This is a genomic window from Flavobacterium sp. KBS0721, from assembly GCF_002007065.3.
In the GTDB taxonomy this organism is placed as follows: Bacteria; Bacteroidota; Bacteroidia; order Flavobacteriales; family Flavobacteriaceae; genus Flavobacterium; species Flavobacterium piscis.
Window position 1 is genome coordinate 5190276 of record NZ_CP042170.1, and the last position, 57671, is coordinate 5247946.

General features: G+C 33.4%; 54 protein-coding genes and 4 tRNA genes (2 of these 58 cut by a window edge). 24 read left to right on the top strand and 34 right to left on the bottom strand.

What is annotated here, in order from left to right:
• The 3 genes in view from B0M43_RS21575 to B0M43_RS21585 are tightly spaced (at most 50 nt apart) and all read right to left on the bottom strand, a layout consistent with a single transcriptional unit that may run on beyond the window.
• Positions 1–193, bottom strand: the beginning of a protein-coding gene (locus B0M43_RS21575) for a carboxypeptidase-like regulatory domain-containing protein (protein ID WP_246860164.1). It extends 2309 nt beyond the left edge of the window; the window shows 193 of its 2502 coding nt (coding positions 1–193); it begins with the start codon at positions 191–193; its stop codon lies off the left edge, out of view.
• A 33-nt stretch (positions 194–226) separates the two neighbouring features.
• Positions 227–1126, bottom strand: a complete 900-nt coding sequence (locus B0M43_RS21580) for a FecR family protein (protein WP_078005340.1) — start codon at positions 1124–1126, stop codon at positions 227–229.
• 50 nt (positions 1127–1176) lie between these two features.
• Entirely contained in the window at positions 1177–1692 is a 516-nt protein-coding gene (locus B0M43_RS21585; protein WP_078005341.1) for an RNA polymerase sigma factor, read from the bottom strand.
• 196 nt (positions 1693–1888) lie between these two features.
• Between B0M43_RS21585 and B0M43_RS21590 the strand changes: the two genes are divergently transcribed.
• Positions 1889–2908, top strand: coding sequence for a hypothetical protein (locus B0M43_RS21590; RefSeq protein WP_078005342.1), 1020 nt, complete (start codon positions 1889–1891; stop codon positions 2906–2908).
• A gap of 11 nt (positions 2909–2919) precedes the next feature.
• Here B0M43_RS21590 and B0M43_RS21595 read toward each other — a convergent pair whose 3' ends face one another.
• On the bottom strand, positions 2920–4326 hold the full coding sequence (locus B0M43_RS21595; protein ID WP_078005343.1) for a sensor histidine kinase KdpD: 1407 nt from the start codon (positions 4324–4326) through the stop codon (positions 2920–2922).
• A 300-nt stretch (positions 4327–4626) separates the two neighbouring features.
• Between B0M43_RS21595 and B0M43_RS21600 the strand changes: the two genes are divergently transcribed.
• Complete coding sequence (locus B0M43_RS21600) at positions 4627–5358, top strand: tyrosine-protein phosphatase (RefSeq protein ID WP_078005344.1); 732 nt, start codon at positions 4627–4629, stop codon at positions 5356–5358.
• 186 nt (positions 5359–5544) lie between these two features.
• Here the strand turns inward: B0M43_RS21600 and B0M43_RS21605 are convergent, their stop codons facing one another.
• The 21 genes from B0M43_RS21605 to B0M43_RS21705 all read right to left on the bottom strand — a co-directional run bounded on the left by B0M43_RS21605 (position 5545) and on the right by B0M43_RS21705 (position 28159).
• Entirely contained in the window at positions 5545–7284 is a 1740-nt protein-coding gene (locus tag B0M43_RS21605) for a phospho-sugar mutase (RefSeq protein WP_078005345.1), read from the bottom strand.
• Positions 7285–7342: 58 nt separating this feature from the next.
• A complete protein-coding gene (locus B0M43_RS21610) occupies positions 7343–9706 on the bottom strand; it encodes a tyrosine-protein kinase (protein ID WP_078005346.1) in 2364 nt (787 codons plus the stop codon).
• Positions 9707–9713: 7 nt separating this feature from the next.
• On the bottom strand, positions 9714–10478 hold the full coding sequence (locus B0M43_RS21615; RefSeq protein WP_078005347.1) for a polysaccharide biosynthesis/export family protein: 765 nt from the start codon (positions 10476–10478) through the stop codon (positions 9714–9716).
• Between the two features lie 128 nt (positions 10479–10606).
• Positions 10607–10795, bottom strand: coding sequence for a hypothetical protein (locus B0M43_RS21620; protein ID WP_078005348.1), 189 nt, complete (start codon positions 10793–10795; stop codon positions 10607–10609).
• 17 nt (positions 10796–10812) lie between these two features.
• On the bottom strand, positions 10813–12213 hold the full coding sequence (locus B0M43_RS21625) for an exopolysaccharide biosynthesis polyprenyl glycosylphosphotransferase (protein WP_078005349.1): 1401 nt from the start codon (positions 12211–12213) through the stop codon (positions 10813–10815).
• Positions 12206–12637 carry a VanZ family protein gene (locus B0M43_RS21630; protein WP_078005350.1) on the bottom strand — a complete coding sequence of 144 codons (432 nt, stop codon included), beginning with the start codon at positions 12635–12637 and terminating at the stop codon, positions 12206–12208. Before B0M43_RS21630 ends, B0M43_RS21625 begins: the two co-directional genes overlap by 8 nt.
• 25 nt (positions 12638–12662) lie before the next feature.
• On the bottom strand, positions 12663–13406 hold the full coding sequence (locus B0M43_RS21635; RefSeq protein ID WP_078005351.1) for a glycosyltransferase family 2 protein: 744 nt from the start codon (positions 13404–13406) through the stop codon (positions 12663–12665).
• Between the two features lie 126 nt (positions 13407–13532).
• Positions 13533–14498 (bottom strand): NAD(P)-dependent oxidoreductase, encoded by a 966-nt coding sequence (locus B0M43_RS21640; protein ID WP_078005352.1) that lies wholly within the window; start codon positions 14496–14498, stop codon positions 13533–13535.
• Between the two features lie 10 nt (positions 14499–14508).
• Complete coding sequence (locus B0M43_RS21645; protein ID WP_065450382.1) at positions 14509–15054, bottom strand: WcaF family extracellular polysaccharide biosynthesis acetyltransferase; 546 nt, start codon at positions 15052–15054, stop codon at positions 14509–14511.
• Position 15055: 1 nt separating this feature from the next.
• A complete protein-coding gene (locus B0M43_RS21650) occupies positions 15056–16228 on the bottom strand; it encodes a glycosyltransferase (protein ID WP_078005353.1) in 1173 nt (390 codons plus the stop codon).
• A gap of 48 nt (positions 16229–16276) precedes the next feature.
• Positions 16277–17407, bottom strand: coding sequence for an acyltransferase (locus tag B0M43_RS21655; protein ID WP_168199975.1), 1131 nt, complete (start codon positions 17405–17407; stop codon positions 16277–16279).
• A gap of 41 nt (positions 17408–17448) precedes the next feature.
• Positions 17449–18609 carry a glycosyltransferase family 1 protein gene (locus B0M43_RS21660; RefSeq protein WP_078005355.1) on the bottom strand — a complete coding sequence of 387 codons (1161 nt, stop codon included), beginning with the start codon at positions 18607–18609 and terminating at the stop codon, positions 17449–17451.
• A 102-nt stretch (positions 18610–18711) separates the two neighbouring features.
• A complete protein-coding gene (locus B0M43_RS21665; protein ID WP_078005356.1) occupies positions 18712–20310 on the bottom strand; it encodes a hypothetical protein in 1599 nt (532 codons plus the stop codon).
• Positions 20303–21343, bottom strand: a complete 1041-nt coding sequence (locus B0M43_RS21670) for a glycosyltransferase (RefSeq protein WP_210418035.1) — start codon at positions 21341–21343, stop codon at positions 20303–20305. The genes B0M43_RS21665 and B0M43_RS21670 overlap by 8 nt, the downstream gene beginning before the upstream one ends.
• 69 nt (positions 21344–21412) lie before the next feature.
• On the bottom strand, positions 21413–22327 hold the full coding sequence (locus B0M43_RS21675) for a polysaccharide pyruvyl transferase family protein (protein WP_078005358.1): 915 nt from the start codon (positions 22325–22327) through the stop codon (positions 21413–21415).
• 35 nt (positions 22328–22362) lie between these two features.
• A complete protein-coding gene (locus B0M43_RS21680) occupies positions 22363–23730 on the bottom strand; it encodes a lipopolysaccharide biosynthesis protein (protein ID WP_078005359.1) in 1368 nt (455 codons plus the stop codon).
• A 332-nt stretch (positions 23731–24062) separates the two neighbouring features.
• Positions 24063–24419, bottom strand: a complete 357-nt coding sequence (locus tag B0M43_RS21685; protein ID WP_065450389.1) for a hypothetical protein — start codon at positions 24417–24419, stop codon at positions 24063–24065.
• A gap of 132 nt (positions 24420–24551) precedes the next feature.
• Entirely contained in the window at positions 24552–25508 is a 957-nt protein-coding gene (locus tag B0M43_RS21690) for a GDP-L-fucose synthase (RefSeq protein WP_078005360.1), read from the bottom strand.
• 2 nt (positions 25509–25510) lie between these two features.
• Positions 25511–26626, bottom strand: a complete 1116-nt coding sequence (gene gmd, locus B0M43_RS21695; protein ID WP_078005361.1) for a GDP-mannose 4,6-dehydratase — start codon at positions 26624–26626, stop codon at positions 25511–25513.
• 103 nt (positions 26627–26729) lie between these two features.
• Positions 26730–27734 (bottom strand): mannose-1-phosphate guanylyltransferase, encoded by a 1005-nt coding sequence (locus tag B0M43_RS21700; RefSeq protein WP_065450392.1) that lies wholly within the window; start codon positions 27732–27734, stop codon positions 26730–26732.
• A complete protein-coding gene (locus tag B0M43_RS21705) occupies positions 27731–28159 on the bottom strand; it encodes an adenylyltransferase/cytidyltransferase family protein (RefSeq protein ID WP_065450393.1) in 429 nt (142 codons plus the stop codon). The genes B0M43_RS21700 and B0M43_RS21705 overlap by 4 nt, the downstream gene beginning before the upstream one ends.
• 519 nt (positions 28160–28678) lie before the next feature.
• Between B0M43_RS21705 and B0M43_RS21710 the strand changes: the two genes are divergently transcribed.
• Genes B0M43_RS21710 through B0M43_RS21720 form a run of 3 tightly spaced genes read left to right on the top strand, consistent with a single transcriptional unit; the run spans position 28679 to position 31148 of the window.
• Positions 28679–30076 (top strand): UDP-glucose 6-dehydrogenase, encoded by a 1398-nt coding sequence (locus B0M43_RS21710; protein WP_065450395.1) that lies wholly within the window; start codon positions 28679–28681, stop codon positions 30074–30076.
• A gap of 54 nt (positions 30077–30130) precedes the next feature.
• Complete coding sequence (locus B0M43_RS21715; RefSeq protein WP_078005362.1) at positions 30131–30613, top strand: UpxY family transcription antiterminator; 483 nt, start codon at positions 30131–30133, stop codon at positions 30611–30613.
• Positions 30614–30632: 19 nt separating this feature from the next.
• Positions 30633–31148: a phosphoheptose isomerase gene (locus B0M43_RS21720; RefSeq protein ID WP_078005363.1), complete on the top strand. Its 516-nt coding sequence runs from the start codon at positions 30633–30635 to the stop codon at positions 31146–31148.
• Between the two features lie 84 nt (positions 31149–31232).
• Here the strand turns inward: B0M43_RS21720 and B0M43_RS21725 are convergent, their stop codons facing one another.
• Positions 31233–32327, bottom strand: a complete 1095-nt coding sequence (locus B0M43_RS21725; RefSeq protein ID WP_168199976.1) for an AraC family transcriptional regulator — start codon at positions 32325–32327, stop codon at positions 31233–31235.
• Between the two features lie 477 nt (positions 32328–32804).
• On the opposite strand from B0M43_RS21725, the gene B0M43_RS21730 reads away from it, so the two are divergent.
• Entirely contained in the window at positions 32805–33056 is a 252-nt protein-coding gene (locus B0M43_RS21730) for a helix-turn-helix domain-containing protein (protein WP_065450399.1), read from the top strand.
• Positions 33057–33258: 202 nt separating this feature from the next.
• On the opposite strand, the gene B0M43_RS21735 is transcribed toward B0M43_RS21730, so the two are convergent.
• Positions 33259–34431 (bottom strand): AraC family transcriptional regulator, encoded by a 1173-nt coding sequence (locus tag B0M43_RS21735; protein ID WP_123921744.1) that lies wholly within the window; start codon positions 34429–34431, stop codon positions 33259–33261.
• Between the two features lie 374 nt (positions 34432–34805).
• Here B0M43_RS21735 and B0M43_RS21740 point away from each other — a divergent pair, with 374 nt between their 5' ends.
• The 10 genes from B0M43_RS21740 to B0M43_RS21785 all read left to right on the top strand — a co-directional run bounded on the left by B0M43_RS21740 (position 34806) and on the right by B0M43_RS21785 (position 46935).
• Complete coding sequence (locus B0M43_RS21740) at positions 34806–35003, top strand: helix-turn-helix domain-containing protein (protein WP_065450401.1); 198 nt, start codon at positions 34806–34808, stop codon at positions 35001–35003.
• A gap of 1098 nt (positions 35004–36101) precedes the next feature.
• On the top strand, positions 36102–37073 hold the full coding sequence (locus tag B0M43_RS21745; RefSeq protein ID WP_168199978.1) for an AraC family transcriptional regulator: 972 nt from the start codon (positions 36102–36104) through the stop codon (positions 37071–37073).
• A gap of 321 nt (positions 37074–37394) precedes the next feature.
• Positions 37395–38114 carry an alpha/beta fold hydrolase gene (locus B0M43_RS21750; RefSeq protein ID WP_210418036.1) on the top strand — a complete coding sequence of 240 codons (720 nt, stop codon included), beginning with the start codon at positions 37395–37397 and terminating at the stop codon, positions 38112–38114.
• Between the two features lie 143 nt (positions 38115–38257).
• Positions 38258–38518, top strand: a complete 261-nt coding sequence (locus tag B0M43_RS21755) for a hypothetical protein (RefSeq protein WP_078005367.1) — start codon at positions 38258–38260, stop codon at positions 38516–38518.
• A 261-nt stretch (positions 38519–38779) separates the two neighbouring features.
• Complete coding sequence (locus B0M43_RS21760) at positions 38780–39541, top strand: phosphatase PAP2 family protein (RefSeq protein WP_078005368.1); 762 nt, start codon at positions 38780–38782, stop codon at positions 39539–39541.
• A 67-nt stretch (positions 39542–39608) separates the two neighbouring features.
• Positions 39609–40289 (top strand): response regulator transcription factor, encoded by a 681-nt coding sequence (locus tag B0M43_RS21765; protein WP_078006111.1) that lies wholly within the window; start codon positions 39609–39611, stop codon positions 40287–40289.
• Positions 40255–41544 (top strand): sensor histidine kinase KdpD, encoded by a 1290-nt coding sequence (locus B0M43_RS21770; protein WP_246860165.1) that lies wholly within the window; start codon positions 40255–40257, stop codon positions 41542–41544. The genes B0M43_RS21765 and B0M43_RS21770 overlap by 35 nt, the downstream gene beginning before the upstream one ends.
• A 63-nt stretch (positions 41545–41607) precedes the next feature.
• Positions 41608–44019 carry a TonB-dependent receptor domain-containing protein gene (locus tag B0M43_RS21775; protein ID WP_078005369.1) on the top strand — a complete coding sequence of 804 codons (2412 nt, stop codon included), beginning with the start codon at positions 41608–41610 and terminating at the stop codon, positions 44017–44019.
• A gap of 76 nt (positions 44020–44095) precedes the next feature.
• A complete protein-coding gene (locus B0M43_RS21780) occupies positions 44096–46054 on the top strand; it encodes an LTA synthase family protein (RefSeq protein ID WP_078005370.1) in 1959 nt (652 codons plus the stop codon).
• Positions 46054–46935: a diacylglycerol kinase family protein gene (locus tag B0M43_RS21785; RefSeq protein WP_078005371.1), complete on the top strand. Its 882-nt coding sequence runs from the start codon at positions 46054–46056 to the stop codon at positions 46933–46935. The genes B0M43_RS21780 and B0M43_RS21785 overlap by 1 nt, the downstream gene beginning before the upstream one ends.
• A gap of 77 nt (positions 46936–47012) precedes the next feature.
• Here B0M43_RS21785 and B0M43_RS21790 read toward each other — a convergent pair whose 3' ends face one another.
• The 5 genes from B0M43_RS21790 to B0M43_RS21810 form a co-directional block, all read right to left on the bottom strand.
• Positions 47013–47771 (bottom strand): phosphatase PAP2 family protein, encoded by a 759-nt coding sequence (locus B0M43_RS21790; protein WP_078005372.1) that lies wholly within the window; start codon positions 47769–47771, stop codon positions 47013–47015.
• 590 nt (positions 47772–48361) lie between these two features.
• Positions 48362–48438, bottom strand: a tRNA-Arg gene (locus tag B0M43_RS21795).
• A 121-nt stretch (positions 48439–48559) separates the two neighbouring features.
• A tRNA-Arg gene (locus B0M43_RS21800) sits at positions 48560–48633 on the bottom strand.
• A gap of 32 nt (positions 48634–48665) precedes the next feature.
• A tRNA-Pro gene (locus B0M43_RS21805) sits at positions 48666–48740 on the bottom strand.
• 15 nt (positions 48741–48755) lie between these two features.
• Positions 48756–48839 (bottom strand) — tRNA-Ser (locus B0M43_RS21810).
• A gap of 249 nt (positions 48840–49088) precedes the next feature.
• On the opposite strand from B0M43_RS21810, the gene B0M43_RS21815 reads away from it, so the two are divergent.
• The 3 genes from B0M43_RS21815 (at position 49089) to B0M43_RS21825 (ending at position 52184) form a co-directional block, all read left to right on the top strand.
• Positions 49089–50267 (top strand): acetyl-CoA C-acyltransferase, encoded by a 1179-nt coding sequence (locus B0M43_RS21815; RefSeq protein ID WP_078005373.1) that lies wholly within the window; start codon positions 49089–49091, stop codon positions 50265–50267.
• Between the two features lie 69 nt (positions 50268–50336).
• Positions 50337–51098: a C40 family peptidase gene (locus B0M43_RS21820; RefSeq protein WP_065450404.1), complete on the top strand. Its 762-nt coding sequence runs from the start codon at positions 50337–50339 to the stop codon at positions 51096–51098.
• Positions 51099–51122: 24 nt separating this feature from the next.
• Positions 51123–52184: an SMI1/KNR4 family protein gene (locus B0M43_RS21825; protein ID WP_078005374.1), complete on the top strand. Its 1062-nt coding sequence runs from the start codon at positions 51123–51125 to the stop codon at positions 52182–52184.
• Positions 52185–52264: 80 nt separating this feature from the next.
• On the opposite strand, the gene B0M43_RS21830 is transcribed toward B0M43_RS21825, so the two are convergent.
• Complete coding sequence (locus B0M43_RS21830) at positions 52265–53110, bottom strand: AraC family transcriptional regulator (protein ID WP_078005375.1); 846 nt, start codon at positions 53108–53110, stop codon at positions 52265–52267.
• A gap of 120 nt (positions 53111–53230) precedes the next feature.
• On the opposite strand from B0M43_RS21830, the gene B0M43_RS21835 reads away from it, so the two are divergent.
• From B0M43_RS21835 to B0M43_RS21850, 4 genes are all read left to right on the top strand, one after another.
• Entirely contained in the window at positions 53231–54217 is a 987-nt protein-coding gene (locus B0M43_RS21835) for an aldo/keto reductase (RefSeq protein ID WP_078005376.1), read from the top strand.
• 330 nt (positions 54218–54547) lie between these two features.
• Positions 54548–55150: an NAD(P)H-dependent oxidoreductase gene (locus B0M43_RS21840; protein WP_078005377.1), complete on the top strand. Its 603-nt coding sequence runs from the start codon at positions 54548–54550 to the stop codon at positions 55148–55150.
• A gap of 19 nt (positions 55151–55169) precedes the next feature.
• The gene (locus B0M43_RS21845; RefSeq protein WP_078005378.1) at positions 55170–55448 is read left to right on the top strand and encodes a putative quinol monooxygenase; all 279 of its coding nucleotides are present in this window, start codon (positions 55170–55172) and stop codon (positions 55446–55448) included.
• Positions 55449–55506: 58 nt separating this feature from the next.
• Positions 55507–55968 carry a DUF3291 domain-containing protein gene (locus tag B0M43_RS21850; protein ID WP_078005379.1) on the top strand — a complete coding sequence of 154 codons (462 nt, stop codon included), beginning with the start codon at positions 55507–55509 and terminating at the stop codon, positions 55966–55968.
• Positions 55969–56085: 117 nt separating this feature from the next.
• Here the strand turns inward: B0M43_RS21850 and B0M43_RS21855 are convergent, their stop codons facing one another.
• On the bottom strand, positions 56086–56793 hold the full coding sequence (locus B0M43_RS21855; RefSeq protein WP_078005380.1) for a class I SAM-dependent methyltransferase: 708 nt from the start codon (positions 56791–56793) through the stop codon (positions 56086–56088).
• A 257-nt stretch (positions 56794–57050) separates the two neighbouring features.
• Here B0M43_RS21855 and B0M43_RS21860 point away from each other — a divergent pair, with 257 nt between their 5' ends.
• Positions 57051–57671, top strand: the 5' portion of a protein-coding gene (locus B0M43_RS21860; RefSeq protein WP_078005381.1) for a LysR family transcriptional regulator. It continues 258 nt past the right edge of the window; 621 of the gene's 879 nt are visible here — the first part of the coding sequence; the start codon lies at positions 57051–57053; the stop codon falls past the right edge of the window.

A 57671-nucleotide genomic window follows, 5' to 3' on the forward strand; every position in this document is an offset into this window, starting at 1 on the left:
TAGCCAGATATTGCAATTTTTGCTCCAGCGAAAGAGTTTTTTTTGGTGGTGTTACCTCCAGGCCCGCAACATTATCTTCGGTATAATTAAAATTTACCTGATGCTGTTGTTCTATTTCAATTAATATCTTTTTTAAGGGTATAGTAATTCCTTTGTTCTGAGCAGAAAGATTCAGAACAAGAAAAAAAATCAAAAGCAAAAAATGAAATGGTTTGGGGCGCAGCATTTATTTTTTGTCAAATATTATTTTATTGTTTGCCACTTTTTTTGCTTCTAAATGATAGGTTGTGCTAATGATATTTAAAGCTACATTCAGATCATTAGTAGGTAATTTTCCGGTAAACAGCGAAGTGGTATCTTTCGAGTTTAATTCTATAGTAATATTGTATTGTCTTTCCAATTCGTCTAACAAACTTTTGATGTTTTCTTTATTAAAACAAATTTGATTGTCGATCCATTCTGGCTTAGAAGACTTAACGGGAGTACTGAATTGTTTTCCATTTTCGAAAGTAACGCTTTCTCCGCGTGTTAAAATGATTTGTGCATTGCCGTAATTTACTTTCACACGTCCTTCATAACAAATGACATCAAATCTGTTTTTTCTGGCTTTCACGTTAAACTGAGTTCCTAATACGGATACTTTACCGAGACTGGTCTGTACTTCAAACTTTTTACCTTTGGCTACTCTAAAATAAGCTTCGCCTTGTAGTTCCAGATGCCTGTTGTTGTCCCAGTTCCATTTTTTATAATTGATTTCAGAACCTGAATTTAACACTACTTCAGAATTATCGGGAAGCGAAAAAGTACTTCTTTCTCCAAAATTGGCTGTTTGAATTTGTGGCACAAAATTTTTGACAGCAAAAGTAACTCCCAGTGCCAGAACAAAAATAGCGGCCGCACGAAAGATCCAATTTTGAGATAACGGAATCACTTTTGGAGTTTCTTTTTTCTGTTTAAGAATGTTGGCTAAAATAGTATTTTCATCCATATCATCTACTTCAAGATGAGCGGTGTAGTTCTTTATTTTTTGGTATTTTTCGAAATCCGGACTAGCTTCAAATTCAGCTAATTCTTGTTCTGATAAATCATCGCTGAGCCATTTGGCCAATAAGTGATTTTTTTTCATTGTATTGGTATTATATTGTTAAAACAATTAAAATTAATTTTACCCTACTTTTATAGATCAATTTCTTTACGTAAACTTAATAAAGCCAGATGAATGCGTTTTTCTACGGCTTTTACGCTAATATTTAAATCCAGTGCAATTTCGCTGTATTTTTTGCCGTCAATGCGGTGCATTAAAAAAGCTGTACGTTGTTTTTCATTGAGTTTTTCAATGGCTTTCAAGAGCTTTGTTTGAAATTGCTTTTCTTCGAGGAGATACTCCGGATTTTCGTTTGTTTTATCCAAACCGGTAAAGTTTTTTTCATACCGCAAAACCACTTTTTGATGTGCAATTTGGTTCAGGCTGCTATTGTTTGCAATAGTATAAATATACGATTTCGCTTTTTCCAGCGGAACAGCACTGCAATTTTGCCAAAGTTTTACAAAGGCTTCCTGCGCCAGATCTTCGGCCTGTTGCATATTGCCAAATTTGTAAAAAAGAAAATTTCGAAGCGATTTGATCTGACTTTTAAAAAAAGACGAAAAAATCAGTTCATCACAGGTATTTGATTCGTTTTTATTTGGCATTTATCTCTTAATTTGGAATGTGCAAAAGTATTTGTTTTTAATTCAAGTAGGGTAAAAGAAGAACTTATTGTTTTATAAAAGTATAAATGCTATTACCATTTGATAATTTAGTATAAAGATTAAAATGAAAGCCCTGATGTCGAATTTATTAAAAACTAGTTTCTTTAAATTTTATTACATTTGTGAAAATCTAAATATGTTCCCTTTTAAAAAATATTTATCAATTGCCGTTGTTCTGCTCTTGCTGTCTTGTCAAAGTGAGATAGATGAGGGAGATGATAATGTGCAGGGAACAATTACAAATGTTTCTCCGCTTACGTCTTATCTGCAAAGGGTTGCTATGGTGCCTACAGTACAGGATAATATCATAGACGGCTCTAGTTATTGTACAATAAAACTACCCTATACGGTTACGGTAAACAACCAGCAAATTGCACTAAGCACTACAGCTGATTATCAAAAAGTACTGGATAATATCAATGCAAGTACTTATGATGATGATATTGTAAGAATAGATTTTCCGGTAACAATGGTGTACTATAATTACATCGAAAAACTGATTCCTAATGAAGCGGATTTTAATACCTTAATTGATTATTGGAATATGTATCCTGATCTTTTATCCAAAATTAATGGACTAAAGATCAACTATCCCATTACGATTAATACTTACAACAGTGCCAATCAAATAGCAAGTTCAGTTTCTATTATAAGTGATCAGGCTTTTTTTAATTTTATAAAAAATCTAAACAGCAGTCAGTATATTTCATTAAAATATCCTATTTCGGTAGCAGATTATAATGATCAGCCTAAATCAATTAATACTAATTTAGAATTCGAAAATGCCATAAAATATGCTATTGATTACTGCCCGGAAAACAATATTGTTTCGTTGGATTTTGCAGCAACCATAACAAAAGGCTCCTGGATAATTCCTTATTATTTTTATGATTCAGATAAAACGTTCTTTTACAACGGGTATTCGTTTGTTTTTAAAAGTGATAAATCTGTAATAGCTACAAAAGGGGCCATGTCTGAAACAGGTCAATGGGAAACTAGCGTACAGAATAACGTTCGCGAATTGAAACTCACTTTTAGTACTGAATTAATGGGTAAATTAAATCATAGCTGGAAACTTTTTGAATTTAATAATTCGCAAATAAGATTACGTGATGTAAGCAATAGCACGAAGTATCTTTATTTCGAAAAAAATTAAAAATCAATTGGTTATAAACTAATTGATGGATGAAGGCCTGACTTTTTTTTGGGTATTTGCAAAGGCAAAGTAAACTTAAAAGTACTGCCTTTTCCTAATTCGCTTTCGGCCCAGATTTTACCTTTATGTTTGTCTATAAATTCACGGCAAAGTAATAATCCCATTCCGCTTCCTATTTCATTATCTGTTCCTCTGCGGATCACTTTTCCGTTGATTTTAAATAATTTTTCTTTGATCAAATCAGGAATTCCAATGCCATTATCGGTTATGGATATTTCTGCATTTTGATGTTTCTTTTGCACCTTAACTGCAATTTTACCATTTTCGCCAGTAAATTTAATCGCATTGTTCAGCAAGTTGCGTACAATTGTGTCGATCATATTTTTATCTGCTTCAATTTCTACTTTTTCAGTGGATTCAAACAAAAGATCGATATTTTTATTGAGTGCTGCATTTTGGTTGAGTTCTATATTTTGGGTAATTAATTCGTTCAGGGTAATTTTTTCAGGACTGTATTCCAACATTCCGTTTTGTGCTCTGGACCACTCTAATAGATTGTCCAGTAATTTGTAAATATTTTTATTGGATTGATGGAGCACTTCTACAATTTCGTTAATTGCTGCAAGGTTGCTTTCTTTTACATCCTCTATCAATAGTTTTGAAAGTGCTACTGATGAGCCCAATGGACCTCTTAAATCATGGGCAATTATAGAAAAAAAGATATTTTTATCGTCTAAAAGTTTCTGAATTTTAAGGTCTTGTTTTTCCTTAATCAATAATAAAAATCCAACTGTACCAATAAGAGCAAATAAAAATAAGCTTATACTGTACAAAAGGTCTAACGTACTATTGACAAAAAATAAATTTTGCGGATTAAAATAACAGTAAATAGCCCTTACAAATAGCAAAACTTCAAATCCGGCGTAGCAAAGCGCATAGAAATTTCGGAAAAAATTATACCTGTTTTCGTTAAAATGACTGATTGTTGGAGGTAAATAAATAGCAAATATTCCCAGTAGCATTATTAAAATACGGGTATTTACTGCCGCCTCAAATAGTATTGCAGCATTGAATATTACAGATGCAATAATAGTAATGCCTATTTGCAATTGATAACGTTTCTTTGATTTTATCCTAAGCGATGCCAGCATGGCGATCGTTTCATAAAAACAGGCTATAAAAATGATCGTATTGGCAATATTTACTGAGATAAAATCAGGTATAACGTTTCTTAAAAGAATGAGTATCCAGCCAACGGTTAATAGTAATTTTGCACGGCCAAAATGATTTAAAATCTTCTTACTGTCACTTGTAGCATTGGAAAATGAATAGCTAAAAATGATAATAGATATAAATAAATTTTCAAGAAAAAATAATATAAAAACTGTATTTGGATCTAATGGTAAGAATTTGAACATTATATATTGGGGGTTATTAGAAGAACTTGTAATTGAAACGCCTTATTATTAGCTAAAATCTTTCCCGAAGTTTCGAGTATTTTACCAACATTCATTAATAGATTTATTACAATAGAATTTCTCTATTTTTAATACAATGAAGCTGCAAAAATCCCGCTAAATCAGGTTGTAAATTTCAATATTCAAACAGGATAACATTTAATTAAACAAGATTTAAATGTCCTGAATAAGACTTTAATGTCCTTTTTTAATAATTGTTTGAAGAAGAAGCGTAATAAATTTGAAGCAAAAAAATACTTTATGTTTTCAATATTTAAATCAAAATTTTATCTGCAGGAAATATTACCTGATGGCTATATTGATATTCATAACCATTTACTGGCAGGTATTGATGATGGTGCTAAAACCCCCGAAGAAACGAGCTATTTAATAACTCAGATGAAAGTACTTGGTATTCATGCCGCTATTGCCACCCCACATACTTTTAGCGGGATCTGGAATAACACTTCTGAAAGTATCAAAGAGGCTTATGAAATAGCTCTTAAAAACGATAGTAATAAGATGTTTTTAAGAGGGCATGCAAGCGAGTATATGTTAGATGATACTTTAATTGAAAAAAGCAATCACGAAAAATTATTATGTCTGACTCATAATTATCTTTTGATAGAATTCAATTTATTTTATAATCCGCTGAATCTGTATGAAATGCTGTTTGAGTTAAAATCAAAAAATTATAACATAATTATAGCGCATCCTGAACGTTATCTTTATCTTCATAACTCGATTAGTAAATATCAAAAATTAAAACAATCCGGAGTCTATTTTCAACTCAACTTACTTTCATTAACAGGATATTACGGAAAAAGTATTCAACGCCAGGCGCTAGAGTTACTTAATAATGATTTGTATGATTTTACGGGATCAGACATTCATAGTGAGACTGAAATTAATCAATTTAAAACAGTACCTCTTAAGATTCCTGACAAAAAGAAAATAGAACGTTTGCTGGAAAACAATACACTCTTTTTCTAGCTCAATCTATATTTATTATAAAAACTCCTGAAGCATCCATAAAAAGGCAAAAAAAAAGCTGTTCGATTATGAACAGCTTTTTTTACTAACAATAAATAACTAAATCGCATTTTACTTTTGACCAATAATCTGCAACCTTCAATCAAACTAACTTTTTAATTAAAAACCTTTTATCTTTTTTTAGAATTAATTTGTCTTTTTTTCTAATTGCATCGAAGTGCAAATATTGTTTATTCTTTCGTTCAGCAGATCTTCTATAAGCTTAAAATTTTCTATGGTATCTAATTCTTCATTCACACTGATGTAGAATTTAATTTTTGGTTCAGTACCGCTAGGTCTTGCGCAAATTACAGATCCATCTTCGGTATAATAAATCAGGACATCTGCTTTGGGCATGTTTATCGTTTCTGATTGGTTATTCAACAAATTAAAGGATACGGATGATTTATAATCTTCAACCCGCACTACTCTTTGATTGTTAATTTCCTTTAAAGGATTTTCTCTTAAGTTGACCATCATTTTATTGATTTCAGCCAATCCGTCGATTCCTTTTTTGGTAATAGAAATTAAATGTTCTTTATAAAAACCAAAATCTACGTAATGCTGCAATAATGCTTTGTATACAGAACTGTTATTCGCTTTGGCCTGGGCAGCTACTTCGCAAATTAGTAAACTTGCTGCAACCGCATCTTTATCGCGAACGCTGTCTCCTACCATAAAGCCAAAGCTTTCTTCTCCGCCGCCAATAAATTCGAGTTCAGGAAAGTCTTTGATCATTTTGGCTATCCATTTAAAACCGGTCAGGCCACTTTTATAGGCAACGCCATAAGCTGCTGCCAATTCTTTAATCATTGGTGTCGAAACAATGGTTGAACCAATGAATTGTTTCCCATTTATTTTTCCCGCTTTTTTCCATTCTTCTAATAAAAAGGCGGTCATTAAAATCATGGACTGATTTCCGTTCAATAAAGTCATTTTTCCGTCATTATCGCGAACCGCCACTCCTAAACGATCACAATCAGGATCAGTACCAATAACAATATCAGCATTGGTTTTTTCTGCTAATGCCAGGGCCATTGTTAAGGCTTCCGGTTCTTCTGGATTTGGAGATTTTACCGTTGGGAAATCTCCATTTGGTACTCTTTGCTCTTCAACAATATGTACATTTTTATATCCTGCCAACACTAATGTATCTGGTAAAACGGTAATTGAAGTCCCGTGCAAAGATGTAAAAACAATATTCAGATTATCTTTTGCCTCACTTGTGGTATTAAAACTGGCATTTTGAACAGATGATTTCACGAAAGCCTCATCTATTTGGGTATCGATATACTGAATTAAATCATCATTTGCTTCAAACTTAATTTGGTCGTATTTCAGGTCTTCGATGGCTTTTATAATTTGTGCATCCTGAGGCGGAACAATTTGGCCGCCATCTTCCCAATATACTTTATACCCATTATATTCCGGTGGATTATGTGATGCTGTAAGTACAATTCCGCATTGACAATTGAGGTATTTTAAAGCAAAAGATAATTCAGGCGTTGGTCTCAGACTGGAAAACAAATATACCTGAATGCCATTGGCTGAAAAAACGTCAGCCACGGTTTTGGCCAGTGTATCACTATTATGACGGCAGTCGTACGCTATAACCGCCTTGAGCTTTTGGTCCGGAAATACTTTATACAAATAATTAGATAATCCCTGTGTACTTTTTCCCAGCGTATATTTGTTAATACGGTTATTACCAACGCCCATTACGCCGCGCATTCCGCCTGTACCAAATTCAAGATTTTTATAAAAACTTTCTTTTAATTCTTTGGGTTGTAAAGCAATCAGTTCATTTACTTTATCTTGTGTTTCCTGATCAAAAACAGGTGTTAACCATTCTTGTGCTTGTTTTAAAATACCTATCGCTAAATTCATTTGGATTGCTGTTACTTTATTTTTTTAGAATTGCATTTTTTTTCTACGACAATTTCGATTATTTCTTTTTTTTCCATCTTTGGAACCATGATTTTTTTTCTGCTTCTCTTCCGTAACCATAACCATACCCGTAGTTGTATCCGTAACCATAACTTGAACTAAAATCAATATCGTTAAGTACATAACCCATATTGATGATTTTTTTATCCTTAAATAGTTTTTTAGAATAAGTCAACAGATTTTTTTCTGTAAATCCGGAACGTAAAACAAACAAAGTGGTATCTGCATACTTAGAAATCATAAGCGTATCACTAACCAATAAGGTTGGAGGCGTATCAAATATAATAATGTCATAGGCTGCTGTTACCTCATCAATAAAACTTGCAAAACGCTCATTGGATAATAATAAGGTTGGGTTTGGAGGTATAAGTCCGGATAAAAAAAGATCAAAAGAAAATTCATTATCCCCATTGTTAAGCAATAAATCTTTCCAATGTAAAGTATTATCATGCAAATAATTACTAAAGCCTCTGGTGTCCTTACTTATATTATCTAAGTTTCTGTGTAATTGTGGATTTCTAAAATCAGCACCTATAACAATTACTTTTTTATCAAGATGTGAGTAAGCGGTCGCTAAATTGTAAGAAACGAAAGTTTTTCCCTCTCCCTTTATAGATGAAGTAACAAATATTACTTTCCCCTTTTTATCCTCGCTGTAAGGCGTAATAAAATTAGTATTTTGGGCTAAAGTCCTAAAAGCTTCTAAATTTTGAATTTGGGAATTTTTATCTTCTTTGAGCGATGGCAGCTCTACCAGAATAGGGATATTGCCTGCTATATTTTCGACATCTGTTGCCGTATATATTTTATTATCTAATTTAAAAATTATAAATAAAATACTAAACGGAATCACCATACCTAAAAATAAAGCGATTAAAACAATCTTAGCTTTTTTTGGAGAAACGGGATAAATATCTGTAATAGCGTAATCTATAATTTTAGTATTAGCCACGGTAACGGCTAAATTGATCGAAGCTTCTTCACGTTTTTGAAGCAATAATAAATACAAACTTTCCTTAAGGTTTTGCTGACGTTCAATACTACGCAAAACTTTTTCTTTTTCAGGAATAGAAGCAAAACTTCCGTCAGCTGCTTTTTGAGCTGATTCGCTCTGAACCAGAGTGGTTTTTAGTTGCTGCTTAAAACCTTTTACAGAATTGATAATATTGTTCTTTAAGCTTACTAGTGTAGTAACCAAAAGCTGAATAGCCGGATTATTGCTTCCTGCACTTGTTTGTAGTTTTTGATAGGATAAAACCGCAGTATTATAATCGGCTACCAATTGATTGATTGTAGGATTTTGTATGCCGATATCTGCCGGTAAAAGTTCAAATGCTTTTTGAGATTCGATACTTTTTTTTAGTAAATCCGCTAATAATAATTGAGATTCTATATCAAATGATGCTTGCTCCTTTGCTGTTTTCTGGAGAATACTTGAACCGGCATCTTCCTGAATAAAACTTAAATTATTGCTTTTCTTGTAGTTTTTTTTAGAACTTTCTATAGAGTCCAGTTCTTTTCTTAAATAAACAAAACGATCGTCGACAAAATTGATTGTCCTACGCGAAACTTCTTGCTTATCTGTAATGCCATCTGCCTCAAATACGTGAATTAAATTATTGATAATTGCTTCTGATTGAGGGCCATTGGTTCCTTCTAAAGAGATCGAAAGAATGTCACTGTCTTTTCCTTCGGCATCAATTTCGAATGCATCACTGAGTTCTAATGCAGTTTCATTCAGTGGTTTTAGCGTGACATTATAGCTCATATCGACACTTTTTGTAATGTCTGATCCTAAGGCCGGCTTTATGCTTATGGGCAAATGGGCATTTTTTTTATCTGAATTGTATCTGGCAATCTCAAACTTTTGTCCCGATAAAACATCTAAAATGTTATATCCTGTTGGCGTTACCTTGATCGTATATTGCAAAGCAGTTTTTAGGTTTGTTATATCCTCATTGTAACTCACAATAAAGGGAGCATTATAGATTTGTTTCGATCTCACCGTAGAATTATAGTAATACTCTACATTCAGTTTTAAATTCTTAACGACTTGTTCTGATAGGTGAACCGACTTAAACAAAGCGATTTCGTTTTCTAAATTAATGTTTGACTTATTAAATAATTTCGTTACATCTAATGTAAAATTCGAGCTTTCCTTATCTACCAATAATTTTACTTTGGCTTGTGATTTATAAACAACGTCAGCATATCTCAAATAGGCAAAAACGCTAAAAAGTGCTATTATAATGGTAAGTAAAAACCAAGGCCAATACCTTAAATATTTACTTAACATTTGTTTTAGTTGTACAGAATTCTCGTCTTCTATTGGGTCAAAATATTCATTTTTATCTGTATGCATGAGCTTTTTATCTGGTTAATAATATAATAGAACTTAGTATCAATGAAGCAATAGTAAGTACAGTACCTGTACTGCCAATATATCCGGCCGTTTTTACTTTTGCAGTATTGGGATTCACAACTAATACGTCATTTTGGCGAATCTGATATTGTGGATTGTTCATCCAGTTTACTGTTGTAAGATCCACACTCATCATTACTCTCTTGCCTTCTGATTCTCTAATTAATAAAATATCATTTCGCTTGGCACTTATGGTTAAATCTCCGGCATAACCCAAGGCTTGCGGAACAGATAGTGATTGTTCTAAAAAGGTATAAGTTCCGGGTGCTTTTACCTCGCCCAGAATGGTTACTTTAGCATTCAAAATTCGAATTGCAACGGTAGGATCTACTAAATGTCCTCCCTTTTCGAGTGCTCCTTTAATCTTTGTTTCTAAATCGGTTACAGATAATCCCGCTGTACTAACAGATCCTAAAATAGGCAGTACAATTGTTTCGTCAGGAGACACTAAATAGCCCTGAACTTTTAGCATATCTAATGTAGAATTGTTTGCGGCGTTTCCTGTTTGTATATTATAAGGTACTGCTGTCTCCGGAACCAGCGCGCCAATCCGGATACTTAAAATATCGTTTGGCTGCACTAAAACAGCTTTGATAGAAGTTGGAACTGAAGCATAACCAGCAGCATCCTGAAAATAGATGATATCTTTTTTTGATGCACAGGACGAAAATAAAATAACGATAAGAAATAAAATGTAGGATACTCGATTCATAATAGATTGTTTAAGTAATTTAAAATTCCGGGAATTATAAATTATGGGGTTAAAAAGACAGAACTAGTATTGCAGTTTCGGAATACTTAGAGAAGTATAAATTCAATTGATTAGAACGTACTAATCAATTAATTGGATTCTAATTGGAATTTTTGTTTCGATTTCATGTTGTCATTCAATTTAGCCAAACGGTGCAGCTGTTTTTTTTGCACTTTGTCTTTTACATAAAAACGATACAATTCCTTGCCAATAAAAAAACCGGCAATAGAAACGCCAGAAATGAAACCAGCTAAATAAGAGATAATGGTAATATTCATAACATTTTTTTTTAAGTTTAAAAAGCATTTTCATCCCCTTTCAGGGTTACAATTATGGTCAAAACACAAATTTTAATATCTTTTATGAGACTCCAGTTTTGCAGATAATCAATATCAGCTTTTACTCTTCGTTGCATGTCCGAGACTTGTTTCGTTTCTCCTCTATGACCTGAAACCTGAGCCAAACCGGTAATTCCCGGTTTTACAAAATGGCGAACCATAAAATTATTAATCTGTTCGTTGTAGTCCTGCGTATGCTTGAGCATGTGAGGACGGGGTCCTACGACACTCATGTTTCCTAATAAAACATTAAAAAACTGAGGCAGTTCATCAATACTAGTTCGTCTAATAAATTTTCCTATGGGTGTAACTCTTGCGTCTTCTTTTTGAGCCTGTAAACTATCACTTTGACTATTAACAGTCATGCTTCTAAATTTATAACACCAAAAAGCTTCATTTTTTTTCCCTGTACGAAGCTGTTTGAATAAAACAGGTCCCTTACTTTGCTTTTTGATTATTATAGCCATTAACGGATACAGCCATGATAATATTAAAACCAAAACTGACAAACTAAAAACGATATCAAATACCCGTTTGACCAGTCGATTGTATGCGTTTTGCAAGGGTTCATAACGAGGACGTATAACATGAAAATTTTCGAAATTAGAACTGCTGAAAGAAGACTTTGAAATTGTAGATAAATCAGGAACAAATTTCAAACGCATACAATAGCGGTCTGCCAATTCAAAATAGCCATTCAAATCGTCTATAAATTGTGGTTTTACTACAATATACAACTCCTGAATACCATTTCCTGAAGCTCTCAAAATAGCATTTGACAGGGCTTCTCCAAAAGTTACTTTGTCTGTAAAAATCTCTTCGTTGATATCGTTTATAATTCCGGGGAAATCATAAAAATAAGCGTTGCTTTCTAGTTTTGAAGCCAATTGTATACTCGTGGTATTAAAACCCCAAATGGCTACTATAAAAGGTTTTTTTATGAACTTTTTAATATTATTTAAAACCAGCGTAAAAACAATCCTGGACAATAAAAGGTAAAAAAGTAAATAACTAAATTGTAGCAAATTAGCTCCAATTGCCATTCTGTATTCACTGGCACCCTGAAAAACAAGAAGGTAAATCTGCCATAAGATACACTGACTTAAAAACACTCGCCAACTGTTGCGATAAAAAGTAGTCAGGCTAAAAATAGTATCCAGTCGGTACAAATTAAAATACAAGGCTGCCACTAACCAGCCCACTACAGCAAAGAGATAACTGTTTTCAACAACAAAAATATTCCATTGCACAGAAGCTTCTTCTGTAAAGTTGAAAAAAAGAAATATGCCTCCGATTATCGCAAAAAAATCAGAAAGGATACTGCAAAAAATAAAAGTAAATTTATGTCTGTTACGCATTTTTACTAAATAAAAAGTTGATTTTTTGAATTAAATGATACACTAAACAACCCAAAATACCTCCTGAAATTCCGAAGAAAATATCCATAAAATCCGGTTGACGCGTTGCTATAAAAAACTGTCCGCCCTCTGCCATGCAAACCACTACGGCAGTTATTATTATGGTCTTTAATCGAAAAGGAGATTGGGTAGCTGCAGCGTTAGAAAGTCCTTGCCATACTTCTAATAAATAGCCCAGAGCGACAAAGGGAACAGCAGTTCGTAAATTAAAATATTCATTACTCCAATTCCTGATCCAAAGGGGCAAATACGTTTCGGTTTCCAAACCTGGATTGTGAATCCATGAGTAGTAAAAAATACTACCGGTACATACAAGCAAAAAAAGAATAATGATACTCTTTTTCCGCGCATTTTTTATTTTCATTCTTGGTAATGGGGTAATTGAAAGATTAGTTGATATATTGTTTCAGCGCTATTAATTTCTTCAGAAAAACAGCTCTAAATGCTGATAAACCATGATGTTTATAAATACGATAATCTTCATACAATACTTCAAAAGCTCTTTTATACGAAGTGCTTAATCCGCCCATTCTCATTTTGACAACATAGGTGCTCAGGTATACTAATTTTATTTTATTCACAAATAAATAGCGGAGCAGTAATTCAGTATCCGAAGCAATTGTAAAGTTCAAATCATAATCTCCTAATTTTTCGATCACAGATTTTCGCAAATAAACAGTGGGATGTAAAGGAAGCCAGCCTACTTTTAATTTTTCGAAAACAAAGTCTCCTCCTATTCTATTGCGGATTATTTTTTCTTCGGCATCGTTACTCACGTATATGCCGTCTCCGTAAATTCCTTCAGTCTGATTATTTCGTTGAAAAGCGCTTACAATTTTAGTGACAACACCAGCATCATAAAACTCATCATCAGAATGCATTAAACCTATAATATCTCCCGTAGCCATTTTCAATCCTTTATTGATGGCATCATACATCCCTTTATCAGGTTCTGAAAGATATTGGGTAATTTTACCAGCATAAGATTGAATGATATCCTTTGTACCATCTTTAGAATTTCCATCGATGACAATGTATTCAATATTGGTATAGTTCTGATTTAAAACACTTTCTATACATTGGGCAATAGTATTTTTTCTATTGTAGCAAATAGTGATTATAGAAACTTTCATAATTATATTATTATTACAAATTATTGGCTGAACACCTGATAGGCATGAAGAGTTGATACGCTTCTTCATAAAAAAAAGCTTATCAATCGTAAATTGAAAAAATGTGTTAAGAAATTGGAGCTGCTATTATATACTATAATTCTCCACCATCCAGTCTACGGTTTGTTTCGTTCCTTTGCTTCTGGATACAGGTAAATGAGGAGCCAATTTTTCGATATCAGATAAATCGAAAAAATTATTGGTCGTCATGTTTTTTAATCGAAAACTTGTCATAGGAAATTTAACTTTCAGTAGTTTCAAACAATCGCCAAAAAAAGCCGCCATTACAAAAACAGAATAAGGAACATTATGGATTTTTATATTTTTGATTCCTGCAATTTCATCTGCCCAAGAAGTAATATTATAAGGCTCATAATCTCCCAAATAAAATATTTTTTGATCTACCAGCTCTTTATCTGAAGCAATAATTGATTGTATCTGGTAAATAAAATTATCGATATAGCCATACGTTTTTTTGCAGGCTTTACTGCCCATATGAAAGTACTTACCGGAAAGTACTATTTTAAAAAAAAGATTATAAGGTTCATCAAAATAAGGTCCCCAAATAGAGGTTGGCCTTACAATAGTCCAGGTATATTTAGGATTCCAGTCTGTGATGTTTTTTTCTGTTAAAACTTTACTTTCTCCGTAAATGGTATGAGGTGTAAAGTCATTAAAATCCTGAGGGACATAACCTGGCTGGCAAACATACATTGAGGAAGCAAAAATGACTTTTTTAAGATTTTTTAGTTGATCTAAAACAAATAGTAAATTTTTTACTCCGCCAATATTAGCATCATAATCTTCTAATGTTTTACCATTTAGGTCTGTTCTGGCTCCTAAATGAATGACATATGCCGGATCATATGAAAGTATTACACTCTCTAATTCTTGCCTGTTGCATAAATTTACCTTTCTAAAAATAGAATTATGTTCCTTTGTTTTAGGTTCCTTAATATCGATACTCACTACCTGGTGATTATCTTTTAGTAATTTATTGATCAAATTGGTACCAATAAACCCTGATCCGCCGGTAATTAAAAATTTTGCCATTTTTATAATTTTAAATTCTGTCTTTTATTGCAATAGCTGGAGTTCCTACACATATTTTACCGCCTGGCATACTCTTTAATACGGAACTTCTGGCGGCGATTATTGAACCTTTGCCAATAGTTACTCCCGGAGCAACATATACATCATTTGTTAGCCAGCATTCATCTTCGATAACTACCGGTTCGCAAAAAATATCAAAAGAAATTTTATCGTATTCATGTCCGCCCGTATTGATGTAGACTTTATGTGCTAAGGCAACATTACTGCCTATTTTAATTTTTCCAAGACTGTACAAAACATTGTCCTCGCCTATCCAGCTATAATCTCCTATTTCGATATTCCAGGGATAAGTAACCTTTACGGTCGATCTTAATAGTACTCCTTTTCCAATTTTGGCTCCAAACGACCTAAGAAGAAAACGACGCCATCCATAAAAAAATTGAGGCGACAATGCAAAAAGTGTTCCTTGTACGATCCACCATAATTGTACAGTAATTTTAGATTTTCCGCGAAATGTTTTGGGTACAGTAAATTTTTGTAAATCCTGATAGATCATCTTAAATAAGTGATTTTAAAACTTTGTTTAATCTTTGGGCAGTGCTTTTTACATCAAAATGTTTTTGATATAGTGAAAAGGCATTTTTGCCCATTTCTGTTTTTTCATTTTTATTCAGTGCTTCCCATTTTTTTAGAATTCCCAGAATTCCATTAAAAGTATCAGCACCAACAAAACCTCCTCCGCCATCTTCAATCTCCCTGTAAATATTGACTTTATCTGTAATTAATACTGCTTTTTCGCAGGCCAGTGCTTCGACAATAGCAATACCAAAATTCTCCTGATGACTTGGTAACAAGTAGGCTTCGCAATTGTAGAAAGCGCCCCATTTTTCATCGCCCTGCAACATTCCTGAAAAATGAATTTTTGAATTTTCGGCGGCCATTTTTATCATTTCCTGTCCGTAAACAGATTCATGTGGTCCCGCAATTACTAAATCCGGAAGAGCGGGATTATCGATAGAAAGCTGATTGTAAGCCTGAATCAATAAATCGACTCCTTTTTTTTCGTGAATCCTGCTTAAAAAAAGCCAATATTCCTTGTGGAGCACTTCAGGACATTTTTTATAGAATGCAGTATCAAATTCCGGCTTTCTGACGGGTGGTGCCTGAATTCCGTAGCTCACATTAATCGCCTTTTTAGGACTATATCCTTCAAAAGTTGTTGACGCCAGCTGCAATTCTTCCTGACACGTATAAAAAAGGGCATCGGCGTTATTTATGCATTTTTTTTCTATAAAATACCAAACCATTTCATTTCTAAAAGCTTTCCATTTTCGGTCAGCCGCAGTTTGAAAATAAGGATCTAGCATACCATGTGGCATGATCACTACTTTTGGTACTTTTTTATAAGACTTTTTTAAAGAATTAATTGCCTTGTAAACCATTAAATTGTAATGCTGCCAAAGACCATGAACCATTACCACATCATACTTTAAGGCGTTTTTTATCAACCAGTCATACAACAAAGGCTGATATTGATAAGAGGTTTTTCCTTTTCCTATTTTATGAATAATAAAATCATCTTTTGTAGCATACTCTTCCTCTGCATTATCCAAACATACTACTTCGACCTCTGTACCTAATTGCTTAATAAAAGGATTTACATTACGTATTCCCTGGCAAGGACCTCCAGTTTTTGGATTCATGGAGGTTATAACTCTGAGTACTTTCATTTCTTGTTATGGTTGTTTAATTTTAAATCGTGGTGATGCATTTTTCATCTATTCTGCAGCAATAACTGTTTCTTTATTATTGCTTTTTTTAGTAGAAGGGTAAAAACGATCTCTTAAACGCAATGAAGGCCATTCGATAATGGTTGATGTTACGTATCCTAAAAATAAACTTAGAGATAACTGAAACAGCATTACTATAATTAAAATAACCAGGTCATTATATCCTTGATTAAAAAGTATCTGTTGGATTTTTTTGGAAGGTCCAACAGAGACCGAGTGCCATAGATAAATTCCATAAGAATAAATTCCGATCCATGCTATAAAACGATAAATAATACTTTTTTTAAGAATCGATTTAGAAGTTACGACCTGTACAATTAGTAATGTAAAACCAATGGCCTGAACTAAATAACCAATGCTTCGGTCGAGATACGGATTATTTACCGTGAAAAAAATTGTTAGTACTAAAACAGCAAATGAAATGTTAAGTAATAACCGATTAGAAGCCAAACGATCAAATGATTCTTTGTAATAAATATGCACTACTGATAAAATAACACCAAACAGCAAACTATCCATTCTATATTGTGTCTGGCGAAAAGTGGCGTCTAAATAGCCATAATTTACAGCAACCAAACGTAAGCTCACAGATATTACAATAACTATTAATAGATTGAATATGATTTTCTTTGGTGGATTTTTTGCCTGATACGATATAAAAAAAGCAAGAAATATATAAAAATGCTCTTCTACCGCTAACGACCAGGTTTGATTAATTGAAGAACCAAAATAATTTTGTACATGAAAAAGATTTTGCCACAAAAAAGTACTAATAGGATGATGGCCTGAAAACAGATGAACAATCAAAAGAAAGTATAGCGGAGGCCAAATTTTTATCGCTCTTCGAACTAAAAATCTTGGTGCATTGATGTCTCCTGTCGCCTTTAATTCTTTCAACAATAATCCTCCTACCAGAAAACCGCTTAAAGCAAAGAAAAGATTAACTCCGGTTCCTCCAAACGATTTAACCGTTAAGATCGCCTTATCTAAAAAGTATAATCCTGAAGTGGGTGTATTAAAATGTAATCCCAAAACCAACAAAATAGCTAAACCTCTCAGAAAATCCAATTCAATTCTTCTATTGGCTACTTTAGGCTGACTGAACAATTTTATCTTCATTATTTTCATTATTAAAAAAATGCAAAAAGAAATAAATCCTCTTATTCTATTATTAGTTTATACTGTTGTTCTAATTGATTTAAAAAAAATTCAGTGTCAAATTTTTTAATCGACTCTAATCCTGTAGCGATACATTCCTGTCTTTCTGAATCAGAAAGATTTACAATTCTGGTTATTTGATTTGCCGCTTTTTTACTCCAATCTTCCACTAATAATGCATTAAATGGCCTACGCTGTATTAGAAAAAAATCAGCAAAACCAAGAATCTCTGTCATAGGAGCCCGATTTGTAGTTACTACCGGACACCCACATGCCATAGCTTCTGCTATTGGCCAGCCAAATCCCTCATCGAGCGAAGGAAACAATAAGCAGGTGGCTCCGGAATAAGCTGCATTAATATATTGGTCATCAAGGCCTATTACGAAATGAATGTCTTTTTTGTATAAAGATTTTTCATATACCTCTTTTAGTTTTTCTGTAGGTTGTGCACCTACCAATACAAGCGGCAAAAAAACATCCGACGAGGCTCTCCAGGCATTGTAAATCTCTATTACTCCTTTTCTGTTTTTATAAAACTGATTGCCGCCAACATGAAGAATATAACCTGCTGATAAATCAATATTCAGGAGATTATCCAGAGAATTGCGTGACGAATGAGTATCTAAAACTTTAAACTCTCTGTTTAAGCCATTATAACAAACTACCGAGGATGAAATTTTACCTTCGTGCAATTCATGCAAATCTTCCTGTGTTTTTTTTGATATTGATATGAAGTGCTTTCCTTTAGAAAATCCTTTTCGAATAAAATCCTGATAGATTTTTCCGGTTCCTCGAGTGGGATTTTCAGGAATTTTTCCTAAAGCTGAATTTAGAGCTAAAAAATCATGACAATGAATGACATGCGGTTTCGTTTTTACTAATGGTACCCATGGACCTAAAGCCTGATCGGCAAAAACAAAAATCGTATCCTTAGAACAATGTTTGAGTTTTGATTTTACTTTTAAAGGAAAAACAAGGTACTGATCAATATATCCTAACCATTTTTTGATGGGCGAAAACGGTAATTTATGAAAAAAAGCCTGAGGTTGCCAGGTCAGCACTTCGTAGCCTTTTTGCTGCATGCCATCGGCTAACATTTTTGCATATCTGGGCATACTTTGTGATCCTACAAAACTAGGGTGTGTAAATAATACTATTTTCATGATTGTTTTTTCTATAGGCTTACTTCGCCAATATCTACTACTATTTAAGCGGTATAAATATCTTTTTCGGTTGATTTTTTTTAAGAAAAATGAGGACCATTTCTAAGCGGTCTGCGAGATGATTATCTTCTGTTTTTTTTTAGGCAGCTGCATTAGTTTTATTAAAAAAACCAATAGCCAAAAAATAAAACATTGTTGCCAAAACCCTCGTAATATATAAGCTAATGGAACGATCGAACTTATAGAGTTTCTGAAAATACCCAGAAAACCAAATATATTTATGAGTCCAAGAGTTGAGAATAATATGGTACCATTTTTAAATAAAACAAGACTATCCATTAATGTAAATGACAAAAACAATAATACAAACACGATCGGGAAACACCAATAACCAAATGTGGCCAACCCATCTCCTACCAGGCTTGTAACCCGGAATCCGCCTAATGCAGAAGGTGTATGCGTACCGGTAAAGTAAAGCTTATCACCGGGAGAATATTCTAACTCTTCTTTATCAATAGTAACTCCAACTACAGACAAAAATGGAAGCGGATAAATCGCTAACGTTTTTTCGAAAAAACTCTTTTGCATTTTTTCATTTCCATAGCCAATTTTATTGGCATAATATAAGGTTTGATCAATAACCCTTGCATTACCATATCTGTTAATCATAAAATTATTCAGATAGGTTTCGTCCCAGCCTCTGCTATAACTAAATACATTATCCTGTACTTCTATTGAGGTATTTCTAAGCTTTTCCATCAGCTTCTCGTTTTGCATGGTTTCGATGGTATTGTCCAAAAGTTCACTTCGACTTACATCATTACGAATTTTTCTGTTGGCAAGCATCGCTAAGGAAATATCAGACAGAAATCCTAATCCAAAAAATACCAGAAAAACGATTGTGCCTATTTTCCAGGGTGAAAGAATGCTGAAAATAGAAATGTTATCTTTTAATAAATAAAGAATAAACAATAAAAGAACCGTAAAAATGGGATAAATCATTTGTTGACGGCTGTTTGCAGCAAAACTTAAAACAAACGTAAATGACGCATAAATAACGACAAGATTACTGCGAAACTTGTTGTATGGCAGTCCTGATAATGAAGGGAAAAACATAATTATAGGCGCATATTGCAAATAAGTTAATCCTTCTAAAAACTTGTTTCCAGCGTCTCCATACTGCACTTCGTTTACCACTGCAAGACTTTTTATTCTGGCCAATAAACCTATAAGTCCTAAAATCCATAATGTTGAAGGTTCGGTTTCGAAAAAATTTAGCTTGTATAAGGTGCGCTGTATGATATTGTTGCGTCTTCGTTTTCTGTAAACTACTACATAAAATGATAATGAAGCTACAATAAAAATCAGTGTTTGATAAAAAAAGGTCTCATAAGGATTTTGAAAACCGTATGTAATGGGTTTTGATTCTATTAATGTTGCGGTCAAAGGAATAAAACTCGCCAGAAAAATAGATGAAAATGCTAAAAAAGAAAACGGATGTTCCAGTATTATTTTCTTTTTAAAGAAAAAATTACGAAAGATTAGCCAAACTATTACTGTCATCACACAACCAGCAAAATTTTGCCAGGAAGGGAAAAAAAATATTTCGCCAATTATAGAAAGTACTACTACTAAATCAATATATTTAGTTACTGATTGTAAAGCACTTCCTTTCCTTCGTATTTTTAGATTATCAGTCATTTTTTTGCGCGGTTTTCAGCATTCTCTTAACAGCTTCTTCGTTAGAATATCCAGAGGTTTTACATCTTTGTATTCCTCCTTCAATTATTTGCCTGCGTTCTTCTTCGTTATTTAAATAATAGCGGCATTTTTCTAATAGTTCTTGATCGTCAGCAAAAAAAACGGCTTCTTTATTTTCACTAAACAATTCCAAATGTTCTGCTGTTCGCTCGGCCAGCATAAAACCGCCACATGCCGGAATTTCCATTGTACGGGAGGTTTGAGTATCAGAATTCATTTTTCTTAAAAAACAAAGAGAAATTTTAAATGCCTGCAGTGCCTTCGAATAATCTTCTGAATAAATTCCAGGTGCTATTTCAAGGTTGTCAGTTTTATATTCATTCCATTTTTTATCTCCAAAAACCTTAACTTTTATTCCATTCTTTGCTAAATATAAAATACTGTCACACCGCTCTTTTTCCCAGGCTCCAATAAATCCGACATCACCGCCCAATCGCTGTATTTCATCCTCGCTAAGCATTCTGGGATAATGAAAAGTTTGTTCGTAATGTTTGTTTGTAAAAACTATTTTTCTGGCACCCAGACGTCGCATGTGCTCAAGGATGTAAGATTTTGTGGTAAAATGCAGATCATAAAGCGGAATACAATCGAGATAATTTTGACTCTGATTGTGCCTTAAAGCCATATTATCCGGTGAATAACTCACAATCTTTGTACTAGGCGAAAGCTTCCTGATATGTGCCAGAGTTTTACGGTTTATGGTAACTCCTTTATCGATCCAGACAATGTCATAAGGAGATTCGATAGCTTTCCTTATAAAATCCTTTATTTTTTTATTGGCTGATGAATTATCAGGCAATCTGACCGCCAGACCTGACTGAAACAAATGATAGGCAATTCGATACCAGATAGAAAAGGGTTTCTTGCGTGTATTGACCACATGAATTTCATCTGAAATCTTTTTTAACGCCCAATGACGATGCAGACAAGTATTGGACAAGCCTGACATATTTCCTATAGATAATATCTTCACTTTATTATGTATTGATCTTTTTGATAAAAAAACTAAAAATGAACTAGTTTTAAAACGCAGGTTCTTTGGTTAATAATTGCCTTTTTTTTCTATTAATGATTTTATATCCTGGACAAATTCGTCAGTAAGAGCCTGACTTTCTTTTAAGGCATCGGGATAAATTACAGCCTGAGAAATATCTTTGGCCAAATCTCCTGAAAACAAAACGGGCGGATATTTGTAAAAATCATACTTTTCGGATCTTGGGGCAAACAGTATACATTTCTTTTTCATTAAAATGCTCCAGTAAACGGCATGGTAACTATTGGTTAAAACCACTTCAGAGCTTCCTATAAAAGCAATCATTTCCTTTAATGAAGCGCTGTTTGTAATTTTATCGAATTCATGAATTTCCTGCGGAAGATGGTGCGGAACATCTTTATGTGCCACTACTCCAATATATCTCTTGACTGGATACTCCTGCTGTAATTCTGGTAAAGCACACGTAGCGCAAGGCACATAACGAAAATCATTGTATTTGAAATCGCGAACTGCAACCAAATCAAAAGCTTTGAAATCGACTTTTTTATTGATTTTTTGTTTTGCATTAGAATTGAATCCTGCGGACCATACTACTGCTTTTCCTGCTTTTTTTGCTGCTTTATTGATATTATAGTTCCATTCGGGCATTGCGTTAAGCAATCCGCCGCCGCCTACAAGTATTACGTCATTCTTTTTAATCAATGAGAAATCGACTCTATTTACATCGTGTACAATGCATTTGTATTGGTCAAATTCCGAGAGAAAATACTGGTAATAGCCACAAACTTTATCTCCGGTATTATTGGTAATATATCTGTGTATAAAATGAACAGTCGGGGTTGTTGTAACGTAATTTTGGTTCAATATTTTTGTGGTATATTTTTTTCCGGATCTCCAAATTTGGAACACGGTAAATAAATCGTACTTATTTACTAAAAGCCTGTAGGTATTTTTGATTGACATTTTTAAGGGTATTTAATTAGCCTCTTTACAAGCAATTAGTTCGCTGTAAAAGTTGCTTTACTTTTTTTTAAAATAAATTTTGCCTGATCCCATAATCCGGCATACATTTCTTTAAAGCTGATGTTAAGAAACTTATTGTTATTCCTTAATGTGTATACAAAAAGGGCAAATTCTGTAAGTACAAGTGCCAAAGGAATCAGGTTCATATTAGGTTCTATTTTTAGAAACACATAACACAATGCTACTCCGGCAACCTGAGAAATTAAAAATACTACCGTAAAGCGAACGTGGGTGTTGGTAGAAAGCGGGATGACACTTGACAATCCGGAAAGGCATGAAATCAAGAGTACAAACAACATTCCTATAAAGAAAACTTCATTGAATACTATGGCATGTTTGGTCCATTCCATATAAATTGTTTTTCCTGTAAATACCAGTAAAATAATGCATAATAAAGTAGCAGCAAATGTGATTACGAGTGATTTGTTGTAGATATTTAATATCGTTTTATAATCCTTTCTTCCGTAAGCTGCACAAATTTCAGGATTGATAGATGTGGACAACATATTCATCATCTGACGCAGAAAATTAACAAGCGTTCTTGTTGTGGTAAAAACAACCAGAAAAGTCCCGCCCAAAAGTACATTCACTACAAACACCATCCCCTGGCTGGAAACGGCCTGCCCTAACGGAAAAAACATAAAAGCAAGCGACGGTTTCATAATTGATTTAAAAACAGGTCCGTCAAAATTGCGCAGGTAAAGTCCTGATGCGAATGTTTTTCGGGAAGCAAAATGCTTAAACAAAATTCCTGCTATCGAAGGAATAAGATATATCGTAAGCATTAAAATAATATCCATTTTAAAAAAGATCCCACAAAACAGTATAATCAACTCAGCCATACGTATGAGGTTGTCTGCTACAATAACTACGTGAGTTCGTGATGTGGCCCTAAAAATACCATGGTACACTCTGCCATACATCATGGCAAAAACTTCGCACAAAAGTAAAACAAAGGCAACAGAGGTTTCTTTTTCTGTAAAGTGCTCTACTCCCAGCATTCCTTTAAACCCCCAAAGGGCGAAGATCAAAACAGATACTAAAAGAAATACACCAAATACAGATAAAACAAATAAGAAGGCATTCGTTTGCAATTTTAAGCAGGTATCATAATCCTTTTGATTGTACTTAATGACAAATTCATTGTTACTTGCCCGGTTGAGTCCCATATCGGTCATCGCAAAAAACGAGGAAAGAGCCGTAATTAATATCCAATCAGCATATTTATCAATTCCCCAGTACATAATAAACAAAGGAACCATTGCGATCTGGTTAAGAAAACTAACCCCCATTCCGAATATACTTGCCGCGAAATTTTTTACTATTGACTCATATACTGACATAATTGTGCGTAATTTTTAAGATTTTAAGATAGTCCTAAGACTAAAATGTAGTGTTGGCCGGCGGTTAGAGAAGAACAATAAAAAGACCCAAGAATAGTGTTATGCTTACTTATCATATAAGTACAACATCTGCATACAGTAACACCGTTTTTAATTATACCCCAAAACAATTAAAATAAAACTAGATCTTACCATGAAGAAAGATTGATCTGTGTGTTAATGCATGTCAGACTCTGTATCCATTGGGTCTTAATGTTCTTTATGATTTTTTGATTAAATTCTTTGATGATATTGAAACTCCATAGGGCAGTATTTTTGTGTGCAATTATCCATTAATTAAAATTGAATTTTTCATCAAAATATACACGCAGATCATCCCGATACCCCATTTTTGTTTCTAAGCAATCTAAGACCCCTATGTTTTTTATATTGGTAAACTTATTCAGGAATTTCGGGCAGTGATTGCAAATTAATAACTGAATTCCATGAGTATACAACCTAAACAAATCGATTAAATCATCTTCAGAATAAAGGACAAAAACAATCAGTGAAAGGTCTGTATTTATCTCATTTCCATAGATAATGGCCTTTTTATTACCCGTTAAAAACTTGATGTCTTTGAACTCATACTTTAAAAATCTCGAAAAATAATGAAAGTCATCAAAAACCAATACTTTACTTTGATTCATGTTTTTAAAAATTAAAAATTAATGTTTCATTAAAAATATTTGAAACTATTATTACTACTTCAATTGCTTTTCCGGAGATAAAAAAAATAAAAGTTCAGTATTATTTACTTCAGGTGCCTTTTTAAAATCAGACTAAAAAGAAACTTTTTTAACATTTTCTACATTGGCCAAAAACCAGTTGTAGGTTTCCTCAATTCCTTCTTCTAAAGCGACCTGATGTTTCCAGCCCAATTGATTCATTTTAGCACTATCCATTAATTTTCGTGGAGTTCCGTCTGGCTTTGTTGTATCCCATATAATTTCTCCGCGATGTCCAACAATTTGCTGTATTGTCCAGGCTAATTTTTCAATACTTAAATCTTCACCGGTTCCAACATTGTAGAGATAATCCGGAAGTTGATTTTCTAAAGCAAATACAACGGCCTGTGCCATATCATCTACAAAAAGAAATTCTCTTAGCGGTGTTCCTGTTCCCCAAAGTGTTACAGGCGAATGATCGTTTTCTTTAGCTTCATGAAATTTGCGTATCATAGCAGGTAAAACATGCGAACTTGTCAAATCAAAATTGTCGTGAATGCCGTATAAGTTAGTGGGCATGAGACTCACATAATCTTTTCCAAATTGTTTTCTGATGGCTTCGCAGGATTTAATTCCTGAAATCTTAGCCAGCGCATACCACTCATTAGTGGGTTCCAGGGAATCTGTCAGGAGATATTCTTCTAATAAGGGTTGCGGAGCCAGTTTAGGATAAATACAAGAGCTGCCTAAAAAAATAAACTTTTCTATTCCTGCATGCAAAGCAGTATCAATAAGATTATTCTGGATCTGCATGTTCTCCATAATAAATTGATACGGGTAATCTTTGTTTGCCAGAATCCCTCCTACTTTTGCTGCCGCATCAATAATGGCATCCGGTTTTTCTCTGGATATAAATGCTCTCACAGCTTCCTGATTGCGAAGGTCTAATTCCTCACTAGACTGACCTATTAGATTTGAATATCCTTTCTTTTCTAATGCTCTCCAAACTGCTGAGCCTACCATCCCGCGATGTCCGGCAATATATATCTTTGCTGTTTTATCTAAACCCATTTTTATTCGTAATAATTCATTGTTTGATATCCTGCTTCTTCCAGATGGTGATCTTTTTTCATTAATTTCACATCTGATTCCATCATATCGGTCACTAAATCCTGAAGATCATATTCCGGAGTCCAGCCTAGTTTGGTATTGGCCTTCGTGGCATCACCAATCAATAATTCGACTTCTGTTGGACGGAAATAACGAGGATTTACCGCCAAAACTTCTTTTCCTATTTCTATTTGATAATCCGGATTACGACAAACTGCGACATACGCTTTTTCATCTACATCAGTTCCTGTAAACGCTAATTCGATACCAACGTGAGCAAAACTCATTTTAACAAATTCGCGAACCGGAGTTGTAGTACCTGTTGCAATAACCCAATCTTCCGGCTCTTCTGCCTGAAGAATCATCCACATCATACGTACATAATCTTTAGCGTGTCCCCAATCTCTTTGTGCATCAAGATTTCCCAAATAAAATTTATCCTGCAATCCTAAGGCAATTCTGGAAACCGCGCGGGTAATTTTTCTGGTTACAAAGGTTTCTCCACGAATAGGAGATTCATGGTTGAATAAAATTCCGTTACAGGCATACATTCCATAAGCTTCTCTGTAATTAACCGTTATCCAGTAGGCGTACATTTTTGCAACAGCATACGGAGAACGAGGGTAAAAAGGCGTAGTTTCTGATTGTGGAACTTCTTGAACTTTTCCGTATAACTCAGATGTAGAAGCCTGATAAATACGGGTTTTCTTTTCTAATCCTAACAAACGAACTGCATCTAAAACCCTTAGTGTTCCTAAACCATCAGCGTTTCCTGTATATTCCGGTATTTCAAAAGAAACCTGAACATGACTCATTGCTGCCAGGTTATAAATCTCATCGGGCTGAATTTGCTGAATCAAACGAATTAAGTTCGTACTATCAGTCATGTCGCCATAATGCAATATAAATCGTTGATTATTTACATGCGGATCTTGATACAAATGATCAATACGATCTGTATTAAACAAAGAACTTCTTCTTTTTACGCCATGAACAATATAGTCTTTTTTTAATAAAAACTCACTTAAATAAGCTCCATCCTGACCAGTTACCCCTGTTATTAGTGCTACTTTAGCCATAATTATTTATCTTTTATTTTGTTTTGATTTTGTACTTTTCATCTTGTGCAGAGATGAATTCTGTTTTCTTTAAGTCCGGTGATTGTCAATACAAATTGCTGCGCTAAATCAAACAAGAACCTGATAACTCCAGCTGCTGATACACCTCTTTAACTTCTTGCGAATATTTTTTTTGTAAAACCAAAAGGGCATCAGGAGTATGAACCAATAAGCAATCTTCTAAACCTACAAAGGCCGTATGCACATCAGAACCAATTACAATATTTCCGTTAAGATCTGCTGAATGTCCGTTTTGCATCAAATAATCATATACCGCTTCAAAAGATCCTAAATCAGACCATTCGAAATGAGTAGCCACTACTTTTATATTTTTACTTCGCTCCATTACAGCGTAGTCTACACTGATAGAAGGTATTTGAAGCGATAATTCATAATTTAATAAACCATCGACATTATCCTGCCAAACCAGTTGGGCTCGCTTGTAAAGTTCCGGTTCCTGTACTTTTAACTCTTCTAAAAAGAAACCAGCTTTAAAACAGAACAAACCACTGTTCCACAAAAATCTTCCGCTTTCTGTAAAGGATATTGCTTTTTCTAAATTTGGTTTTTCATGAAATGCCAATACTGTATCTCCATCAAATTCAATATATCCATAGCCGGTTTCCGGTCTTAAAGGCTGTATCCCAAAAGTGACTAAAAAGTTATTTTTTGCTAATGCTATAGCCTGATCCAATCCTGCCTTATATTGTACTTCTCCTTCTATGATATGATCAGATGGTGTTACGATCAATATGTCATCCGGATCAGCATTGAATGCAGCAAAAGCAATTGCAGCAGCTGTATTTCTTGGAGTAGCTTCAATGATATGCGTAAAAGGAACGCCTAATTTTTTCATGACGTTCTCCGTCAAATGACTATTATCTCTGTTTCCAACCACTACAACATCATCTGCCACTGCGGCATTTCGTTCTAAAGTCAGTTCAAATAGCGATTTACCCTCAAATAAATCCAGATATTGTTTGGGCTGGCTTTTACGGGAAAGTGGCCAAAGCCTGCTTCCTACTCCTCCCGTTAGCACAACATGTATTATTTTATTTGTTGAATTCATATTTTCTCATTTAATAATTCAATCTGAAAAACCTCTCTGCGTAAATTAGAACTCGAAAAACGATGGTCTCTCGTATTGAAATAAAGTACAATACCTTTTTCTTCGCAATAGTTTCTGCCTGTAAAATCCCTTTCCTTATATTCATCACCTACAATGCGCACATCGATTTGAAAAGCTTTTAAGATATCTTCTAAATCCTGCTCTGTGGTATAAGGCACAATCTCATCTACAAACTTGCACGCCTTCAACTGAATGTAACGTTCTACAACTGTCTGCGTGGGTTTGTTTTTGGTAGGTCTGTCAATAGTTGGATCTGTTTGTAAGCCAACAATCAAATAATCACAATGTAATCTCGCTTCTTCAAGCATTTTCACATGACCCGCATGCAATAAATCAAAAGCACTAAAGGTTATTCCTGTTTTCATAATATTGGTTTTTTGCTTATAAATGAGTTCAAAAAATAAATCGGGCTGTAAAAGATATTTATACAAATATTTTAAAATTGAACAAGGGTTCCCCGTGAATAGTTACATTTTACTATCCCTAAAAAAAATAAAATTTATTATTTTTTTGACTTATTATGTTTGGAAAAAGTTGGAAAGTGACTACAAAAAAACGACTACCAACAAGGCAAAATTAACACAGACTCAGAATAATCGAAACTTAATTTAGTGGTTAAAAAGTCTTAATAAGGAATAATTACAATTGAAAAGAGCGCCTAAAGAAATAAAACACAATTAATTTCACTTACCTATATATTAAATCTATTTGCAACAAAAACAAACTGTTAAAGTGTATTTAACTGCACAAAACAAAATCTTACAAATAATTAATATTCAATAATTTACAATTAATATACCGCTATACTATTAATAGGTATTTAAAGAAAAGTCAAGTATCAATAAATATTAATTTAACATTCAAAGAAGAACAGATAAAATATTATGAAAACTAAAATTACTAAAATCTGCTGTATCGGTGCTGGTTATGTTGGTGGACCCACCATGGCAGTAATTGCTAAAAAATGTCCACACATACAAGTAACAGTTGTTGACTTAAATACAGAACGCATAGCGGCCTGGAATGATAAGGATGTAGCCAATATTCCAATTTACGAGCCAGGGCTTAGTGCTATTGTAGAGGAAGCCAGAGGAAGAAACTTATTTTTCTCTACCGATGTTGAAAAAGCGATAGAAGAAGCCCAGATTATTTTTATCTCAGTAAATACGCCAACGAAAACGTATGGAAAAGGAAAAGGAAAAGCAGCCGATTTAAAATATATTGAACTTTGCGCCAGACAAATCGCCAAAATTTCAAAAGATGATAAAATTGTGGTAGAGAAATCTACTCTGCCGGTACGAACTGCTGAGGCTATCAAAAGTATTCTGGACAACACCGGAAACGGAGTGCAATTTCAAATTTTATCCAATCCTGAATTCCTGGCAGAAGGAACAGCTGTTACTGATTTATTACATCCGGACCGAATTTTAATAGGTGGCGAAACCACTCCTGAAGGACAAGAAGCAATTGAGGCATTAGTTGATGTTTACAAAAATTGGGTTCCCGAAGAAAAAATATTAACCACAAATGTATGGTCTTCAGAATTGTCTAAACTAACTGCCAATGCTTTCCTGGCACAGCGCATTTCGTCGATAAACGCTTTATCTGAACTTTGCGAAAAAACCGGTGCTGATGTTAATGAAGTAGCAAAAGCGATTGGAATGGACAGCCGAATTGGTTCTAAATTTCTAAAAGCATCAGTTGGATTTGGAGGTTCTTGTTTTCAAAAAGACATTTTAAACTTAGTTTATATCGCAAAATCATACGGATTAAATGAAGTGGCTGATTATTGGGAGCAGGTTATTATTATGAACGATTATCAGAAAAAAAGATTCTCGACCAAAATAACACAAACTTTATATAATACGGTTGCCGATAAAAAAATAACATTCTTTGGCTGGGCTTTCAAAAAAGATACGAATGATACCAGAGAATCGGCAGCTATTTATGTTGCAGATGATCTAATCTCAGAACAGGCTAAAATTGCAGTTTATGATCCTAAAGTAAGCAGAGAAAAAATACTGGCCGATTTAGATTATTTAAAAACCAGATCGCAGGAAGAAAACAAAGCAAGCCTGGGTTCTTACCAAAATCCTTATGAAGCTTGTCAGGAATCACATGCCATTGCAGTGCTCACAGAATGGGACGAATTTAAGACTTATGACTGGCAAAAAATATACGATTCGATGCTAAAACCGGCTTTTGTATTTGATGGCAGAAATATTTTGAATAAAACAGAACTGGAATCTATTGGTTTCATTTATCAGGCAATTGGTTCTTAAAGTGGTATAAAAAAGACTAAAAATCATCTTGTACAATCCAAAAACATATATAAAATGAACTGGTACGTTATCTATACAAAACCAAAATGGGAAAAAAGAGTTGCTGACCAACTCACGCAGTTGGGCGTAAACTGCTATTGTCCTTTAATAAAAACTACAAAGCAATATTCAGACAGAAAAAAAACGCTTGAGGTACCGCTTTTTAGTAACTATGTATTTGTTCAATTGGCTGATAAAGACCGAAATTTAGTTTTTTTATCACGGGGAGCCATCCGGTATTTATACTGGCTAGGAAAACATGCCATTGTAAAAGATAAAGAAATCAGCACTATAAAAGAGTGGCTTACTGAAAACGCCGCTATTAGTATTAGCCAATACAATGTAGGCGAAACGATTAAAGTAAATTCAGGCCCTTTTTTAAATCATGATGCTGTAATCAAAGAAGTAACTAATTCTCACTATGTCCTGATTTTAGAATCTTTGGGATGTGTCTTAAAAATTAAGCACAAAGCCGCAGAAATTAAGATCGCGATTTAATAAAAATGAAATAAAAAAAATGGATTTTAATTTATCTAAAGAAACAGACAAGGATACAATATTTAAAAAGATCGCTTCATTTTTGGAAGACCAAAATTTTAAAGTAGTACAACAGGATAACACAAGACCATGGGGAGGTTTTTTTGTAATAGATGAAAAACAAGCACAAGCTTTTGCAGCGCAATTTTTTCCGCATTTAGAAATGTCCGAAATTGAGATTACCAATAAGTTGAGCCCAAAAATTTTAATTGTCGCACCTAATAAACGATTGTCCTGGCAATATCATTTTAGGAGAGCCGAAATCTGGACCATTCTTTCTGGTCCTGTTGGTGTAAAAACAAGTGATACTGATGAAGAAAAAGAACTTCAAATACTTGATCCGGGTCAATTTATTCAAATGAATAAAGGAGAACGCCATCGTTTGACAGGCTTGGATTCCTGGGGAATTGTTGCTGAAATCTGGCAGCATACTGATCCGGATCACCCTTCTGATGAAGATGACATCGTTCGCTTACAAGACGATTTTGGAAGATAATGCAAACGACTAAAAAATACAAAGCCATAAATCTTAAACTCTTAAAGATTTATGGCTTTATATTTCTAAGAAAGAATGTCGTAATTATTTCTTTTTAATGTAAATCTGCGGAGAGATTCCTGTCACTTCCTTAAAGGTTGTATAAAACGGACTATAAGATGAAAATCCTACTTTACTGGCTAAAGATTCTATAGTGTTTGACTGTAAATAACCTTTTTCTATTAATTGTAATGCATCGTGTATTCGTACTATTTTTTTAAATTCAGTAAAGCTTACTCTTGAAAGATACTTGAAAACAAATGTCAAATGACTTTTGGGTATTTTAAGTCTATTCGCCATATCATTGAGCGATGCATTTGGGTTTCGAAAAATTTCGTGCTTAAAAACCAATTTTTCAATATCGTGAATATAGCTGCTTGTATATTTGGCAATTTTTGCACCTAGCGCTTTGTCCTGAACATTAGTAATGCCTTCTAAAGAATCTAAAATCCATAAATCTTTTAAAATAAAATTAGATTTGTCATGCTCTTTTACTTTGTCCTGCATGACAGTATAACCATACAATATTTCCGGAGTAAATAATATTTTAAAATACATGATGTTCAGCAATAATGCCGGAAAAAATTTGTAGTTATTTAATTCAAGATTATTTACAGATTTCAAATTCAGTGAAATAACGACAATCAGGTGAAAAACAATTAAAGAGTATAAATAAAAAATAAAAAACGCCCATTGCTTTACTATTCTATTTTGTTTAATGTTCACAAGATCCAGTTCTTTATTCCAGATTTTATTTTTTAAGAATATATAAATAATTGTAGTATAGTAAATGACATAAGCCTCAAACAAAATCGAAAAAAATAACTTAATGGTGAATAACGGTACCGATTCAATCAGTAATCGCCTGGCAAGTAAATTTAATACCACTAAAAATACCGGAAAAATAAAATGCACCAACTCCTTATAGTTGAATTTTTTACTGTCTTTATCAATATTAATAAAAAACAAATACATTGCCGGAATAATTACAATTAGAAAGGGATAATACGCATTATGCCCCTTTGCAGTTAGACACAAAATATTAAAACCGTCCAAACCTTTGAATAAAAAATTAAGAGCAAGTAACTTAAAAGAGAGTAATAAATAAATGTTTAATAATTTATTGTATTTAAACTGCATTATTATAATTATAAAACAGATTAGTCCAAGTAATCCTGAAAATAGATAAAAAAGGTTTATCAGCATTTTTTTGTGTGGTTTTTTTGAATGAAATTTGTTTTTTCTTCAATGTAATAAATTTTATTACGGTTTAAATGTAATAAACTTTATCAACTGAATATTTGATTTTATTTTATAATTCTAGTAATCAAACACTAGCTTAGTTTTTTTGCAATAAAAAACGCCATTCAATTCGTTTTATGAATATATATCCCAAAATTAACAAAAAGCATGTCGATTATTTTGTTTTTCCTTAAATAGTCATGTTTATAAAAGTTTTTCGAAATAAAAAACTTTTTTTTTACTATTAAGTCTTTAACAAGTGTTAAAATGTCCTTTATTAGGAATTAAAGTTACAGTTGTAACGAAAAAAAAAAAACGAAATATTTACTTTTGGAATTAATGTAGCTAAAGTAAGTTAATTACAAGTTTTAAGAGATGAATCCTGCAGTGTACAAGAATATAAAAAAAATAAGAGAATTAAAAAACCTAACCCGGGACCATGTGGCCGATGAGCTTAAAATGAGTACCAGCGGTTATGGGAAAATTGAGCGTGGAGAAGTTGATTTAACTGTATCCAAATTAGAAAAAATAGCAGAAGTTTTAGATGTGTCAATTGAGTTTATTTTTAGATTTGATGTTTCGCTTTTTTTTGAAAACAAAACAAATAGAAGAAAAGACCTATTTTAAATAACATCTGCAAGTTATTTCCGCCAATGTCATAACTAATCTATGGTATTTAGAGCACAAAAAAGACAAATACGCTCTACGGCTATAACATTAATTTTAAAAGTACTAAAAAACAACTCTGAGTTATAATTTACAACTTATAGTGCTCCCAAATAAAAACAATTTCATTTCTTGTCGTTGCAAAACTTATTTCAAATTGTCATTATTTGTTAGCTCTGACTAAGTTATAATAATCCAAAGGCGTATTTCCAGTGTATTTTTTAAAACTTCTGTAAAACGGATCATAAGAAGCAAACCCAACTTCTTTACTTAAATAATTAAGTGTGTTAGTTTGCAGATAATTATTTTTTATCAGGACAGTGGCGTGGTGTATTTTTATTATTTTTTTTAATTCTATGAAGGTAACAGTTGAATGGTATTTGAATATATAATTTAAATGGCTTTTGGGGATTTTTAATTTATTTGACAAATTTTTAATTTTTACATCTGACTGAATAAAAAAATCATCATTAAGAATAAGAGATTCAATTTCCTTAATATAATCAGGTAAGCTACTATCTATTTTCGCTTTCAAAACCTGATCCTGCAGGCTATTAGGGATATTTGTATTCGAAAGAATCCAAATCGAATTAAATTTTAAAGGAGTATCTCCCTCTTCGTTGATTTTATTTTTCAAATGTGTATATCCATAAAATATCTCAGGGCAGCATACTATTTTACAGCATACTATTAGTAGTGTGACACAACTTACCGGCTGGTATATCGCATCTGTTTCTGTAAGATCCTTGAACCAATACAATATCAATGGCGCAAATGCCATTATAATGATTTCAAGATAAATAAATTTTGTCCATTTAGATATCCACGTATTTCTAAACTGATGATGATTATCGCCTTTTTTATCAAATATGTTTTTATATAAAATCATCGAGCAGAGATAAACATACAGCAATACAAATACACCAAAAAAGTAGTATACAATATTATCATTAAAATAAAAATAGAAGGATTTATCCAAGGGGTAGCTTTTGAAAAGTATCACCACAAAATACGTTAATGGAAAAATAGCATGAAGTAAAACACTATTGATGGTTACGTTACTTTCCTTACTAAACAATTTTCTAAAGTAGATATAAACTATCGGTAATATTACTATCGAAATACTCGATTCAAAATAAAAATTAGTAAATATTGCTTTTTGAAAGAAGAGAAGATTTAAACCCATCCCTAATTGGATCAAAGAAACCAACATCATAAATACAATAAAATAAATATTTATGGCTTGATTGGATTTATAATTTTTTAGTATAATGGATGAAACTGTAGTTCCAAATATTCCGGTAATAAATGAAAGAAGAATCAAATGGATTTCCACAAAAACGAGTAATTAGATGATGTGTAAATTTAAAAAAAATATGCCTAAACGTAAATTTATAATTCGTTAATGTTTTAATAATTTAATGACTTTACTATTTAATTATTTTCTTAAAAAAGGGAAATAAAATACTGCAAATCAATCATTTATTTTGTGCTATCATTAATTTTTATTTTTTATCTTTAGGTTTTCAATTTTATCCTTTTAATTAAGCTTTTCTAATTTTACAAAACATGCTGAAAATTTGAAATGTTTAATTTAAACCAAAGTAGTTTATTACAGTGTTTTTTGATCATAATTTTAATAAATAGATTTGCTGCAAGTTGTTATAGACAATGATTTAAGTATTAATTTTTTAATTCATTTTAAGTAATATGGTTGGTATAAAAATTAAAGAAATTAGAGAACGAAATAAGTTAACCAGAGAATACGTTGCTATTCAAATGGAGATGTCGCTAAGTCAATACAGTAAAATTGAAACAGAAAACGTTGATTTAAAATTATCAAAACTTGATAAACTCGTAAAGATTATAGGAGCAAAAAAAAGTGAACTTTTTTCAGGCAGAACATAATAAAATTACTTTCTTTCTTTTTTATCTCTTCTGATAAAAAAGAATATAAAACAATCTGACACCAGAATTTAAGGATTATTGATTTGTTTTTACTTAACATTTTACTCCTGTTCAATTTACTATTCTCGTCGCATATTCATTTTTTTAATCCTCAAAAAATAAAATCTTTCATTTTCTATGATCATGATCCAGTATGCTGTTTATTGTTTACAGGTATTGATAATGAAAAGTAATATTGAAGGATATTAGTCTAAATGCATAGGATAATTACAAATATCTTCTTCGATATTAAGATCAAAAAAACAGAAAATCATTTTTGATCTAATTGTAAAAAGCAATTGTTTTTTTGGGCTTTCAAAAAAACATTTAAAAATTGATTTTAACTAAATTGAAACTTAAAGTTATTGCAAAAGCGTTTAAAAAACATGTTTTTCAGTTTCGTAAAAACGACGGAAACCATGAGTTGGCTCAAGGTTTTAATACTTTCAATAAAAAAAGGGGATAATCAAAATAGATTATCTCCTTAAAACTAGCAAAATCAAATATTTATAAACAAAAAAACGTCCAAAAATATTAAATACATTTTTGGAGGTTTTGGTAAACTTAGAAGGAGTGAATTCCAACCTTTTATTTGAAGATTTAAAAATTTTAGCCGACTCTTTTGAGGATATTTTGTGATGCAATGAAGTAAAACTAATCATTCGCTAAATGTAATAAAATATAACTGGTTAAACTTTCGATATGATTTTTCCTCTTATGCAAATATATTGATTTCCATTTTTAAGATGTCTCAAAAATAAAATTATCCATGGTAATTTAAGCAGAAATTCAATTTCATCGTGAAGTGAAAATGGTTATAAATAATATGGTAATTTTGTTGTTTTCAAAAACATTTAACATATATTCTTATTTTTTTAAATGGATCAACTAATCAGCTTTTTTGTTGCGGGTACAACTTTATTACTTGCATTTTTAATCTTTGCAAATATTAATCACTCCAACTGCAAGGCTAGTCGATGGTTTGGTTCTTTTATTTTGTGCATTTTCATTATTCAGTTTAATGACTTATTAGAAAAAACTCAGTTTTTAAAAACCAGAATGCTCATAAACGATTTTCTGGGGATAACGGATTTTATTATCGCTCCGGTTTTTTACTTTAGTATAATTTATTTCATTAGACCTAATAGAAAATGGCGCGTAAAAGATAATTTTCATTTTGCATTTGCTTTTCTAATGCTACTTTTAATTTTAATTTCACTCCTGATTGAGGTACCAGCCCCAACAACAGCTGATAGAAAAAATGCCGAAATTATTGTTTTTGTTTTTGACTTATTTTTTTGTCTTCAGGTTATTTTATATTGTATTTCGTCTTATAAAGAAATTGTTGCATATCAAAAGCATCTGTTTCTGTATACTTCTAATACAGAAACAATCAACTTAAAATGGTTACAGAAAGTAGTCATTTGTATATTGATTGTAACTGGGCTCTGGTTGATTGACAACGTCTTTAAAATAGCAAATAATAATTATCTATTTGATCATTTTGCCAGTCTGATTTATCTGGTCGGGATTTTTTTTATTGCTTATTTTTCTTTAAAGCAAAAAGATTTTATCCCGCTTAACAAACAAGAAAAAGAAGAAATCGACATCATTATAATTGAGACTTCGAATTCAGAAGTAAGCCAGAAAAAACTAATCTCTGACGCGTATCTACAAGAAATAAAATCTTGTTTGATTCTGGTAATGGAAAACAAAAAGCCTTTTTTGGATCCTGAATTAAGCTTATTCAAATTAGCTTCTCAATTAGAGATTTCATCTCATATACTTTCTTACGTCATTAATAAAGGTTTTAATGAAAATTTTTATCAATTTATAAATAGGTACCGCATCGAAGAGGCAAAAAAAATGATGCTGCATCCTGGCATGCAACATTTAAGTTTAATAGGAATTGCTTTTGAGGTTGGATTCAATTCTAAAACAGTTTTTAATACTACTTTTAAGAAAACAACCAATCAAACCCCTTCTCAGTTTAAAAAAACAAATCTTGCTTTGGTACAAATTGTTTTATAATATTTGACTTTTTATGCAAATATTAAATTTGCAGCCTGGAATTTGTTTGTAAATAGGTTCGGATTCATAAATCCGAACTTTCGGGTGCTCAGTAATATTGATATTTGTATCGAAGTTACCTTAAAAGAAACTAAAATAATACTGATGATCTTAAAAAACGCACCCAAAAAATTAAATCTAAAAAAAGTCAATGCAATTAGAAAATTATTTTTCTTTATAACAGCTATTTCTTCTCTCAGTCTTACCTCCTGCTCTGATGACGATAAAAATCGCAATTCAGAATATACTGGTACTGAAGTAGAGTTAGGAACACATAAATTAATGGCTTACTCAGTATCTAAAAGTTCAGAATACTTAGTTGTTTTTGAATCTGGTCTCGGGAATGATCATACATCCTGGTATAGTACCGGAAAATCCTCAGAGATTGTATCCATATCTAATACTTTAGATTCTGATATTTTATTATACGATAGAGCCGGTTACGGAAAATCAGAATCTGGCACTAATACGCCCAGAGACATCAATAAATTAAGAAGTGAGCTTGAAGTGGTTATTGATAAATTTGCAAACGGTAGAAAAGTACTGCTTGTAGGACACTCATTGGGAGGATTGATCATTAGGGATTTTGCTGTAAAAAATCCAGAGAAAGTTGCTGGATTAGTATTTGTTGATGCTTCTCATGAAAAGTATAACCATTTTTCGCAGAGTCAGATAGACTCCCTATATAACGCTTTTAAGGCCGATTATGGCGCTAATTCAGGAATAGCATTAGAAACCCTGCAATTAATCGAGGATTTCAGATACATGAAAGGACTGCCTAATTTACCTGACGTTCCAGTTATTGCAATAAATAGTATGAAAATTGATGCTGAACATGATATGACCGATAGACAACTATGGTACGATGCACAGGAATCACTGAAGGCCGGAGTGACTGATTTCACCCATATAACAACAATAAAGTCAGGACATTTTATCCAGCTTGATGAACCTGAACTGGTCTTAGCTAAGATCAAACTATTGTTGTCAAAACTACCTTGAAAAGTTAGAATTCATTAAAACTGAAGAATCTGTCATACAGCAGTTTTCAGTAAAATCCAGCAACATTTTTGTAACAGCCTTTACAAAGGTTCTGTCGCATCTATGACTAAGTTTTATCTTTAGTTTTTCAAAACTAATAAAAAATGAACACTAAAGTTCATTGTTATCCAAAATACGTAATCCTTCAGACAGTGTATTATGCCATAATAAAGGTTGAATTATGGTCTTCATGTGCAAACTATGTGCAAACATTTTATAAAAAAGATGATAAAGAACAATTTCATTTTTCGGGAATTGCAGAAAACAAAAAAGCCACTCGATTGAATGGCTTTTTAAGTGAACTTAGAAGGAGTGAACACGAACCTATTACTGGAAGATTTGAAACTATTAGCCGATTCTCTTGAGTGTTTATTATGATATATAAGATAGTAAAATAAGGCATTAACTAAAATTTAATAAAATAGATACTAGTTAACGTTCTACGTAATTTTTCTTTATATATTCATAAATCCAATTGTGCCCAGATAATATTATTTCCAAAAAATATTGATCCGTATTTACAATTAATTAAATTTACTATTCACATTTTTAAATTGCGTAAAAAATTGTGATACTTTTAAATACTTAATTATCAATATACTATTGCAATAACAAAACAAAATTTGATGAGAAAAACAATCATCCTTATTATTTTACAGTTTTTGGTTTATTCAGCTTCAGGGCAAAATACCTTTTCTAAGGATTCTATAATAAATGACACCGTTAAAAATATCAGATTCAATTATAAACAACTTATTATTCCAGGCGTTTTAATAGGATATGGTTTTTGGGGTGCTGAAAGCGGCCAGATAAAAAGTTTTAACTTTCAAATCCGCGACGAATTTACAGAGGACATTGATAAAAAGGTTACAATAGATGATTTTTCGAGATATGTTCCTGCGGTTTCTGTTTATGCGCTTAATGCGTTCGGAGTCAAAGGAAAAAACAATATGCGCGACCGTTCTGTAATTTTGGCGACTTCAACAATTTTAACTGTAGGATCTGTTTTTGCCTTGAAGTCAGTTACTAATGTAGAACGCCCGGATGGATCTTCCAACAATTCATTTCCATCAGGACATACCGCTATCGCTTTTGCAGGGGCTGAATTTTTATATCAGGAATATAAGGATAAATCAATATGGTATGGCGTAGCGGGGTATGCCGTTGCTGCCGGTACTGGAATATTTCGAATGTACAACAACAGGCACTGGCTTACAGATGTAGCAGCTGGTGCAGGAATTGGAATTCTGAGTACCAAAATTGCCTACTGGATGAATCCCTATATTACAAGGAAATTATTTCATGGTGAACAAAATAAATCGACATCTTTTATAGCCCCGTCATACGATGGTAAGAATTTTACAATCTGCTATTTTAAAACATTTTAGGATGATTAATTTCAATAAAGAGCCCTTTTATTCAGTTTTTCTTCAGAATTCATTTGTAAATTGCAGCATGAAAATTTTGATTATTGAAGATGAGCGCGAAATTGCGCAGAGCATCAAAGACTATTTTAAAACAAACGGCATTCAATGTGAAACCGCCGAAAACTATAATTTGGCACTCACCAAAATAGACAGTTATGATTACGATTGTATATTATTGGATCTTATGCTGCCGGATGGCGATGGTTTTGATATTTTAAAAGAGTTAAAAGCCAAAAATAAAACCGAAGGTGTAATTATTATCTCAGCAAAAGAAAACCTTGAAACGCGTTTGGAAGGATTTAATCTTGGTGCCGATGATTATCTGACCAAACCTTTTCATCTCGCAGAACTTTTGGTTCGCATGCAGGCACTCATTCGCCGTAAAAATTTTAAAGGAAGCAATAGTGTTATTTTTAATGAAATTGTAGTCGAAGTTTTCTCCAAAACAGTTTTTGTAAATGATACAAAACTAGATCTCACCAAAAAAGAATTAGATTTACTTTTGTTTTTAATTGGCAACGAAAATAAAGTGCTTTCAAAATCGGCAATTGCAGAACATCTTTCCGGTGATATGGCCGATATGCTCGATAATCATGATTTTATATACGCCCATATCAAAAACCTTAAAAAGAAACTAACACACGCCGGCAGTGGCGATTATATCAAAACCGTGTATGGCCTGGGATACAAATGGGAAAATGAGCAATAAAAAACTACTTCTTAAAACCACCAACAGTTTTCTTATTTATGCTATTATAATACTTTTAATAGCGGCGCCGGTATTTTATTATACCTGCCAGTGGCTGTATATTTATGAAACAGATGAAGTACTGCTTTTTCATAAAGGGGCTTTTGTGCAGGAAAGCCATAGCAATTATAAAGCTGCTGACATTGCGGCATGGAACAAATACAATCATAATGTTACTATTGTGCCCGATATGGGCGTAACCAAAGATTCCATCGTTGGTGAGATGATTTTTGAAGCCATGGCCAATGAAAAAGAGCCATTTCGTATACTGTATGCCCCGGTAGAAATAAACGGAAAAAAATATACTTATATCGAAAAGCGAAATCTGGTAGAAATGGAGGGAATGGTCATTAGCGTTGCTTTCATGTTTCTTTTTATCATCATTATCCTGCTGACAGGGATTATCTGGATATCCAAAAAATCGGCTGCACAAATCTGGAAACCTTTCTATAACACACTAAGCCAGATTGAGGAATTTGAAATTGATAAAAACAATGCGCCCCAATTTATTGCCACAGATATCGATGAATTTGACCGCCTTAATAAAAGTCTGGAACGGTTAATCGAAAAAAACACTGTTATTTATAAAAGCCAGAGAGAATTTGTAGAAAATGCAGCTCATGAACTCCAGACCCCATTGGCATTGTTTCAGACTAAAATTGACACGCTCCAGCAATTGGATTTAACCCGCGAACAATCTGAATTGGTGGGATCTCTCAATAAAGATGTTTCAAGACTAAACAGACTCAATAAAAACCTGCTCTTACTTTCTAAAATTGATAATGAAAGTTATCTGGAACATGATACTATTGTTCTCAACGAATATATTGATAAACATCTCGATTTTTTTATGGAACAGGCTCAATCCAAGAGTATAACAATCAATACCCATTTTATAAATAGCATTACAACAAAAGGAAATACGGCACTTACAGAAGTACTGCTTAATAATTTATTTCTGAATGCCATTCGCCACAATATAAAAAATGGTGTAATTGATATTATCATAGAAAATAATTCTCTTAAATTTGTCAATACCGGCCAAGAAACTCCGCTGGGAGCGCAGAGCATCTTTAATCGTTTTTCAAAAGTAAATCCGTCATCGCAGGGAAATGGGCTGGGACTGGCTATTATCAAAAAAATCTGCGAAATTAATCGTTGGAATATCCGTTATTCTTTTACTGAAAATCTGCATATTTTTGAAGTAATTTTCTAAAAATTCAAACTTCCTACAGAATCACTTTTGAGCTTTGTACTATTCTTTTTTTAAATAGTACAAATGAAATCAAAAACACTACTGCTCTTCTCTTTTCTTCTGCTAGCCGTAATGCAATTATCTGCCCAGAAAAAAACAGTAATCCTTTCGGGAATTATTACAGATAGTAAATCCAAAGCTGCAATACCTTACGCCAATGTTGTTTTAAAATCTTCAAAAGATCCTAAAATTTTCTTTGGAACTGTTAGCGGCGAAGACGGGCGCTTTACTATAACAGGAGTGAATTCAGGGAATTTTACGCTGGAGGTAACTTCAATTGGTTTTAAAACAAAATCTCAACCTGTATTTGTTGGCAGCCTTTCCGATTATCTGGATCTTGGAGCTATCGAAATGGAAGAAGACATCAATACTTTATCTGAAGTAACTGTAAGCTCAGGCACACAAAAAAATCCTGTAACAATGGATAAAAAAGTGTTTGCAGTAGCTGATAATATTACGCAAAGCGGAGGTTCAGTTCTGCAGTCCATGCAGAGTTTGCCCGGTGTTACGGTTCAGAATGGAAAAGTACAGTTAAGAGGAAATGATAAAGTAACCATCTTAATTGACGGCAAACAAACGGCATTGACAGGATTTGGAAACCAGTCGGGGCTGGATAATATTCCTGCTTCTGCTATCGAAAAAATTGAAATTATCAATAATCCTTCTTCTAAATATGATGCAAACGGAAATGCCGGAATCATCAATATCATTTATAAAAAAAATAAGCAGGATGGCTTAAATGGTAAAATAGGAATCAGTTCGGGTTATGGCGCATTGTGGGAGCGTAAAGCAAATCTTCCCACAATTAGAGATCAATATCACATGACACCAAAAATCAATCCGAGCCTGTCTTTAAATTACAGAAAAAACAAAGTAAACACTTATTTACAAGCCGATTATTTGTATACTGAAACCCTAAACAAAAATGAGTTTGTAACCAGAACCTATGATGATGGCACCATAATTAACCAGCAAACCAAACGAAATCGCGACACACATTTTACCACTATTAAAACCGGAATCGACTGGAATTATAACGACCAGAATACTTTTTCATTTTCCGGATTATTTGGAAGCGAAAAAATTATCGATCACGGAGATGAGCCTTTTTTTAACCAAGATTATTCTCAGCGTTTGCGCTTATGGCAATTTTTAGAAGATGAGCTTAAGACAACCGTGATGGCAAGCGCTTCTTACCAGCATAAATTTAGACAAGCTGGGCGAAAATTAAATGCGGGAATTAATTACACGTACCATCAGGAAGATGAAAAATATTTCTTTGATAATATTCTGCCAGCTTCTACAGGACAAGATGCCTTTAAATTACTTTCAGATGAAAAAGTAATCGACTTAAATTTAGATTATGTTCAGCCTTTAAAATACGGTCGTTTTGAAACGGGAATTAAATTTAGAAATCGGGAAATTCCAACCAACATGCAGTTTTTTCCGGGCGAAAACTCCCCTATCGATGCCAATGCAGGTGGTTGGGCCACTTATAAAGAACTCATTCCTGCTATTTATGGAAACTATATTTATGAAACAGAAAGAATTGAAGCTGAGTTGGGACTGCGTTATGAATATGTACAGCTAAAGTATGAGGTAAACCCCAATCACCCTACTTATAAAAGTGACGGTTATAATTATACAGAACCTTTTCCGAGTGTTAAACTCGCTTACAAAATAGATGATAAAAATAAATTTACCGCTTTTTACAACCGCCGTGTTGACAGGCCTAATGAAGTCGATATTCGTATTTTTCCTAAGTACGATGATGCTGAAATTATTAAAGTAGGAAATCCTGCCCTTCGTCCCCAGTACACAACTGCCTTTGAAGTTGGATATAAAAATGATTTTAAAAAGGGCTATTTTTTAGGTTCACTTTATTATAGGGTTGTAAACGGTACCATTACCCGAATTGCAACAACGGTTCCCGGCAGCCCAATCATTTATAATGTATTCCAAAATGCCATGGAAAGTTCTTCTTTTGGCATTGAGCTTGTCTTTGCCAAAGAAATTACGCCTTGGTATTCTTTTAATCTGAATGGAAATTTATATAAAAATACTATAGACGCTTTTACGGTTACCAATTTATATCCAGTTGCGTCAACTTATAGCGGAAGTCTTCAGGAAGTTACTTCAGGTAATATGAAATGGAATAATACTTTTCAATTTAACAAAACACTTTCCGGACAGGTTTCTATGGTTTATCTGGCTCCGGACATTATTCCACAGGGAAAAATTGACTCTCGCTTTTCTACTGATCTTGGTGTAAAAAAGAGTGTGCAGAAAGGAAAAGGCGAAGTATTCATAAATGCCACCGATATCTTCAATACACTGGTAATAAAAAAAGAAATTCAGGGCGAGGGTTTTCGCTACACCAGCAAGGATTATTATGAGACACAGGTAGTTCGCTTTGGCTACAGTTATAAATTCTGATTTCCCAATAAAAACCAAAATTCAAAATAAATTCAGAATTAGGTTATAAAATTTGCCTTTTTAATAGTATAAAAACATGAATAAATTATCCCCAAAATACGGCAGGTATTCAATGCTGTTTCATTTCATTATCTGGTTTTTAATGCTTTCACAATTGCTTAGAATTTCCTTTTTCATATGGCAATATGATGAAGTTTCGTGGAATTTGATTGCTCTTTTAAGAACATTCCTGACAGGTTTGTTTTTTGATTTTGGCACTGTTGTTTTCATTTCACTCTGCAGCATATTGTATTATAGCCTTATGCCTAATAAATGGATTGGCTCGATATTAGATAAAGTCCTTGTTTATTTTTTCACATCACTCACGGTCTTTATTCTTGTATTTACTTTTTTTGCCGAATTGACATTTTGGGATGAATTCAAAACAAGATTTAATTTTATAGCTGTTGATTATCTTATCTATACACATGAAGTTGTATCCAATATTAAACAGTCTTATCCGCTTCCTTTGCTAATTGGCGGAGTTTTACTGCTAAGTGCAGCATTTCTGTTTCTTTTTTATCAGCAAAAAGCTTTTACAACAACTTTTACTTCAAAATCAACTTTAAAAACCAGACTTTCGGTTTTGTCTTCAGCTATAATTGTCGCTCTGTTTTTTAGCTTCTTTATTACCAATAATCAGGCGGAATGGTCTTCCAACCGGTATAATTCTGAAATTTCAAAATCAGGAATTTATTCCTTTTTTGCTGCTTTTAGAAATAACCAGATGAAATATGTTGACTTCTATACTTCAATTCATAATGACAAAGCTTTTGGTGTTATAAGAAAGAAACTGGCAGCTGATAATGCTGTTTATTTTAAAAGTGGTTCTTCCATTCACAGAAAAATAACAGACAGTGCCGCTTCCCTTAAAAACAAAAATGTTGTTTTTATTTTGGTCGAAAGTCTTAGCGGAAGTTTTCTTAAGGAGTTCGGAAACAAAGAAAACATAACTCCGTTTCTGGACAGCCTTGCCCAAAAAAGTATCTTCTTTGAGGATTTATATGCCACTGGAACAAGAACGGTCAGAGGCATGGAAGCCGTTACTTTATGTATACCTCCCACGCCGGGCCAGAGCATCGTTAAAAGACCTAATAATCAAAATCTTTATACGGTTTCTAATGTGTTTAAAACCCGAGAATACGATTGTAACTTTTTCTATGGAGGAGACGGCTACTTTGATAATATGAATGCCTATTTTGGAGGCAACGGATTTACGATTTATGATCGTGGACGAGGAAGCGTTTTGAGCGACGCAATTAAAACCGTTCGTCATAACATAAATGATAACGAAGTAACTTTTGAGAATGCATGGGGAATTTGTGATCAGGACATTTTCAATAAAATGCTAAAAGTTGCCGATTCGCAATACAAAGCCGGAAAGCCATTTTTCAATTTTGTAATGACAACATCCAATCACAGGCCTTTTACTTATCCTTCAGGAAAGATTGATATTCCATCGGGAACAAGCCGCGAGGGAGCGGTAAAATACACCGATTTTGCACTGAAAGAATTATTCAAAAAAGCCAAAACAAAGCCCTGGTTTAAAAACACAGTATTTGTAATCATTGCCGACCATTGCGCCAGCAGCGCCGGCAAAGATGAAATAGATGTTGCCAATTACCATATTCCAGCCTTCATTGTGAATTTACCAGAGAATCAGAATCAAAAAATAGCCAAACAGTGTTCGCAAATTGACCTGTGGCCTACCCTTTTTTCTTTGTTTCACTGGAATTATGAATCTGATTTTTTTGGAAAAAATGTTTTGGATGCCAATTTTGAGCAAAGGGCATTAATGGGAACGTATCGCAAACTCGTTTTGATGAAAAAGGAAAAAGTAATGATTTTATCCGACCAGAAAAAACAGGCCTTTTACTGCTGGAACAAAAAAGACAATAGTCTTAAAGCTCTTACTATCGACGAGTCATTTTTAGAAGAAACAATTTCGTGGTACCAGACTGCCGATTTTCTTTTTACCAATAAACTTTTAAAATAATGATTTACATTCATTTTATAATCAATCCTATATCCGGGAGTGGAAAACACAACCTATCTGCTTCCTATCTTTTGAATCAATTTTCTAAAGAGGAATATAAAATTCAAGTTGATTATACCAACCAAAAAAAGCATGCCATAGCACTCACAAAAGCGGCTATTACTCGAAATCCTGATTATATCATTGCTTGCGGCGGAGACGGAACCATCAACGAAGTAGCTTCTTGCCTTGTGGGAACTTCAATTAAGTTAGGAATTATTCCGGTAGGTTCAGGAAACGGGCTGGCCTCTAACCTGAATATTCCCAGAAATTTTGACAAAGCGATTGGTATTATAAAAAAAGGAAATTCAACAGTTATGGATGTTGGGCAACTCAATCACAAATACTTTTTCAGCAATATGGGTATCGGTATTGATGCCATGATTATCAAGAAATATGAGAGAGCAGGAAAAAGAACACTTCCCGCTTATATCAAGGCTGCATTATCTTCCAGCTTAGAATTTAAATCCCAAAAAACTATTGTGCATTTTAACGATCAGATTATGGAAACAGATCCTTTGATGTTATTCATATCTAACTCAAACGAAATGGGTTATAATATGAGTCTAACCCCAAAAGCAAGTCTTCACGACGGATTACTCGATATGATTATTATACCGAAATTGTCCTTTTTTGAAAAAATTATGCTGGGTTATCATGTTCTTCGAAACTCCATCGAAAAATTTGAAAAGGCAAAACACTGTTTCGTAAAAGATATTCAAATCGAAATGCCCTCCAAAATCTTCATTGATGCCCAAATTGACGGAGAACAGTATAATTTAAAAACAAATAAAATAAAAGTAAGCATACTTCCGGGCGCTTTGCAGGTTCTTGTTTTATAAAAACATAAATTCCATAGAGAGACTTACATAATCTGCCTATGGAAATTAATTTTGTAGTTCCTAAATTATTTACTGCTTTAAAATTGCCTTACAAAACTGCATCCCAGTTCTTTTCCGTTATAAAAAGGCATAATCATCGATGTGGTTTTATTTTCTTTTGAGGATTTAAAGACCTTATTCTGCAGATAAGGATATATCCAATAAGCAGCTTTTGTACTTAATATTCCTATACCTGCTCCCGCAACAACATCTGTAAGCCAGTGCCTGTCATTATACATTCTAAAAAGTCCCGTTCCTGTTGCTACTGCATATCCTGCAATTCCGTACCAAATGGATTGGTCCTTATATTCCTGATACATAAATTCGGCTCCCGCAAAAGCAGTAGCTGTATGCCCTGAAGGAAAGGAGTTATTGGAGGATCCGTCGGGTCTTTCCACTTTTGTGATATTCTTAAGGGCAAATACCGAAGCGCTCATCATCAAATATGAACTCGCCAAAATGATAGAGCGGTCTTTCAGGTTATTTTTCCCTTTTACGCCAAAAGCATTAAGTGCATAAACAGAAGCTGCAGGTGCCCACTGAGAAAAATCATCAATTGAAACTTTATGATCAATATCCTCATTTACTTCTTCCTTAATTTCTGAATTATAACTCTTAAGCTGATCACTTTCCAAACCAATAAATCCATATCCCAAAAGAACCCCGGGAATGATTAATTGTTTGTAATTGAACTTTAAATTAGGTACTGTATCTTGCACAGCAATTGTATCACTTATTGTGTTTTGCGCACAAATCGAAGTCATACCAATAAGGAATAAGAGGAAGATTTTTAACATGTTAGAAAAGATTAGATATTACTAATTACGCTTGTTGAATAGAAATTAAACGTAGTTTTTCCTCATAGAAAGAGAATTAATTATAAGGCAAAGTTGAAGATGAAATCTGAAGAAATTCTGTATTTATGGCGAGAGTATTTTTTTTTAACAAAATTTAATCAAGTAATATTCAGGCTGGAAAAATATTAGAATAAACTGATTTGTCATCTTGCTACCAAAGTGGTTCGAACGGAGTTAAAAAAAATTGGAAGTCAATTTTTTTTTTCAAAAACACAGTCTAATTAAGACTTTTGTACAATTTAGCAAATCTCTTAAAAAAATAAACAACTATAAATCAAACATTTAAAATGGTTCGAATCCTGTTACCTCATCAAGAGAGGATTTCGAACCAATTACACAAAAAAGCACTACTCACACAAGTAAAAGCCACTATTGACAAGGCTTTCAGCCTTATCTTAATCTATGAAAAAGCTACTGTAATTAAAATACAATCTAAATCGAAGAATTGCTAAAAAAACAAAATAATTAGTAAAAATTTAGATTTTAAACGAAAAAACCGATCAAATATCTAAAAAGATATCTGATCGGTTTGGTGAACGCAGAAGGATTCGAACCTTCGACCGCCTGCTTAGAAGGCAGGTGCTCTATCCAGCTGAGCTATGCGTCCTTATTCTTTACTTAACTTAGGGATGTCATGATTGAAAATCAAAATCTTAAATCCAGCTAATATATACCACTAAGCCATCTTAATAAAACAAAAAAGCCACTCGATTGAATGGCTTTTTATGTGAACGCAGAAGGATTCGAACCTTCGACCGCCTGCTTAGAAGGCAGGTGCTCTATCCAGCTGAGCTATGCGTCCATTTGTTTTAAAACTTTATGGCAAAGTTTCTGTCGGGGTGGCAGGATTCGAACCTGCGGCCTCCTGCTCCCAAAGCAGGCGCGATAACCGGGCTACGCTACACCCCGAAGGCAAAAATTAAGCGGAGAGACAGGGACTCGAACCCTGGCGACGGTTACCCGTCGACAGATTAGCAATCTGCTCCATTACCGCTCTGGCACCTCTCCAAGCTCAAGAAACGTGTTCTGTTTTGCGGTTGCAAATGTAAGACAACATTCCATATCTCACAACTATTTGTGTGCTTTTTTTAAACTTTTTTCAATCTTTTTTTTAAACCACTTCACAATCAAACAAATAGAATTAACAAAAAATTGATATTAAATTTAAAATCCAATGAAACTGATACATATTCATACAAAATTTGAATTTATTTAAATAAAGAGTAAATTTGCTTGATTAACTAATATTAACAGAAAATGAACAAAAGAGTTGTTATCGTTTCTGCCGTTAGAACACCTATCGGAAGTTTCATGGGAGGTTTATCTACCGTACCCGCACCAAAATTAGGTGCCGCCGCTATAAAAGGCGCACTTCAAAAAATTAACCTGGACCCAAAATTAGTTGATGAAGTTTTTATGGGCAACGTTGTTCAGGCAGGAGTTGGACAAGCTCCAGCACGTCAGGCCGCGCTTTTCGCAGGTTTGTCTGAAGAAGTTGCTGCTACAACTGTAAACAAAGTTTGTGCTTCCGGAATGAAAGCTGTAATGTTCGCTGCTCAGGCTATTGCTTGTGGTGACGCTGAAATTGTAGTTGCCGGAGGAATGGAAAACATGAGCTTGATTCCGCATTACATACAAATGCGTAACGGAACTAAATTTGGCCCGGCAACTATGCTTGACGGAATGCAAAAAGATGGTTTGACAGATGCTTACGATAACAACGCAATGGGAGTTTGCGCTGATTTATGTGCATCTGAATACAACATCAGCCGTGAAGACCAAGACAATTTTGCTATTCAATCCTACGAAAGAAGTGCAAAAGCCTGGGATGCCGGAAAATTCGACAACGAAATTATTCCTGTCGAAGTACCACAAAGACGCGGTGAACCAATTATCGTTTCTAAAGATGAGGAATACACTAATGTAAAATTGGATAAAATTCCTTCATTAGCTGCTGTTTTCACCAAAGACGGAACAGTTACTGCTGCAAATGCTTCTACAATCAACGACGGAGCTGCTGCTTTAGTTTTAATGTCTGAAGAAAAAGCAATCTCATTAGGATTAAAACCTTTAGCGTACATCAAAGGTTACGCAGATGCCGCCCAAGAACCAAAATGGTTTACTACAAGTCCGGCAAAAGCATTACCAAAAGCCTTAAACAAAGCTGGAATCGCCATTGGAGATGTTGATTATTTCGAATTCAACGAAGCTTTCGCAGTTGTTGGATTAGCCAATTCAAAAATCCTTGATCTGGATAACGATAAAGTAAACGTAAATGGCGGTGCTGTTTCACTAGGACATCCTTTAGGTTGTTCAGGAGCCAGAATCATCGTAACTTTACTAAATGTTTTAGAACAAAACAATGCTAAAACCGGAGCTGCTGCAATTTGCAATGGTGGTGGTGGAGCATCTGCAATTGTTATCGAAAGAGCTTAAATAATAATACAATAGATTGGGAGTTGTTAAAATAATAACTCCCAATTTTCAACTTATAAATTACCCTAAATGTTCGGAATTTGCAATCTAGCCATAGTACCCGTTCGATCTGAACCAAGTGACAGAAGTGAAATCGTTACACAACTTTTGTTTGGCGAGCACATCGAAATTTTAGAACGTCAAAATCAATGGGCCCGAATAAAAATTCAGTTTGATGACTATGAAGGCTGGGTAGATTCGAAACAATATCAGGTAATTTCTGAAGCCAATTACAATCAGTTAAGCAAAGAAGCAATTATCTTAAATGCTGATTTGATTGATTATATCAGTGCGCCGGATAATTTATTATTACCAATTCCGCTTGGCGCATCATTATCTTTTTTAAATAATAGCGAAATCAATACATCAAACTTTGATTTCGAAGGAACAAAAACCAGTGGTGTAAAACCTAAAAGCGCTTTAATAAATACCGCTTTTATGTATTTGAACGCTCCCTATTTATGGGGAGGTAAAACACCTTTCGGAATCGATTGTTCCGGTTTCACGCAAATGGTTTACAAACTAAACGGCTATAAAATTCATCGCGATGCCTCACAGCAAGCACTTGAAGGAGAACCTTTAAGTTTTATCGAAGAAAGCGAAGCTGGAGATTTAGCTTTTTTTGACAATGACGAAGGAAACATCATTCATGTCGGAATCATTATGGACAACAATTACATCATTCACGCAAGTGGAAAAGTTCGTATTGACCGTTTAGACCATTTAGGAATTTACAATCCGGAATTGAACAAACATACCCACAAACTTCGTGTCATAAAAAAAATCATCTAATATTTCTAATATCCGTAAAATAGTATGTCATTAAAAATCTCATTATCTAAAAAAGAATTTAAAATTAATGATATTGCTGTCGAATTTCCTGTTGAAATAGCGGTTTTAAAAACAATTTTAGGCGAAGCAAGATTAAAAAAGAGTGAGCATAACCAAATTTATACTTGGGACAATCATGGTTTAATTGCATTTTCTAAAGAGGGAAAAAAAGCAGAAAATTTATTATTGGATCTAAATTATGGAACTTATGATTTCTGCTCAAAACAGTCTTTTTCAGGAGAATTTATTTTTGAAGATCAAAATCTTTTTGAATTTTACACAACCAATAAAAAACAACTTGTAAAACTTTTTAAGGGTGATGACAGCGGTGCCTTTATTCTTAAAGGAATCAGCGTTTGGTTTAATAAAGATGATGATAAAATAACAGCGATCGACATAGCTGCTTACCAGGAAAAGATTAAAAAGCCCAGCCTGCCTATTGATGAAAAATTTAAACAATTCGAATCCTTATGGCAAGAATGGATTACCGAAATCAATAAAATTATTGAATCAGACAATCGTTATTACAATCTCACTGAGGGGATTTCTGCAGAAAATTTAGAAGAACATTCTGAATTAGAAGAAGAAATCAAAATACCGCCGGCTCTTCAAAATTTTTATAAAGTTCAAAACGTAGAATACGATGCCGTAACTTCTGCTTTTCAGTTTTTGATCAACAATTGGACTTACGATCTTATTCCGTTTGAAGACATCAAAGACGAATGGAACTCTATACAAGATTTACAATTTGACGAAGACGATCTTCCGGAACTGGAAATAGATTTTGATAAAATAAAAACCAATAACTACGCAAACCCAAAATGGATTCCGTTTGCAACAGGAAGAAATGGCGATTATTTAATCTATGATACAGACCCTGCCGAAAAAGGAAAATTCGGACAAATCATAGAACTTCAAAACGAATCCTGGGAACGAAATATAGTAGCTGAATCATTAGAAGAACTTCTAAAAAACGAAATCAACAATCTGAAAAACGGCAAAACAGAACATTTCGATTTTATAACCGGCAAAGAAAATCAAGATTAAATCCGTTCAATCTAAAACAAAAAAATCCGTGACAATCCGTGTTTTCGCTTGCGAATCAGTGTCATCCGTGTGCCATTTTATCACGCGCTAATTCGAATCGTTTTCCTAAATTCCGAAGGACTATTCCCTCTTTGCTTTTTAAAGAATTTATTAAAGTGGCTTTCATCCGTAAAACCAAATTCATACGCAATTTCATTAATACGCTTATCACTGAATTGCAAACGATGTTCGATCAGTTTAGTTTTATAATTGCTGATATATTGTTGCATTGTTTCATCAGCATGTTTTTTAAAATAACGTCCTAAATAAGTATTCGAAATTCCGAAATATTCGCTTAATGACTCTGCTTTTATTTTCTCTGGATAATAAATATTATTCTGAATATATTGCAGGATATCCATCGCTTTCCCTTCAGTTCCCACATTCACCTGTTCCGGTAAATACTTTGCAATATTTCTCGCTACAATAATAATAAGTGTGTTCACCAATTGCTGAATCAATTCCTGATTGTAAACATCTTTATCCTGATGTTCACGACAAATCGCCTCAACCATCACTTTTACCAAACATTTATCGGCATCATTCTTCAAAATACAGCCCGGCTGATGATTCGCATTCTGCAAAATATATTCTAAACGCTGAATGTTTTCATTTTGTAAACTGGAGTTCTTCAAATAAATATCATTAAATCTCAAAAAGAAAAACTTTGTTTTCGTCTCGATAGTAAAATTATGACAATCTTCAGGCGTCAGTAAAAACATATGTCCCGCATCATATTCAAAAATATTTTTATTGATGCATTGCGAACCTGTTCCTTCCAAAATATAAACCAATTCAAAGAAATTATGACGATCTCCCACATCCGGATATTCATCCAGAGTTTCAAAGGAAACGGTAAACGGCTCGTATAAATTTTCTTTTTTCATGATGCAGTAAATTATTTGAAGTTGCAAATTTACATAAAAAAGACAAATATATACAAGTTAACACTCTTAAAAATGGTATAATTTTGCCAAGTGAAATTTAAGATTTAAAAATACTACATTATGGAATATAGAAAATTAGGCAATACTGAACTTGAATTATCAACTATTACATACGGCGCATTTGCCATTGGCGGAAACATGTGGGGCGGAAACGAAAAAGCAGACTCAATCGCTTCCATTCAGGCTTCAATCGACCATGGCGTAACCACAATAGACACCGCTCCTTTTTACGGATTTGGTTTAAGCGAAGAAATGATTGGCGAAGCTATAAAATCTCATGATCGTTCAAAAGTACAGTTATTGACCAAATTTGGTTTAGTTTGGGACGGAAGCAATAAAGGAAAAGGCGATTTCTTTTTCGATGCCGATGATAACGGAAAAAAAATCCCGATTTACAAATACGCTTCAAAAAGCAACATTATTAAAGAAGTCGAACAAAGCTTAAAACGTCTTCAAACCGATTATATCGATTTATTGCAAATTCACTGGCCAGATTCTACAACGCCAATTCAGGAAACGATGGAAGCGCTTGAAACTTTGATTCAACAAGGAAAAATCAGAGCGGCGGGAGTTAGTAATTATAGTGCTTCGCAAATTGAGGAAGCGCAAAAAACAATTCAATTAGCATCAAACCAGGTTCCGTTTAGTATGCTGAATCGAAAAATAGAAACCGATTTGCTTCCGTTAACCCTTGCAGAAAACATCGGAATTATTGCTTATAGCCCAATGGAAAGAGGTTTATTAACCGGAAAATATTTCACTGATAGCAAACTAAAAGACAACGATCATAGAAATGGTTATTTTGGTCAATTTGATCTTCAAAAAGTAAAAACTTTAGTTGAAGAATTGAGTTCATTGGCCAATGCAAAACACATTTCAATCTCACAATTGGTTTTACGCTGGACGACTTTACAAAAAGGAATCACAATCGTTTTGGCTGGAGCAAGAAACGCAGAACAAGCCATTTCTAACGCAAAAGCAATGGATTTTGATTTATCTGGCTCTGAATTAGACTTCATCAATCAGGCCATTTCAAAAGCAAAATAAAAATATTTAAAAACATAGAAACATAGCCAATAGGCACGCAGAAAGGCATTTCACTTAGTTTAAAAACACATAGCTATGTGTGAGAAACTAGTTTCTTTCCACATTCTTTTTTAGCCAAAGAAAACTATGTTTCTATGTGTTTAAAATTATACTCAATACATTAAAAAATAATAAAAACAATTTGGGTGTGTCCCCGCAGAAAAAGCGGGGTCGGGCTTTCGGCTATATTCCCGATTAACAAAAACTACGGCTAAAAAGCCTTGTCTTTCTAAATCGGGAGATAACGCCTCTATCCCTCACACTCAAAATTTCATAAGAAGATTTAAGGACATGAAAAAAATATTTATCATCAACGGAAGTCAAAATTTCGCACATTCAGGCGGAAAATTTAACCAAACCGTTACCGATTGGACAATCGAATACTTAACAAACAGCAAGCAATTCGAAATTAAAACAACCGACATCAAAAAAGGTTTTGATCTTGATGAAGAAGTAGACAAATTCGTTTGGGCCGATGTTGTTGTTTATCACACACCGGTTTGGTGGTTTCAATTACCTAATCTTTTCAAAAAATACATTGACGATGTTTTCACAGCCGGACACAACAAAGGAATTTACAGAAGTGACGGAAGAACCAGAACCAATCCGGACATAAATTACGGAACCGGAGGACAATTACACGGACGCAAATACATGCTTACCACAAGTTGGAATGCGCCTGCAACCGCTTTCACACTTCCGGGAGAATTTTTCGAAGAAACATCTGTAGATGACGGAGCTATGTTTGGTTTCCATAAAATGAATAAATTTGTAGGTATGGAAAAACTAGAAAGTTTTCATTTCCACGACGTTGAAAAAGGTGCCACTGCCGAAAACATTGACATCTTTAAAGAAAATTACACCAAACACTTAGAAAAAACTTTTAACTTCTAACCTTTAAATTTTCACAATTATGATCTCAATTACAGCATTATTTAAAAGCAAAACCGAAAACATAGAACAACTACAAAGCATGTTAAATCATTTGGTTACCGAAACCAGAAAAGAAGCAGCTTGCGTACGTTATGATCTTCATCATTCTGAAAATGTTTTTATTATTTGGGAAGAATGGCAAGATCAGTCAGGACTTGATATCCATAACAATCAACCATATTTACAGGATTTTATCAAGCAAAGCGAAGGTCTGGTTGCCTCTCCTATTCAGGTTTATAAAACAACACAATTATTATAAATAGTTACAATAATTAGGCACCAATAAATTAACTTGCTTCATCTTTAATTAGTTAAACATGAGTAAATATCATCTTGCCGAAATTAATATTGCCAAAATGAAAGGAGTTACCATAAGCGACCCGATCATGAAGGAATTTGTAGATAATTTGGATCTTGTCAACAAGTTAGCCGAAGACAGCGAAGGCTTTGTCTGGAGATTGAAAGATGACACTTATAACGCCACAAACTTAAACCCATACAATGACGAACAGATCATTGTGAACGTTTCGGTTTGGGAAAGCATCGAAACTTTAGAACATTATATGTACAAAACCTTTCATAGCGAGTTTTTAAGACGTAGAAAAGAATGGTTTCTAAAATTCGGGAAAGCAGCCACAGCAATGTGGTGGATTCCGAAAGGACATATTCCAACACTTGAAGAAGCCGTAGAAAAGTTAGATTATCTACAGCAAAACGGTCCTTCACAATTGGTTTTTGATTTGAGGAATAAATTTCCTGCACCAAAACAAATTGCATAGTTTTCCGCCACGACCCGAGCGATAGTGAACGGGCGAAGCAATTCACGAATTAATTTAAATACTTTGCGCATAGATTTAAAAAAAAATAATTCGTGAATTCGTGGCGAAAAAAAAAAATCATTTAATCCCGCCAAAAGCTCCAAAACACATATTCTTGTGTAAAATTTCAACGCTTGTAAAACCAACTTTCTTCATCAAATCCAATTGATAATTCATTGATCTTGGCGTATCTTCTTTTTCTACATAATCCAATACTTTCTGACGATATTCTGCTCCACCAATTCCTTCTAAATAATCGCCGTAACGCTGCCAGGTATATTCATTTAACAAGTTAGTATCTTGTGTAATCAAATCCGAAATCATAAAACATCCTCCCGGTTTTAATAATTTGAATATTTTAGTAAAAGTTGTTTCCCAATCCTGATCATCTCTTAAATGATGTAAAACTGCTCCAGCCAAAATAATATCAAAATGGTTTTCCGGTAATTCAACTTCACGGATATCACCATGCTTTACTTCTACTTTACCGTTGGTTGCTGAAGAAACTCTTTCGAATGCTCGATCCAACATTGGCAAACTCAAATCAACCAAAGTACTATTCAAATTGGGCAACTTATACAACATTTTCAAAGTATAATTCCCGGCACCACAGCCAATATCCAAGACGTTTACAGCATTCGGAACAATTCTTTTCGAAGCTTCCGTAATTAATTCTAAAGAAATGGTAGCGTCGATTGTTGCGACTTGTCCGGTTTCTAAATTTGAAAATCGTTCGACATCATTATCAAAACGTTCTCTGATTTCTTCAATAGTTGATTTTTTCATAGTTCTTGTTTTTTGTTTTTTTTGCCACAGATTAAGGATTAAAAAGATTCTTTAGCCACGAATTTCACAAATGTCCACGAATTAATGATCGCTTGCATTTGTAAAATTTGTGCAATTCGTGGCAAACAAATTTGCGCACAATTTCAAAAATCCTTTTAATCATTTAATCTGTGGCAAAACTTTTTTGTAAAAGTATTTCTTTCATATATACTTCAAAAATACTTATTTTGTCAATTATTAATACTTAATAAGTATTCATGGAATTACGTCATTTAAAATATTTTCTGGCTGTAGCCGAAGAATTAAACTTTACCAAAGCCTCAGAAAAACTATTTATTTCCCAGCCTCCATTGAGTCGTCAGATTATGGAATTGGAAGAAGAACTCCAGGCGCGCTTATTCAACCGAAATAATAAAAAAGTCGAATTAACCGAAGCTGGAAAATATTTCGAAAAAGAAGTGAAAGAACTTTTTCAAGATCTGGAACGCATTTCCGTTAAAACAAAAAAGATTGCTGAAAATGTTTCCGGCGAATTTAGAATCGCGTATATCAGTTCGATTTATTCGTCTGTTATTTCAGATTTGATCAAACATTTGAAAGAACAATTTCCTTATGTGAATTTCAAATTATTTGAAGTTTCCACAACCAAACAAATTTCAGCTTTGGAGCAAGGAAAAATTGATTTGGGCATCATTCGGTCTCCTGTAAAATCTCCTAAAATAAAAGCGCAATTGTGGTTTCAGGATGGGTTTTCGGTAGTTTACAATAAGAATTTAATTCAAATTAAATCTGAAGAAGAGATTCCGAAACTAAAAGACGAAACTTTTGTGTTTTTTAATAAAGATTACGCACCACATTATCATGACATTTTATTAGAG

Coding starts and splice junctions, on each gene's coding strand:
- B0M43_RS21580 (WP_078005340.1), bottom strand. CDS start 1,126: ATGAAAAAAAATCACTTATTGGCCAAATGGCTCAGCGATGATTTATCA.
- B0M43_RS21585 (WP_078005341.1), bottom strand. CDS start 1,692: ATGCCAAATAAAAACGAATCAAATACCTGTGATGAACTGATTTTTTCG.
- B0M43_RS21590 (WP_078005342.1), top strand. CDS start 1,889: ATGTTCCCTTTTAAAAAATATTTATCAATTGCCGTTGTTCTGCTCTTG.
- B0M43_RS21595 (WP_078005343.1), bottom strand. CDS start 4,326: ATGTTCAAATTCTTACCATTAGATCCAAATACAGTTTTTATATTATTT.
- B0M43_RS21600 (WP_078005344.1), top strand. CDS start 4,627: ATGTTTTCAATATTTAAATCAAAATTTTATCTGCAGGAAATATTACCT.
- B0M43_RS21605 (WP_078005345.1), bottom strand. CDS start 7,284: ATGAATTTAGCGATAGGTATTTTAAAACAAGCACAAGAATGGTTAACA.
- B0M43_RS21610 (WP_078005346.1), bottom strand. CDS start 9,706: ATGCATACAGATAAAAATGAATATTTTGACCCAATAGAAGACGAGAAT.
- B0M43_RS21615 (WP_078005347.1), bottom strand. CDS start 10,478: ATGAATCGAGTATCCTACATTTTATTTCTTATCGTTATTTTATTTTCG.
- B0M43_RS21620 (WP_078005348.1), bottom strand. CDS start 10,795: ATGAATATTACCATTATCTCTTATTTAGCTGGTTTCATTTCTGGCGTT.
- B0M43_RS21625 (WP_078005349.1), bottom strand. CDS start 12,213: ATGCGTAACAGACATAAATTTACTTTTATTTTTTGCAGTATCCTTTCT.
- B0M43_RS21630 (WP_078005350.1), bottom strand. CDS start 12,637: ATGAAAATAAAAAATGCGCGGAAAAAGAGTATCATTATTCTTTTTTTG.
- B0M43_RS21635 (WP_078005351.1), bottom strand. CDS start 13,406: ATGAAAGTTTCTATAATCACTATTTGCTACAATAGAAAAAATACTATT.
- B0M43_RS21640 (WP_078005352.1), bottom strand. CDS start 14,498: ATGGCAAAATTTTTAATTACCGGCGGATCAGGGTTTATTGGTACCAAT.
- B0M43_RS21645 (WP_065450382.1), bottom strand. CDS start 15,054: ATGATCTATCAGGATTTACAAAAATTTACTGTACCCAAAACATTTCGC.
- B0M43_RS21650 (WP_078005353.1), bottom strand. CDS start 16,228: ATGAAAGTACTCAGAGTTATAACCTCCATGAATCCAAAAACTGGAGGT.
- B0M43_RS21655 (WP_168199975.1), bottom strand. CDS start 17,407: ATGAAGATAAAATTGTTCAGTCAGCCTAAAGTAGCCAATAGAAGAATT.
- B0M43_RS21660 (WP_078005355.1), bottom strand. CDS start 18,609: ATGAAAATAGTATTATTTACACACCCTAGTTTTGTAGGATCACAAAGT.
- B0M43_RS21665 (WP_078005356.1), bottom strand. CDS start 20,310: ATGACTGATAATCTAAAAATACGAAGGAAAGGAAGTGCTTTACAATCA.
- B0M43_RS21675 (WP_078005358.1), bottom strand. CDS start 22,327: ATGTCAATCAAAAATACCTACAGGCTTTTAGTAAATAAGTACGATTTA.
- B0M43_RS21680 (WP_078005359.1), bottom strand. CDS start 23,730: ATGTCAGTATATGAGTCAATAGTAAAAAATTTCGCGGCAAGTATATTC.
- B0M43_RS21685 (WP_065450389.1), bottom strand. CDS start 24,419: ATGAATCAAAGTAAAGTATTGGTTTTTGATGACTTTCATTATTTTTCG.
- B0M43_RS21690 (WP_078005360.1), bottom strand. CDS start 25,508: ATGGGTTTAGATAAAACAGCAAAGATATATATTGCCGGACATCGCGGG.
- gmd (WP_078005361.1), bottom strand. CDS start 26,626: ATGGCTAAAGTAGCACTAATAACAGGGGTAACTGGTCAGGATGGAGCT.
- B0M43_RS21700 (WP_065450392.1), bottom strand. CDS start 27,734: ATGAATTCAACAAATAAAATAATACATGTTGTGCTAACGGGAGGAGTA.
- B0M43_RS21705 (WP_065450393.1), bottom strand. CDS start 28,159: ATGAAAACAGGAATAACCTTTAGTGCTTTTGATTTATTGCATGCGGGT.
- B0M43_RS21710 (WP_065450395.1), top strand. CDS start 28,679: ATGAAAACTAAAATTACTAAAATCTGCTGTATCGGTGCTGGTTATGTT.
- B0M43_RS21715 (WP_078005362.1), top strand. CDS start 30,131: ATGAACTGGTACGTTATCTATACAAAACCAAAATGGGAAAAAAGAGTT.
- B0M43_RS21720 (WP_078005363.1), top strand. CDS start 30,633: ATGGATTTTAATTTATCTAAAGAAACAGACAAGGATACAATATTTAAA.
- B0M43_RS21725 (WP_168199976.1), bottom strand. CDS start 32,327: ATGCAGTTTAAATACAATAAATTATTAAACATTTATTTATTACTCTCT.
- B0M43_RS21730 (WP_065450399.1), top strand. CDS start 32,805: ATGAATCCTGCAGTGTACAAGAATATAAAAAAAATAAGAGAATTAAAA.
- B0M43_RS21740 (WP_065450401.1), top strand. CDS start 34,806: ATGGTTGGTATAAAAATTAAAGAAATTAGAGAACGAAATAAGTTAACC.
- B0M43_RS21745 (WP_168199978.1), top strand. CDS start 36,102: ATGCTCATAAACGATTTTCTGGGGATAACGGATTTTATTATCGCTCCG.
- B0M43_RS21750 (WP_210418036.1), top strand. CDS start 37,395: ATGGCTTACTCAGTATCTAAAAGTTCAGAATACTTAGTTGTTTTTGAA.
- B0M43_RS21755 (WP_078005367.1), top strand. CDS start 38,258: ATGAACACTAAAGTTCATTGTTATCCAAAATACGTAATCCTTCAGACA.
- B0M43_RS21760 (WP_078005368.1), top strand. CDS start 38,780: ATGAGAAAAACAATCATCCTTATTATTTTACAGTTTTTGGTTTATTCA.
- B0M43_RS21765 (WP_078006111.1), top strand. CDS start 39,609: ATGAAAATTTTGATTATTGAAGATGAGCGCGAAATTGCGCAGAGCATC.
- B0M43_RS21770 (WP_246860165.1), top strand. CDS start 40,255: ATGGCCTGGGATACAAATGGGAAAATGAGCAATAAAAAACTACTTCTT.
- B0M43_RS21775 (WP_078005369.1), top strand. CDS start 41,608: ATGAAATCAAAAACACTACTGCTCTTCTCTTTTCTTCTGCTAGCCGTA.
- B0M43_RS21780 (WP_078005370.1), top strand. CDS start 44,096: ATGAATAAATTATCCCCAAAATACGGCAGGTATTCAATGCTGTTTCAT.
- B0M43_RS21785 (WP_078005371.1), top strand. CDS start 46,054: ATGATTTACATTCATTTTATAATCAATCCTATATCCGGGAGTGGAAAA.
- B0M43_RS21790 (WP_078005372.1), bottom strand. CDS start 47,771: ATGTTAAAAATCTTCCTCTTATTCCTTATTGGTATGACTTCGATTTGT.
- B0M43_RS21815 (WP_078005373.1), top strand. CDS start 49,089: ATGAACAAAAGAGTTGTTATCGTTTCTGCCGTTAGAACACCTATCGGA.
- B0M43_RS21820 (WP_065450404.1), top strand. CDS start 50,337: ATGTTCGGAATTTGCAATCTAGCCATAGTACCCGTTCGATCTGAACCA.
- B0M43_RS21825 (WP_078005374.1), top strand. CDS start 51,123: ATGTCATTAAAAATCTCATTATCTAAAAAAGAATTTAAAATTAATGAT.
- B0M43_RS21830 (WP_078005375.1), bottom strand. CDS start 53,110: ATGAAAAAAGAAAATTTATACGAGCCGTTTACCGTTTCCTTTGAAACT.
- B0M43_RS21835 (WP_078005376.1), top strand. CDS start 53,231: ATGGAATATAGAAAATTAGGCAATACTGAACTTGAATTATCAACTATT.
- B0M43_RS21840 (WP_078005377.1), top strand. CDS start 54,548: ATGAAAAAAATATTTATCATCAACGGAAGTCAAAATTTCGCACATTCA.
- B0M43_RS21845 (WP_078005378.1), top strand. CDS start 55,170: ATGATCTCAATTACAGCATTATTTAAAAGCAAAACCGAAAACATAGAA.
- B0M43_RS21850 (WP_078005379.1), top strand. CDS start 55,507: ATGAGTAAATATCATCTTGCCGAAATTAATATTGCCAAAATGAAAGGA.
- B0M43_RS21855 (WP_078005380.1), bottom strand. CDS start 56,793: ATGAAAAAATCAACTATTGAAGAAATCAGAGAACGTTTTGATAATGAT.